The sequence below is a fragment of the Amycolatopsis sp. NPDC049159 genome (assembly GCF_040648295.1).
Classification (GTDB): domain Bacteria; phylum Actinomycetota; class Actinomycetes; order Mycobacteriales; family Pseudonocardiaceae; genus Amycolatopsis; species Amycolatopsis pretoriensis_A.
Window position 1 is genome coordinate 95,850 of the sequence record NZ_JBEZDL010000020.1, and the last position, 55,833, is coordinate 151,682.

General features: G+C 71.6%; 53 protein-coding genes and 5 pseudogenes (2 of these 58 running past the window's edge). 34 read left to right on the plus strand and 24 right to left on the minus strand.

Annotated elements, in window-relative coordinates; translation table 11 throughout:
* Positions 1-161, plus strand: the end of a protein-coding gene (locus AB0B33_RS33000) for a hypothetical protein (protein ID WP_247014182.1). The gene continues 241 nt to the left of window position 1, outside the view; 161 of the gene's 402 nt are visible here — the last part of the coding sequence; the start codon falls outside the window, past its left edge; it ends in the stop codon at positions 159-161.
* 15 nt (positions 162-176) lie between these two features.
* Here AB0B33_RS33000 and AB0B33_RS33005 read toward each other — a convergent pair.
* A pseudogene (locus AB0B33_RS33005) lies at positions 177-982 on the minus strand (IS5 family transposase).
* Positions 983-1,020: 38 nt separating this feature from the next.
* Positions 1,021-1,872 (minus strand): annotated as a pseudogene (locus AB0B33_RS33010) (alpha/beta hydrolase).
* Positions 1,873-1,973: 101 nt separating this feature from the next.
* Between AB0B33_RS33010 and AB0B33_RS33015 the strand changes: the two are divergent.
* Positions 1,974-2,543, plus strand: coding sequence for a CGNR zinc finger domain-containing protein (locus tag AB0B33_RS33015; RefSeq protein WP_360778956.1), 570 nt, complete (start codon positions 1,974-1,976; stop codon positions 2,541-2,543).
* Positions 2,544-2,553: 10 nt separating this feature from the next.
* Positions 2,554-2,961, plus strand: a complete 408-nt coding sequence (locus AB0B33_RS33020; RefSeq protein ID WP_360778960.1) for a VOC family protein — start codon at positions 2,554-2,556, stop codon at positions 2,959-2,961.
* Here the strand turns inward: AB0B33_RS33020 and AB0B33_RS33025 are convergent.
* The 3 genes from AB0B33_RS33025 to AB0B33_RS33035 all read right to left on the minus strand — a co-directional run bounded on the left by AB0B33_RS33025 (position 2,958) and on the right by AB0B33_RS33035 (position 5,840).
* The gene (locus tag AB0B33_RS33025; protein WP_360778963.1) at positions 2,958-3,713 is read right to left on the minus strand and encodes an SDR family oxidoreductase; all 756 of its coding nucleotides are present in this window, start codon (positions 3,711-3,713) and stop codon (positions 2,958-2,960) included. The genes AB0B33_RS33020 and AB0B33_RS33025 overlap by 4 nt on opposite strands.
* A 70-nt stretch (positions 3,714-3,783) precedes the next feature.
* The gene (locus AB0B33_RS33030; RefSeq protein ID WP_360778966.1) at positions 3,784-4,374 is read right to left on the minus strand and encodes a GTP cyclohydrolase II; all 591 of its coding nucleotides are present in this window, start codon (positions 4,372-4,374) and stop codon (positions 3,784-3,786) included.
* The gene (locus AB0B33_RS33035) at positions 4,371-5,840 is read right to left on the minus strand and encodes a PfkB family carbohydrate kinase (RefSeq protein ID WP_360778968.1); all 1,470 of its coding nucleotides are present in this window, start codon (positions 5,838-5,840) and stop codon (positions 4,371-4,373) included. Before AB0B33_RS33035 ends, AB0B33_RS33030 begins: the two co-directional genes overlap by 4 nt.
* Before the next feature lie 252 nt (positions 5,841-6,092).
* Here AB0B33_RS33035 and AB0B33_RS33040 point away from each other — a divergent pair, with 252 nt between their 5' ends.
* Together AB0B33_RS33040 and AB0B33_RS33045 are read left to right on the plus strand one after the other, a co-directional pair.
* A complete protein-coding gene (locus tag AB0B33_RS33040) occupies positions 6,093-7,334 on the plus strand; it encodes an OmpA family protein (RefSeq protein ID WP_360778971.1) in 1,242 nt (413 codons plus the stop codon).
* 20 nt (positions 7,335-7,354) lie between these two features.
* On the plus strand, positions 7,355-8,185 hold the full coding sequence (locus AB0B33_RS33045; RefSeq protein ID WP_247014197.1) for a hypothetical protein: 831 nt from the start codon (positions 7,355-7,357) through the stop codon (positions 8,183-8,185).
* Positions 8,186-8,634: 449 nt separating this feature from the next.
* Here the strand turns inward: AB0B33_RS33045 and AB0B33_RS33050 are convergent, their stop codons facing one another.
* The 5 genes and pseudogenes from AB0B33_RS33050 to AB0B33_RS33070 form a co-directional block, all read right to left on the minus strand.
* On the minus strand, positions 8,635-9,450 hold the full coding sequence (locus tag AB0B33_RS33050; RefSeq protein WP_360778974.1) for a hypothetical protein: 816 nt from the start codon (positions 9,448-9,450) through the stop codon (positions 8,635-8,637).
* Positions 9,451-9,458: 8 nt separating this feature from the next.
* Complete coding sequence (locus tag AB0B33_RS33055) at positions 9,459-9,917, minus strand: amino acid--tRNA ligase-related protein (RefSeq protein WP_360779260.1); 459 nt, start codon at positions 9,915-9,917, stop codon at positions 9,459-9,461.
* Positions 9,918-10,038: 121 nt separating this feature from the next.
* Positions 10,039-10,230, minus strand: a pseudogene (locus AB0B33_RS33060) (hypothetical protein); the annotation flags it as partial.
* Between the two features lie 191 nt (positions 10,231-10,421).
* Positions 10,422-11,627 (minus strand): cytochrome P450, encoded by a 1,206-nt coding sequence (locus tag AB0B33_RS33065; protein ID WP_360778977.1) that lies wholly within the window; start codon positions 11,625-11,627, stop codon positions 10,422-10,424.
* Positions 11,628-11,726: 99 nt separating this feature from the next.
* The gene (locus tag AB0B33_RS33070; RefSeq protein ID WP_360778979.1) at positions 11,727-12,455 is read right to left on the minus strand and encodes an SDR family oxidoreductase; all 729 of its coding nucleotides are present in this window, start codon (positions 12,453-12,455) and stop codon (positions 11,727-11,729) included.
* Between the two features lie 172 nt (positions 12,456-12,627).
* Here AB0B33_RS33070 and AB0B33_RS33075 point away from each other — a divergent pair, with 172 nt between their 5' ends.
* Complete coding sequence (locus tag AB0B33_RS33075; protein ID WP_360778982.1) at positions 12,628-14,208, plus strand: discoidin domain-containing protein; 1,581 nt, start codon at positions 12,628-12,630, stop codon at positions 14,206-14,208.
* A gap of 75 nt (positions 14,209-14,283) precedes the next feature.
* Positions 14,284-14,913 carry a class I SAM-dependent methyltransferase gene (locus AB0B33_RS33080; RefSeq protein ID WP_360778985.1) on the plus strand — a complete coding sequence of 210 codons (630 nt, stop codon included), beginning with the start codon at positions 14,284-14,286 and terminating at the stop codon, positions 14,911-14,913.
* Between the two features lie 58 nt (positions 14,914-14,971).
* On the opposite strand, the gene AB0B33_RS33085 is transcribed toward AB0B33_RS33080, so the two are convergent.
* Together AB0B33_RS33085 and AB0B33_RS33090 are read right to left on the minus strand one after the other, a co-directional pair.
* Positions 14,972-15,988, minus strand: coding sequence for a S1 family peptidase (locus AB0B33_RS33085; protein ID WP_360778988.1), 1,017 nt, complete (start codon positions 15,986-15,988; stop codon positions 14,972-14,974).
* A 386-nt stretch (positions 15,989-16,374) separates the two neighbouring features.
* Positions 16,375-16,671 (minus strand): GNAT family N-acetyltransferase, encoded by a 297-nt coding sequence (locus AB0B33_RS33090; RefSeq protein WP_360778991.1) that lies wholly within the window; start codon positions 16,669-16,671, stop codon positions 16,375-16,377.
* A gap of 167 nt (positions 16,672-16,838) precedes the next feature.
* On the opposite strand from AB0B33_RS33090, the gene AB0B33_RS33095 reads away from it, so the two are divergent.
* From AB0B33_RS33095 to AB0B33_RS33135, 9 genes and pseudogenes are all read left to right on the plus strand, one after another.
* On the plus strand, positions 16,839-19,001 hold the full coding sequence (locus AB0B33_RS33095; protein ID WP_360778994.1) for a germacradienol/geosmin synthase: 2,163 nt from the start codon (positions 16,839-16,841) through the stop codon (positions 18,999-19,001).
* Between the two features lies 1 nt (position 19,002).
* The gene (locus AB0B33_RS33100) at positions 19,003-19,167 is read left to right on the plus strand and encodes a hypothetical protein (protein ID WP_247014222.1); all 165 of its coding nucleotides are present in this window, start codon (positions 19,003-19,005) and stop codon (positions 19,165-19,167) included.
* 75 nt (positions 19,168-19,242) lie between these two features.
* Positions 19,243-20,034 carry an MBL fold metallo-hydrolase gene (locus AB0B33_RS33105; protein WP_360778997.1) on the plus strand — a complete coding sequence of 264 codons (792 nt, stop codon included), beginning with the start codon at positions 19,243-19,245 and terminating at the stop codon, positions 20,032-20,034.
* Entirely contained in the window at positions 20,031-20,612 is a 582-nt protein-coding gene (locus AB0B33_RS33110) for a VTT domain-containing protein (protein ID WP_360778999.1), read from the plus strand. Before AB0B33_RS33105 ends, AB0B33_RS33110 begins: the two co-directional genes overlap by 4 nt.
* Positions 20,609-22,717: a phage holin family protein gene (locus tag AB0B33_RS33115; RefSeq protein ID WP_360779002.1), complete on the plus strand. Its 2,109-nt coding sequence runs from the start codon at positions 20,609-20,611 to the stop codon at positions 22,715-22,717. Before AB0B33_RS33110 ends, AB0B33_RS33115 begins: the two co-directional genes overlap by 4 nt.
* On the plus strand, positions 22,714-22,944 hold the full coding sequence (locus AB0B33_RS33120; protein WP_247014230.1) for a glutaredoxin domain-containing protein: 231 nt from the start codon (positions 22,714-22,716) through the stop codon (positions 22,942-22,944). Before AB0B33_RS33115 ends, AB0B33_RS33120 begins: the two co-directional genes overlap by 4 nt.
* Positions 22,941-23,144, plus strand: a pseudogene (locus AB0B33_RS33125) (ferrous iron transport protein A); the annotation flags it as partial. The gene AB0B33_RS33120 and the pseudogene AB0B33_RS33125, both read left to right, overlap by 4 nt.
* Positions 23,133-23,888, plus strand: coding sequence for a class I SAM-dependent methyltransferase (locus AB0B33_RS33130; protein WP_360779264.1), 756 nt, complete (start codon positions 23,133-23,135; stop codon positions 23,886-23,888). The pseudogene AB0B33_RS33125 and the gene AB0B33_RS33130, both read left to right, overlap by 12 nt.
* Before the next feature lie 34 nt (positions 23,889-23,922).
* Positions 23,923-25,146 (plus strand): DUF222 domain-containing protein, encoded by a 1,224-nt coding sequence (locus AB0B33_RS33135; RefSeq protein ID WP_360779005.1) that lies wholly within the window; start codon positions 23,923-23,925, stop codon positions 25,144-25,146.
* A 90-nt stretch (positions 25,147-25,236) separates the two neighbouring features.
* On the opposite strand, the pseudogene AB0B33_RS33140 reads toward AB0B33_RS33135, so the two are convergent.
* Positions 25,237-25,991, minus strand: a pseudogene (locus AB0B33_RS33140) (IS5 family transposase).
* 524 nt (positions 25,992-26,515) lie between these two features.
* A complete protein-coding gene (locus AB0B33_RS33145; protein ID WP_360779009.1) occupies positions 26,516-27,301 on the minus strand; it encodes a TetR/AcrR family transcriptional regulator in 786 nt (261 codons plus the stop codon).
* Between the two features lie 76 nt (positions 27,302-27,377).
* On the opposite strand from AB0B33_RS33145, the gene AB0B33_RS33150 reads away from it, so the two are divergent.
* Together AB0B33_RS33150 and AB0B33_RS33155 are read left to right on the plus strand one after the other, a co-directional pair.
* Positions 27,378-29,651 (plus strand): excinuclease ABC subunit UvrA, encoded by a 2,274-nt coding sequence (locus tag AB0B33_RS33150; RefSeq protein ID WP_360779011.1) that lies wholly within the window; start codon positions 27,378-27,380, stop codon positions 29,649-29,651.
* Positions 29,648-30,436 (plus strand): siderophore-interacting protein, encoded by a 789-nt coding sequence (locus AB0B33_RS33155; protein ID WP_360779014.1) that lies wholly within the window; start codon positions 29,648-29,650, stop codon positions 30,434-30,436. Before AB0B33_RS33150 ends, AB0B33_RS33155 begins: the two co-directional genes overlap by 4 nt.
* A 6-nt stretch (positions 30,437-30,442) precedes the next feature.
* Here the strand turns inward: AB0B33_RS33155 and AB0B33_RS33160 are convergent, their stop codons facing one another.
* The 3 genes from AB0B33_RS33160 to AB0B33_RS33170 form a co-directional block, all read right to left on the minus strand.
* Positions 30,443-31,606 carry a cytochrome P450 gene (locus AB0B33_RS33160; RefSeq protein WP_360779265.1) on the minus strand — a complete coding sequence of 388 codons (1,164 nt, stop codon included), beginning with the start codon at positions 31,604-31,606 and terminating at the stop codon, positions 30,443-30,445.
* Between the two features lie 164 nt (positions 31,607-31,770).
* On the minus strand, positions 31,771-32,334 hold the full coding sequence (locus tag AB0B33_RS33165; RefSeq protein WP_315863299.1) for a TetR/AcrR family transcriptional regulator: 564 nt from the start codon (positions 32,332-32,334) through the stop codon (positions 31,771-31,773).
* 131 nt (positions 32,335-32,465) lie between these two features.
* Complete coding sequence (locus AB0B33_RS33170) at positions 32,466-33,170, minus strand: SDR family oxidoreductase (protein ID WP_360779017.1); 705 nt, start codon at positions 33,168-33,170, stop codon at positions 32,466-32,468.
* A 101-nt stretch (positions 33,171-33,271) separates the two neighbouring features.
* On the opposite strand from AB0B33_RS33170, the gene AB0B33_RS33175 reads away from it, so the two are divergent.
* From AB0B33_RS33175 to AB0B33_RS33190, 4 genes are all read left to right on the plus strand, one after another.
* Complete coding sequence (locus tag AB0B33_RS33175; RefSeq protein ID WP_360779020.1) at positions 33,272-33,763, plus strand: helix-turn-helix domain-containing protein; 492 nt, start codon at positions 33,272-33,274, stop codon at positions 33,761-33,763.
* 175 nt (positions 33,764-33,938) lie between these two features.
* Complete coding sequence (locus AB0B33_RS33180; RefSeq protein ID WP_247014247.1) at positions 33,939-34,493, plus strand: snapalysin family zinc-dependent metalloprotease; 555 nt, start codon at positions 33,939-33,941, stop codon at positions 34,491-34,493.
* Between the two features lie 118 nt (positions 34,494-34,611).
* Positions 34,612-35,775: an AAA family ATPase gene (locus tag AB0B33_RS33185; protein WP_360779023.1), complete on the plus strand. Its 1,164-nt coding sequence runs from the start codon at positions 34,612-34,614 to the stop codon at positions 35,773-35,775.
* Between the two features lie 222 nt (positions 35,776-35,997).
* Positions 35,998-36,351 carry a hypothetical protein gene (locus tag AB0B33_RS33190; RefSeq protein WP_360779026.1) on the plus strand — a complete coding sequence of 118 codons (354 nt, stop codon included), beginning with the start codon at positions 35,998-36,000 and terminating at the stop codon, positions 36,349-36,351.
* Here AB0B33_RS33190 and AB0B33_RS33195 read toward each other — a convergent pair whose 3' ends face one another.
* Together AB0B33_RS33195 and AB0B33_RS33200 are read right to left on the minus strand one after the other, a co-directional pair.
* Positions 36,352-36,906, minus strand: a complete 555-nt coding sequence (locus AB0B33_RS33195) for a hypothetical protein (protein WP_360779029.1) — start codon at positions 36,904-36,906, stop codon at positions 36,352-36,354.
* Positions 36,903-37,904 carry a LacI family DNA-binding transcriptional regulator gene (locus tag AB0B33_RS33200; protein WP_247014255.1) on the minus strand — a complete coding sequence of 334 codons (1,002 nt, stop codon included), beginning with the start codon at positions 37,902-37,904 and terminating at the stop codon, positions 36,903-36,905. The genes AB0B33_RS33195 and AB0B33_RS33200 overlap by 4 nt, the downstream gene beginning before the upstream one ends.
* Positions 37,905-38,058: 154 nt before the next feature.
* On the opposite strand from AB0B33_RS33200, the gene AB0B33_RS33205 reads away from it, so the two are divergent.
* The 8 genes from AB0B33_RS33205 to AB0B33_RS33240 all read left to right on the plus strand — a co-directional run bounded on the left by AB0B33_RS33205 (position 38,059) and on the right by AB0B33_RS33240 (position 48,836).
* Positions 38,059-39,135: an ABC transporter substrate-binding protein gene (locus AB0B33_RS33205; RefSeq protein ID WP_360779032.1), complete on the plus strand. Its 1,077-nt coding sequence runs from the start codon at positions 38,059-38,061 to the stop codon at positions 39,133-39,135.
* Positions 39,135-40,700: a sugar ABC transporter ATP-binding protein gene (locus AB0B33_RS33210; protein ID WP_360779035.1), complete on the plus strand. Its 1,566-nt coding sequence runs from the start codon at positions 39,135-39,137 to the stop codon at positions 40,698-40,700. Before AB0B33_RS33205 ends, AB0B33_RS33210 begins: the two co-directional genes overlap by 1 nt.
* A complete protein-coding gene (locus AB0B33_RS33215; protein ID WP_360779038.1) occupies positions 40,693-41,655 on the plus strand; it encodes an ABC transporter permease in 963 nt (320 codons plus the stop codon). The genes AB0B33_RS33210 and AB0B33_RS33215 overlap by 8 nt, the downstream gene beginning before the upstream one ends.
* A complete protein-coding gene (locus AB0B33_RS33220; RefSeq protein ID WP_360779040.1) occupies positions 41,652-42,626 on the plus strand; it encodes an ABC transporter permease in 975 nt (324 codons plus the stop codon). The genes AB0B33_RS33215 and AB0B33_RS33220 overlap by 4 nt, the downstream gene beginning before the upstream one ends.
* A 31-nt stretch (positions 42,627-42,657) precedes the next feature.
* Complete coding sequence (locus AB0B33_RS33225; protein ID WP_360779042.1) at positions 42,658-45,159, plus strand: LamG-like jellyroll fold domain-containing protein; 2,502 nt, start codon at positions 42,658-42,660, stop codon at positions 45,157-45,159.
* A 158-nt stretch (positions 45,160-45,317) separates the two neighbouring features.
* A complete protein-coding gene (locus tag AB0B33_RS33230; RefSeq protein WP_360779044.1) occupies positions 45,318-47,675 on the plus strand; it encodes a hypothetical protein in 2,358 nt (785 codons plus the stop codon).
* Positions 47,676-47,781: 106 nt separating this feature from the next.
* Complete coding sequence (locus AB0B33_RS33235; protein ID WP_247014270.1) at positions 47,782-48,177, plus strand: carboxymuconolactone decarboxylase family protein; 396 nt, start codon at positions 47,782-47,784, stop codon at positions 48,175-48,177.
* On the plus strand, positions 48,174-48,836 hold the full coding sequence (locus tag AB0B33_RS33240; protein WP_360779047.1) for an epimerase: 663 nt from the start codon (positions 48,174-48,176) through the stop codon (positions 48,834-48,836). Before AB0B33_RS33235 ends, AB0B33_RS33240 begins: the two co-directional genes overlap by 4 nt.
* Here the strand turns inward: AB0B33_RS33240 and AB0B33_RS33245 are convergent.
* The 3 genes from AB0B33_RS33245 to AB0B33_RS33255 are packed head-to-tail and all read right to left on the minus strand — an operon-like array spanning position 48,796 to position 51,280.
* Complete coding sequence (locus tag AB0B33_RS33245) at positions 48,796-49,446, minus strand: TetR family transcriptional regulator (protein ID WP_360779050.1); 651 nt, start codon at positions 49,444-49,446, stop codon at positions 48,796-48,798. The two genes, AB0B33_RS33240 and AB0B33_RS33245, sit on opposite strands and share 41 nt — an antisense overlap.
* Positions 49,447-49,463: 17 nt before the next feature.
* Positions 49,464-49,886 (minus strand): PGPGW domain-containing protein, encoded by a 423-nt coding sequence (locus AB0B33_RS33250; RefSeq protein WP_360779052.1) that lies wholly within the window; start codon positions 49,884-49,886, stop codon positions 49,464-49,466.
* Entirely contained in the window at positions 49,853-51,280 is a 1,428-nt protein-coding gene (locus AB0B33_RS33255; RefSeq protein WP_360779055.1) for a serine hydrolase domain-containing protein, read from the minus strand. The genes AB0B33_RS33250 and AB0B33_RS33255 overlap by 34 nt, the downstream gene beginning before the upstream one ends.
* A gap of 142 nt (positions 51,281-51,422) precedes the next feature.
* Between AB0B33_RS33255 and AB0B33_RS33260 the strand changes: the two genes are divergently transcribed.
* From AB0B33_RS33260 to AB0B33_RS33270, 3 genes are read left to right on the plus strand one after another with little or no spacing between them, the layout of a single operon-like run.
* Entirely contained in the window at positions 51,423-51,758 is a 336-nt protein-coding gene (locus AB0B33_RS33260; RefSeq protein ID WP_360779057.1) for a metalloregulator ArsR/SmtB family transcription factor, read from the plus strand.
* Entirely contained in the window at positions 51,755-52,210 is a 456-nt protein-coding gene (locus AB0B33_RS33265; protein WP_247014283.1) for an SRPBCC family protein, read from the plus strand. Before AB0B33_RS33260 ends, AB0B33_RS33265 begins: the two co-directional genes overlap by 4 nt.
* Positions 52,207-52,806 (plus strand): dihydrofolate reductase family protein, encoded by a 600-nt coding sequence (locus AB0B33_RS33270; protein WP_360779061.1) that lies wholly within the window; start codon positions 52,207-52,209, stop codon positions 52,804-52,806. The genes AB0B33_RS33265 and AB0B33_RS33270 overlap by 4 nt, the downstream gene beginning before the upstream one ends.
* Here AB0B33_RS33270 and AB0B33_RS33275 read toward each other — a convergent pair.
* Positions 52,794-53,390, minus strand: coding sequence for an FMN reductase (locus tag AB0B33_RS33275; protein ID WP_360779063.1), 597 nt, complete (start codon positions 53,388-53,390; stop codon positions 52,794-52,796). The genes AB0B33_RS33270 and AB0B33_RS33275 overlap by 13 nt on opposite strands.
* Positions 53,387-54,475, minus strand: a complete 1,089-nt coding sequence (locus tag AB0B33_RS33280; protein WP_360779066.1) for an LLM class flavin-dependent oxidoreductase — start codon at positions 54,473-54,475, stop codon at positions 53,387-53,389. Before AB0B33_RS33280 ends, AB0B33_RS33275 begins: the two co-directional genes overlap by 4 nt.
* Positions 54,476-54,582: 107 nt before the next feature.
* On the opposite strand from AB0B33_RS33280, the gene AB0B33_RS33285 reads away from it, so the two are divergent.
* A protein-coding gene (locus AB0B33_RS33285; protein ID WP_360779069.1) for a hypothetical protein crosses the window boundary here: on the plus strand, positions 54,583-55,833 show its 5' portion. It continues 69 nt past the right edge of the window; the window shows 1,251 of its 1,320 coding nt (coding positions 1-1,251); the start codon lies at positions 54,583-54,585; its stop codon lies beyond the right edge, outside the window.

Genomic DNA, 55,833 nt, shown 5'->3' on the forward strand with positions numbered 1-55,833 from the left:
GCGTCGCGGCGGAGATCCACCAGGTGGTCCGCGGCGTGGTGATCAGCCGCAAGGAAGCCACGGTCGACGACTGGCTCGCGGCACTGGCACGGGAGCTGACCGCGTTGGCGGAGAAGGACGCGAAAGCGCGGGACGCCCTTTCGCGCCTGCTCGGCGGTTAGGAGCTGTCCTGTAAGTCATCGAAGCCGAAGAACGATCGCGGCGATGGTGAGTTCAGCCTGGTGGGAGGCGGCGCGTTTGGCGTAGCGGGTGGCTAGGTCACGGAACTGCTCGAGCCGGTTGAAGCAGCGTTCCACCACGTTGCGTTGCTTGCAGACCTCGGCATCGAAGGCTGATGGTCGCCCGCCGCGGAAGCCTTGGCGACGGCGGGCGATCTGGTCATCGCGCTCCACGATCACCGTCTCCGGCCGGCACCGCGGACGCCCAGGCCCGAGCCGGGCGACACTGATGCCATCCAACAGCGGCGGCAACTGCGGGTTGTCGCCGGCTTGGCCTGGGGCGAGCAGGATCCGTATCGGCAGGCCACGCCCCTCGACGGCGAGGTGGATCGTAGTGCTCAATCCTCCGCGGGACCGGCCGAGTCCTTCCCCATCGCAGGCGAGGGCTTCGATCCCGTCGCTGCAGCCCCCTTTTTCCGGGCGCCCGCAGCATGCTGGTGCGCCCGGACCACGCTGGAGTCGACCGAGATGATTTACTCCAGGTCGCCGACGGCGTCGTCCTTGACGATCACCCGGTCGAGGATCCGCGCCCAGGTGCCGTCCTTGGTCCACAGCCGCAATCGTTCGTGCGCGGTTTTCCGCGGTCCGTAACGGTCGGGCAAGTCTCGCCACGGCGCGCCGGTGCGGAGTTTCCACAGGATCGCGTTGATGACTTGGCGGTGATCCCGCCACCGCCGGCCACCGCTTTGCTGCGGTGGCAGCAACGGCTCGATCACCGCCCAGACCTTGTCCGTCAACTCACCGCGACCAACCACCGGGCACAATTACCGGAAGTCCAGCTCAACCGCTTGCAGGACATGCCCTAGCCCAGCACCCGGCCCAGGAAGCCGCGGATGTAGCCGGCGATGGCGTCGAGGTGGGTCTCCAGCGCGAAGTGCCCCGCGTCGAGCAGGTGGATCTCCGCCTCGGGCAGGTCGCGGGCGTAGGCGCGGGCGCCGTCGGCGATGAAGATCTCGTCGTTGCCGCCCCAGACCGCGAGGAGCGGGACGCCGCTGGTGCGGAAGTACTCGTGGAACTTCGGGTACACGCCGATGTTGTGGTGGTAGTCCGCGAGCAGCGCCATCTGGATCTCCGCGGCGCCGGGGCGGTCGAGCAGGGCCTGGTCGTGGATTCAGACGTCCGGGCTGACCAGCGACGGGTCGGGTGCGCCGTCGAGGTACTGCGCCTTGGTGGCCTCCAGGGTGACCATGGCCCGCAGGTCGTCCTCGGTCAGCGTGCCCGCGGCGAGCTTCTGCGGCAGGCCGGCGCCCAGCCCTTCGACGTAGGCGTTGCCGTTCTGCGTGACGATCGCCGTCACCCGCTCGGGGTGGCCGGCCGCGATGCGCAGGCCGACCGGTGAGCCGAAGTCCTGGATGTAGAGCGCGAAGCGGCTCAGGCCGAGCTCGTCGAGCAGGCCGAGCGTGAGGTCGGCGAGCGCGTCGAAGGTGTAGGTGAACTCGGCCACCGAAGGGGCGTCCGACGCACCCGAGCCCAGGTAGTCGGGCGCGACGACGTGGTAGCGGTCGGCCAGCGCCGGGATCAGGTGGCGGAACATGTGCGAGCTCGTCGGGAACCCGTGGAGCAGCACGATCGTGGGCGCGTCCGCGGGCCCGGCCTCCCGGTAGAACAGCCGGTGCCCGGCGACGGTGGCGTGGCGGTGGTGCACGGTGACCATCGGTGTCTCCTCACGTCTCATGTTTATTTTTCTATTTATCCATGAGACAGGTAGGCTGTCAACGGGCACGGGAAACTGGGCACCGGACTCGGGAGGCGAACGTGGTCACTGCGGCACCCGGCGAGGAGCGCTCGCCCGCGCTGGCGCTGGTCAACACCCGGCGCTTGAGCGCCACCGGCGAAGTCGACGACCTCGCCGAACCGCGCGCCGCCGCCGGCTGGCTGCGCCGGCACGACCTGGCGGCCGCGGACCTGGGCCCGGCCGACGTCGCCCGCCTCGGCGAACTCCGGGGCGCCGTCCGCGAGCTGCTGGCCGCGCTGGCGGAAGACCGCGTCCCCGACGCCGCCGCCGTGACGGCGGTGAACGCGGCCGCCCGCGCCGACGCCGCCGCGCCCCAGCTCACCTGGCGGGACGGGCCACTGCGCGAATGGCGCAGCACCCGGCCGGGCACCGCCGACGAGGCCGTGGCGGCACTGGCCCGCGACGCGATCGACGTCGTCGGCGGTGACCTCGGCCGGCTGGTCCGCCCGTGCGAGGCCCACGGCTGCGTCCGCTTCTTCTTCCGCGAGCACGCCCGCCGCCGCTGGTGCTCCACGACCTGCGGTGACCGGGTCCGCGCGGCCCGGCACCAGCGCCTCGTCGTCGAGCAGCGGGAGGCTTCGGCCGAGTAGCGTGACGCCCATGGACTGGACGCTCGAAGTGGTCGTGGTGCCGGTGTCCGACATCGACCGCGCCAAGGCCTTCTACGCCGATCAGCTCGGCTTCACGCTCGACCACGACGTGGCGCCCGCGGAAGGTGTCCGGATCGTCCAGCTGACCCCGCCGGGCTCGGGCTGCTCGGTGGTGATCGGGAAGGGCGCGGTCCCGGACATGCCGCCGGGGTCGATGAAGGGGCTGCAGCTCGTCGTCAAGGACCTCCCGAAGGCGCACGCGGAGCTGCTCGAACGCGGCGTGGACGCCGGGGAGATCCAGGTCGTCGGCACGGGTCCGTGGGACGGCAAGGCCGACCTCGACAACGTGGGCTTCGTGAACTTCACCGACCCGGACGGCAACGCCTGGGCGGTCCAGCAGATCTCGTCCCGCCGCTAGTCGACCAGCGCGCCGCAGCTGACGTTGACCGTGGCCGCCGTCATCGTGCGGGCCCGGTCCGACGCCACGAACGCCGCGACCGCGCCGACGTCGGCGAGGGTGGCCGCGCGGCCGAGCATCGTCTGGCCCACGATGCTCTCCTCGATCTTGTCGCGGCCCGGGAACCCGGCCGGGAGCACCTCGGTGATGCCGCCCGTCCGCAGCGTCACCGTCCGGATCCCGTGCGGCCCCAGCTCGGCGGCGAGCTGACGGCGCATCGCCTCGAGCGCGTGGAAAGCCACCTGCAGCCCCCCGACGGGGAACTCCCGCACGGGGTCCCCCGCGCCGCCGAACAGCAGGATGGCGCCCGAGCGCTGCGGGATCATGTGCCGCGCCGCCGCCCGGGCGGTCAGGAACTGCGTGCGCACGGCGGTCAGCACCGGCCGTTCGTAGTCCGCGAGCGCCATGTCGGCCAGCGGCGTGCCCTGGACGTCGCCGTGCGCGATGAGGTTGAACGAAACGTGCAGCCCACCCCGCGCGGCGACGGCGTCGGCGTGCTCGTCGACGGCCCGCTCGTCGAGCGCGTCGACCTCGGCGGCCTCGGCTGTCCCACCGGCGTCCCGGATCCGCCCGGCGACCTCGTCCAGCCGCGCGAGGGTCCGCCCGGCGAGGAAAACGGTGGCGCCCTCCTCGGCGAACGCGGCGGCGACGGCCGAGCCGATCCGGCCGCCGGCACCGTAGACGACGGCGTTCTTGCCTGCGAGCAGGGTCATGGGTTCCTCCCTTGTCCGGGTGTGGTCACCGGTGCGTCGAACGGGCGGACCCGGAATCGACACGGGAGGCTCAGGCGGGGCGCGGCAGGATCGCGTGCCCGTGGACTTCCTTGGCCGCGAGGTACCGGACCGTCTCCGTGCTCGGGTCCGGCTGCACCAGCTGGCGCATCTCCGCTTTGATGCCCGCCGCTTCGAGCGCCGAGATCTTGTCGGGGTTGTTGGTCAGCAGCTGCACCGAGGTGAGCCCGAACTGCGTCAGCAGGGCCGCCGCGGCCGCGTAGGACCGGCTGTCGGCCTTGTACCCGAGTTCGGCGTAGCTCGCGAAGGTGTCCAGGTTCTTCCGCTGCGACAGCTCGTACCCCGCCGCTTTCGCGAACAGGCCCGCGCCGCGCCCCTCCTGGTCGAGGTACACCAGCACGCCGGAGCCGTGCCTCCGGATGATGCGGAGGGACTCCTGCAGCTGCCACCGGCAGTCGCAGTTCGTGGACTCGAAGATTTCGCCGTAGAGGCACCGGGAGTGGATGCGGACGGGACACCCGTCCGACGGCTCGCCGTAGACCGCCGCGCTCGGCGGGTTCATCCACTCGGGCCCGCCGTCGAGGACGATCGCGCGGAACGCCCCCTCCGCTCCCTCCAGCTGGTGCACCACTGCTCCGGTCACGGGGTCTCCAGGCTCTGGTCGGTCTCGAGGGTGCGCTCGACCTCCTCGAGACCCGGCATCGAGTCGGCGATCTCGTCGAGAGTCGGGTTCGTCGCCATCGCCGCGATCGCCCAGTGCAGGGCTTCCTCGCGGCTCCGGCCGGCACCCTCTTGAATGAGTTTTTGGATGAGCGCCGCGGAAAAAGCTTCGCGGACGCCTGGTGCGTCGTCGAGCGGGACCGGCGGGCCCTCGATGTCGCGGGAGATCACGCTCGAGCGGATACTACAACCAAAATTCTCCACGACACAGACGGCGCCCACCCCGAGTGCGAGCAGCGACCGGGCGAGGTCGTCGAGTGATTGTGGACTGTCCGGATCGGACAGCAGCCGGCGCAGCTCGCCTTCGCGGCCGACCAGGTAGTCGACCCCGCGCAGCAGCCGGTAGAGCTGCTGCGGAGCCCCGCGGGGCGGCGAAGCCTGCAGCAGCACCAAGGGTTTCCGCGGCTGCGCGGCCGCCGACGAGAGCGCCCACTTGATCGTGTCCATCGGCGGTTCGAGCGTGACGAGCACGGCGTCCGCTTCGGCCATCGCGTCCCGGACCCGCGGCGCGCGAAGGTCCTCTCTGGACAGCGAGACGTCGTCCTTGTTCATCCAGCCGAGGTACCGGGTCTCGCCGGTCTGGCTGACGAGCACCAGCGCCCGCGGGTTGGCGACGCCGGGGGTTTCCTTGACCAGCGCGGTCGACAGGCCTTCCTTGCGCATGAACTCCAGCAGGTCCTGGGCCTGGGAATCGCCGCCGATCGCGGTGACGAGCTTCGCGTCGAGGCCGAGGCGCCGCCCGGCGACCGCGAGGAGAAGACCCTTGCCGCCCGGGTGCACGTCGAAGGACTGCGCTTGGACGGCTTCGCCGACGTCGGGCAGCTCGTCCGAAACCACGACGTGGTCGGTCACCGCGCTGCCGACCACCACGACGGACCCCACGGTGTCGACGGCGGGCTCGGCCACCACCGGCTCGACGTCGTGGGCGCAGCGTTCGGCCAGCACGCCCAGGGTCCGGGTCTCGATGGAGCCGCGCAGGCTGCGGACGGTCGGCGGCGGGTACTCGCTCGAGACGCCGACCAGCGCGTGCAGGGCGTCCCACCCGTCGGCCAGCGCCCGGCGGCGCTCCCCCAGGTCGTCGGCGTACAGCCGCTCGACCTCGGGGCGCTCGCCCACGCGCGCGCGGAGGACACCGAGGGCCAGCGCGGCGTCGGCGATCAGGAGGTCGGCCGGGTCGAGCGCGGCGACGGCCGCGGTCACGACGTCGACGATCGCTTCGCCCTCGGACGCGCCGGTCTCGCGGACGCGGCGGCGGACGGCGGGGAGCTCGGCGAGCAGCCGGACGTCGACCTCGGTCGCGTCGAGACGCTCGACGGTGAGCCCGCTGCGCGTCCTCAGCTTGAGGAAGACGCTCCGGACGCCCTCGACGGTGGCGTCGTATCTCGCCATCGCCTCAGCCTACCCCTCGGATGTCACTTGCCCTTCTCCGCATGGCACTTGCGCGTCGCGGTCCCGCCACTCGTCGCAACCCGGCCGCGAAGTTGCTCCATCCGGTCCGTTTGGGTCCGGCGTTCGGCGCTCCCTGATCACACAAAGGGCGTCGACCTGGGACCACTTCTTGATGTCATCGCATTGTCAATTGACATCGTTACAGGGCAAATGCCAACCTGGAGTGGCGCCACCGACCTTCGGGAGGTCGTCATGCAGCTTCAGAACACCTCGCTCAACCTGCGGAACGCGACGTCACGCCCCGCACGTGTCACTCGGGTGGCATTTGCCGGGCTGATGGCCGCCGGCGCCTTCGTGAGTGGCTGTGCGGTGCCGGCGCGCAACGTCGTCCCCAGCGGTGGGGACCGGGTCGTGGTGGTCGTCAGCGGGACGGCGAACGAGCCGCGGGCCGCTGTCGGCGATGCCGTTCTCGCCGTGCTGCGTGACGCCGCGAACAGCGGGAACGTCTCGCAGCAGGGCTCGGGCAAGAGCAGCGTCGTGCTGGTCTCGGCCGCCGACGGCGGGGACCGGCGCTCGGTCGTGCTGACCCCGCGGCGCGCCGACGGTTCCCTGGAACACGGCCTTTCGCGGCCGTCGCTGATCGACCGGAACGTGGCGAGCGCCGTCGACGCGATCGGCGCCACCGCGGCCCGCAAGAGCGGGCTCGACCTGCTCACCGGCATCGCCGACGCCGTCCGCGGGGTGGCCGCTGGGACCCTGGTCGTCGACAGCAGCGGCCTGAGCACCGGCGGGGCGTTCGACCTCCGGCAGGTCGGCTGGGCGGCCGATCCCGCGGCCGTCGCCGGGCAGCTGACCGCCGCCCGGCAATTGCCGGGGCTGGGCGGCTGGCACGTCGTCTTCACCGGGCTCGGGTCGGTCGCCGGGCCGCAGCCGCCGCTGCCCACACCGGCGCGCGAGCGGCTGGCCGCGTACTGGCAGGCGATCTGCCGGGCGGCCGGTGCGGCCGCCTGCGACGTCGACCAGAGCCGGGTGCCGGCCGAGCCGTCGCGGGCCACCGCGGCGACGCCGGTCGTGCCCGTGCCCGGGGTGACGTCGGTGACCGGCCCGCGGGGCGAGGTCACCACCACGGTTTCGGACGCCGCGCTCGGCTTCGCCGGGGACTCCGCGGTGCTCTCCGAATCCGCCGGCGACCTGCTGCGGTCGCTGGCGGGCAGCATCACGGCCGGCCGCACGAGCGCGCCGGTCACCGTCCGCGGCTTCGCGGCCGACCCGCCCGGGTCGACCGACGCGGGGCGGCGGGAACTGGCGGAACAGCGAGCGCGTGCCGTCGCCGGCGCGCTCACCGGGGCCGGGGTGACCCAGCGGGTCGACGCCACCGGCACCGGCACCGAACCCGGGGTCACCGCGATGACCGGCGGGCGGTTCGACGAAGCGGCGGCGGCCCGGATGAGGCGGGTGGAGATCACGTACCAGGGCCCCGGCCCGAGCACGTAGACCGACCAGGAGGCACGGCCATGACCAGCACCGACCAGACGAGAAACCTGCCGCTGCCCCAGCCGCGGCCCCGCGCCGAGACGCCGGCCGGCGACCTGCTCCTCGCCCGCGTGCAGGAGCTGACCTACCGGTCCACCCGGGCCATGGACGGCCACGTGGTGGGCCCGCACGGGCAGAACCTGACCGTCGGCGAGGCGCAGGCCCGCGCCGAGCTGATCGACCGGCTCATCGAGCTGGAGCAGCTGCGCGGCAGCCTGCGCCACCGCCGCGTCGGCCGCGTGACACGGGTGCTGACGCTGCTCACGGTGACGGTGGTCGACCTGCCGATCATGTTGTGGCTGGCCAGTTCCGTGTTCAACGTCGACTGGAGCGACCCGCTCGGCCTGCCGCTGGCGATCAGCATCGTGATCTCGGTGCTGGCCACCGGCGGCGCGGCGACGGCGTTGCACCACCTCGGCCACAACCAGCGCCAGCACAAGAACGCCAAGCGGCAGCTGGACTGGCCGAAGCTGTCGATGGGGTCGAAGCTCAGCCTCGTCACGGTGGGCCTGCTGGTCGGGCTGATGGGCGTGGTGATGTTCGTCCGGGTCTACACGGAGGGCGTGCTGTCCGGCATGAACGACCTCGCCGTGCTGATGGCGGTGCTGGTCGCGCTGGTGATGGTGGTGTCGGCGACGCTGGTGTTCTGGACGGCCTTCCGCGACGGCTCCCTGGAGCAGGACGACCTGCGCCACTACAGCGACAGCGTGCGGCCGTTCCTCACGGCGAAGCGCGAGTACGAGGACCAGGCCCACGAGCTGAGCTGCCAGTACGACCTCCTGCGGCGCCAGGCGGGCCGCGCGGAGGAATGACCTCGGGGGAACCCGGGGACCCGGGCCGGCGGGAGGGCTACCCGCCGGCCCGGGTGACGTCGAAAGCCAGGTCCGCGGCCGCCGCCGGTGTGGTGAACGACCCGTTCACCTCGCCGGCCGTCAGGGTTTCCGGCAAAGTCGCGGTGGCGGGCGGGTTCGGCGGCCGACGTGCGGATACGCCCGGGCTCGCAGCACCAGACCCAGCCCGTCACACCCGTCACGCCCCCTCCGGCCGGACATGAGCCGAAGGGCCCGACCGGATCGTTCGCCCTGATCCCGGGTTTCGGGACGTCATGAACGCCCCTTTCACCGCGTCCGACGCGGTGAACGACCCGTTCATGACGTTGCGAACCGCCGGACCGGCGTGGTCAACGGCGGCCCGACCAACGTCTTGGGCTTCCCTTCGGCGACCTACAACACCGACTTTGCCGGGATGCTGACGCCGGACGTCAGGGACGGGGTACGCCCATCGGGTTCGGCACCGGGACCACGCCGCTGTCGATCACCGCTCGGCTCAGCGGGACCGCCAGCTCCAGCGCCCGCTCGAAGTCGTCCCCCAGCGCCGCCACCGGCGCGGCCGCCAGCCGATCCGTGTCTTCCTCGACACGGCGGCGCAGGTCCCGGCCCGCGTCGGTCAGCCGGCCGGCCCCGTCGAGCACCCCGCGAGCCCGCAACCGGTCCACCGCCGCGTCCCACTGCTCGTCCGACCACCCCCGGTGCGGCTGGACGTCCGCCCGGCCGAGCCCGCCATCACCGATGTGGGTGAGCGTCGTCTCCAGCCCGCTCAACCCGGCGTGCACGGCCGCCAGGACGTGGCCGTCGCCGCGGTGCTCGCGCAGGATCGTCGTCGCCAGCCAGAGCGCCGCCGCCGGGTCCGCGGGCTTCGGTACCGCCGCCCACGCCGCCGCCAGCGGACGGCCGCCGAAATCGCAGGCGTCGACCGCGCGCCACAGCAGCGAAGCCAGTTCGGGCGCCGCGGGCACCGCCGTCGAGACCGCGTCGATCCGCGACTCGAGAACCGCCGCGGGCGAGGCGAACGACCACGCGTCCGGCAGGGCCCGCGCCACCATCGCCGGCGCGAAGCCGAACAACACCGCCGCCGCCGGTTCCGGGCCGATCGGACCCAGCGGCGCCAGGCGGCCCGCGAAGTACCCCATCCAGTACCCGCGCAGGCCGGCGGCCTTGGCCGCCGCCGCGGTCTCGGGCGCGAAGTAGACGACGGCGTGCAACGGTTCCACGGCCGCCCAGAGCCGGCGTGCGGTCATGCTGCTCCTCACGGGGTCAGCCGGTGCAGGTCACGCGGGAACAGCGTGACCTCCCGGACGTTCGCGGCGCCGAAGAGGCGCGCGGTCCAGCGTTCCAGACCGATCGCGAACCCGCCGTGGGGCGGCACGCCGTGCGCGAACGCCTGGAGGTGGTCGGCGTGCCGGTGCGGCCGCTGGCCGCCGGTCACCAGCTCCAGGCCGCGGAACAGCAGGTCGAAGCTGTTCGAGTAGCCGGGCCGGGTCCGGGTGCGTGGAGAACGGCCGTTTCGCCATCGGGTAGCCGGTGACGAACAGGAACTCCGAGCCGTGCTCCCGCGGGCGCGAGGTCCGGCTCGTCGGCCGGCACGCCGAGGAAGTCCGGCGCCTCGGCGAAGTGGATCTCCGGATTTCGGCCGGGACGGTGACGAGGTCGCCCGCCATCCCCGCGAGCACGTCCCGCAGCACCGCCATGACGTCGTGGTGGTCACGGACGAAGCCCAGTTCGGCGTCCAGGCTGGTGTACTGCGCGAGGTAGGCGGGCCGGCCGAAGTGGTCGATGCCGAAGACGTTCGCCCCGGATTCGGTCGCCGACGCCACGATCTCGGGCGTGTGCGCCTCGGTGAACCCCAGGCTGTCCACTGTGGACCGGAACCCGCGCACGGCGGCCGCGGCCGCGGCGAACCTCGCCTTCAGCGCCGGGTGCCGCAACGCGACCGGCGCGTGGTCGAGGATCGTCGGCAGCGAAGCGGTGACGACGGGCCGGTAGAGGTCCAGTTCGGCGGTCAAGATACGGGAACTCATCACCCTCCCGACGCGGAACCTCGGGGAGCGCGGGCGCCGTTCCTCCCCGCACTCCGGAGGGTCTTCACCCCGGGACACGAGACCGCCAGCTGCCGGCGGCCCTCTGGACCCGTGCGCTCCCGGGGTTACTCGGCTCCATCAGCGCGTTGCCGGAAACGGTAACCCGCCCGCGCGACGACCGCGTCCGATTTTCAGCCCCACGCCACCGGCAGCTCCCGCACCCCGTACACGAGCGTGTTGTGCTTGAACGACAACGACTCCCGCGGCACCGCCGGCCGCAGGTCGGGGACGCGGCGGAACAACCGCGTCAACGCCTCCTGCAGCTCGACGCGCGCCAGCTGCTGGCCGACGCACTGGTGGGCGCCGAAGCCGAACGCGACGTGCGTGCGCGGCGATTCGCGATCGAAGTCGAGCTTGTCCGCGCCGGGGAACAGCTCCTCGTCGCGGTTCGCGGAGTTCAACGCGGCGACCAGCCACTCCCCCGCCTTCACCGCGCGCCCGCCGACCTCGACGTCGGAAGTCGCGTACCGCAGCACCCCGAACTGCACGACCGAGAGGTACCGCAGCAGCTCCTCGATCGCGCGTTCCGGCTTCGCCAGCACGACGTCCCGTCCCTCGGGCTGCTCCATCAGGACCAGCGCGCCGAGCGCGATCATGTTCGCCGTCGTCTCGTGCCCCGCCACCAGCAGGCTGAGCCCGAGCACGACGAGCTCCTCCATCGACAGCGGGTCGCCGTCCGACTCGCCGCGGGAAATCAGCCGGCTGAACAGGTCGTCCTGCGGATTCCGCCGCTTGTCGGTGAACAGCTCGGCCAGGAAGGCGGAAAGCTCGTCGTACGCCTGCTTCCCTTCCTCGGGGGTGGCGTCGGTGCTGACCAGCAAGCCGCTCTGCCGCTGGAACCGCGAGCGGTCCGCGTACGGCACGCCGAGCAGCTCGCAGATCACCAGCGACGGGATCGGCAGCGCGAAGTCCGCCACCAGGTCCGCCCGTCCCGGCTTCGCGAGCATCGCGTCGAGGTGGCTCTCGACCAGTTCCTGGACGTACCCGCGCAGCGCCTCCACGCGCCGCACGGTGAACTCCGCGATCACCTTCTTGCGCAGCCGCGAATGCGCGGCGCCGTCGAGCTGGATGATCGACCCCGGGCTGACCTCCTCGTCGAGGTCGGCGTTCGGGTTGACGTGCACCGAAGACGCGCCGCGGGAGCTCAGCGCGCGGTCGGCGAGCACCGCGCGGACGTCCTGGTAGCGCGTCACCAGCCAGGCGTCCATGCCCGCCGGGCAGCGGACCTGCGACGTCGGGTCGGTTTCCCGCAGCTCGGCGTAGCTCCCGGGCGGGTCGAACGGGCATCCGGCCGGTCGCGTCGTCGGGAGGGCCGGGGTTGCGGATGCTGCCGTCACGGCGGATCACACCTCTCTGCCGGTGGACTGGTCTCCCTTCCACCATGGAGAGAACCGGCGCCCCCGTGGGGGTTCCGGCCGGCTTGCGACCCGGATGGCCTAGCGGGCCCCGTACGCGCCCCCGTTCACGTGCACGACCTGCCCGGTGATGTGCCCGGCGCCCGGCGCGGCCAGGAACACCACCGTTTCGGCGACTTCGTCCGGGGTGCCGGCCCGCTTGTCGAAGGCGACGGAGACGCGCGCGTTCACCCATTCTTCGGAAACCGTGCCGTGGAAGAACTCCGTGTCGAGGGTGACGCCCGGCGCCACGACGTTGGCCGAGCCGGCGGCGCCGAGCTGCCGCGCGAGGTCGGTGTTCCACGCCTCGATCGCCGCTTTCGCCGCGCCGTAGGAGCCGGAGCCCTGCTTCGCCGCGATCGAGCCGAGGGTCACCACGCGCACGCCGTCCGCGAAGCGCGGCTTCAACGCCGTCGTGACGAGGACCGCGGAGACGACGTTGGCCTCGAAGTTCGCGCGCCACGCGTCGGCCAGCCCGGCCAGGTCGCCGGGCGCCGGCGCCTCGCGGACCCGGTCGGTGTTGCCGCCGGCGTTGTTGACCAGGACGTCGATCCGCTCCGGCAGCTCGGCCAAGGCGGCCTGCACCGCCGCCGGGTCGCTCGCGTCGAAGACCACTGCCCGCGCGCCGATCCGCTCCGCCGCGGCTTCGAGCACGTCCTTGCGCCGCCCGGTGACGGTCACCCGCTCGCCCGCCGCCGCGAACCGGGCGGCGATCGCCAGCCCGATACCGGTGCCGCCGCCGGTGACCACGATTTCCCGCTGTTCGCTCATACCGCCATCTTCACCGAGGAAAGCGCTTACCCACCACCGGGTTCCCAGCGACCGGGACACGGAACGCGTGTTCGTCAGGAAAGTTTACGAAGGGGGTTGACGCGCCGCCACCGCCCGGCGAACCTGGGAGCCACGCCGCAGTCATCGTCCGTCCAGTCCTCCCGGAGGCAGCATGACCCGGCGCGCGCTCGTGCTCGTCGTGACCCTGTTCCTCGCCCTGGCCACCGCGCTCACCACCGGTGGCACGGCGAACGCGGCCACCACGCAACCGACCTTCCTCACCTTCTACGGCTGGTGGGACAACACGCCGCCCGGCGGCGACATCTCCTACCCGCAGATCCACGACACCGCGGGCGGCAAGGGCAGCTACGCCGACCCGATCACCTTCGCCACCAGCAGCGACGAACTCAAGCCCGGCACCAAGGTCTGGGTGCCGCGGGTCAAGAAGTACTTCATCATGGAGGACGGCTGCGACGAGTGTTCCGACGACTGGAACAGCCAGGGCCCGAACGGCGGACCCGGGCTGCGCCACATCGACCTCTGGCTCGGCGGCCAGGGCGGCAGCGCCTTCGACGCGATCGACTGCGAGGACGCGCTCACGCACTACAACCCCGACAACACGCCGGTGATGGAGCCGGTCGTCGTCGACCCGCCGTCGAACGAGCCGTACGACGCGACGCCGATCTTCAACACCGGCACCGGTGAGTGCTGGGGCGGCGCGCAGCCGAACACCACGGTCGGCCAGTACCGCAACACCTCGACCGGCACCTGCCTCGAAGCCCCGGGCAGCGGCACGACGCTGAAGGTGGCCGCCTGCACCGGAAGCGCCGCCCAGCGGTTCACCTTCCACGGCGCTTTCCTCGTCATCAACGACAAGTGCGCGGGCATCTCGGGCAGCTCGATCGTCCTGCAGACGTGCAGCGGCGGCCCGGCCCAGCAGTGGTCGATCAACCCGGACGGCACGATTTCCGACATCCAGACGAGCAAGAAGTGCTTCCGCGCCTCGGGCACCACGCTCACCGCGGGCAGCTGCTCCGGGACGCAGGCGCGGTGGACGTTCACCGCGGCGGGCAGCACCTCGGGCCTGAGCGTGACGCCGTCGTCGGTGTCGGTCGCGCCGGGCGCGTCGGCGACGGCCACCGTGACGGCCACGGACGCCGTCGCGCTGTCCGCGAGCGGCGCCCCCGCCGGCGTCACCGTGTCCTTCGCCCCGGCGTCGGTGCCGGCGGGCGGGAGCTCGACGGTCACGGTGGCCGCCGCCGCCAACGCCGCACCCGGCTCGGCGACCGTCACGATCACCGGCGGGACGAACACCGCTTCGCTGGGCGTCACGGTCACCGGGGGTGGCGGCACCGAAACCCTGCTCTCGCAGGGCAAAACCGCGACGGCCTCGTCGACCGAGTCGGCGTCCTACCCGGCGAGCGCGGCCTTCGACGGCAACCTGACGAGCACGCGCTGGGCGTCCAAGGAAGGGTCGGCGTCGGAGTGGCTGCGCGTCGACCTCGGCGCCGCGAAGGCGATCTCGCACGTCAAGCTGAGCTGGGAAGCCGCGTACGGGAAGGCGTACAGCATCCAGACCTCCGCCGACGGCACCACCTGGACGACGATCTACAGCACGACCACCGGCAACGGCGGCGCGGACGACCTCACCGGGCTCTCGGGCACCGGCCGGTACGTGCGGATGAACGGCGTCACGCGCGGCACGGCGTACGGCTACTCGCTGTACGAGATGCAGGTGTACGGCACGGCCTGAGTTGCCGGATCGGCAACACGATTTGCCTCTTCGGTGACGTCCTCCGCATGCTGGGGACGTCACCGAGGAGGAACCATGGCCCACGCGCACGACCAGCCGATGATCGTCGAGAACATGCTCAAGCAGGAGTTCTGGGAGGAGATGTACCAGCGCGACGAGCACCGGATCTGGAGCGGGAACGTCAACGCGAACCTCAGCTCCGAGGTCGCCGGGCTGACCCCCGGGCACGCCCTCGACCTCGGCTGCGGCGAGGGCGGCGACGCGATCTGGCTGGCCAAGGCGGGCTGGACGGTCGACGGCGCCGACATCTCGACCGTCGCGCTCGCCCGCGCGGAAGAAGCGGCGAAGGAGGCGGGCGTGACCGTCCGCTGGCTGCACCGCGACATCCTGAAGTGGCAGCCGGAAGAGCAGTACGACCTGATCTCGGCGCAGTACATGCACCTGCCGCCGGCCCTGCGCCGCGACGTCTTCACCGCGGCCGCGGCGGCGATCAAGCCGGGCGGGTCGCTGCTGGTCGTCGGCCACTCGCCGAAGGCCATGCGCGAGTTCGACGGCCAGAAGCCGCCGGAGGAGCTGTACTTCGAGCCGGAGGAGATCACGACGTTCCTGGGCGACCCGTGGCAGTGGGTCGTCGAGACGTGCGAGACGCGCGGCGAAGGGCACCACACCGACGCCGTCTACCGCGCGAAGCGGCTGGAGGCATGAGAAAGGCCCCCTTTCACGCGCCCTCGACGCGTGTGAAAGGGGGCCTTCCGGCTTCTTGTCAGGCGAGCTCGAGGCCGTACGCCTGCAGCTCCAGGGTGAGCGGGTAGAAGTAGCTGGTCACGGTGTCGCCGCCGGACAGCGTGCCGAGGCCCTTCTCACCGTCGTACGCCGGGCCGCCGGAGTCGCCGTGGTCGGTGTGCGCGGTGGTGCCGAACTCGTGGTTGAGCACGCCGACGTCGAAGTTGACCGACTCGTCGACCGAGGTGACCTCGCCGCTGCCGCCACCGGTGGTCGAGCCCTGCTTCTCGATCTGCTCACCGACGGTCGGCTCGGCCGCGGAGGTGATCTTCTGGCCGGTGTTGATCTCGCCGGGGCCGGAGCCGTTCGGGCGGGTCAGCAGGCCGGAGTCGGCACCGGGGCAGTCGCTCTCGACGACCTCGGCCCCGGAGACGTCGCCGCCGGACCAGGTGCCGCCGAGGTTGGTGCAGTGCCCGGCGGTGAGCAGGAACGGCTCGCCGCCCTTGGTCACGTTGAAGCCGAGCGAGCAGCGGCCCTGGCTGTTCTGGATGGCGTCGCCGTCCTGGATGTGCAGCTCGAGCTTGCCGGTCCGGTGCTCGACGCGGACGCTGTCGCCGTACTTCGCGGCGGCCGCGGACACCTTGTCGGCGGTCTCCTTGCTGGCCGCGTCGTAGACCTTCACCACGACCTGGTTGGTCTTGGTGTCGATGCCCCACGCGGTCTGCGGCACGTTCTTCACCGCGTCCAGCTGGTTCTTGACGCCGGTGAGCGCGGCGAAGGTGTGCTTGACCTTCTTGGCGCTGAGCCCGGCCTCCTGCACCTTCTGCAGCGCGGCGTCGTCGACGACGTTCACGACGGCCTTGCCGTTCTCCAGGTAGACACCCCCGGAGGCGGCGCCCAGCGTCTGCGCGACCTGGGTGGCGTTGGTGATGGCGTGGGCCTGCATCTCGGCGAAGGGCAGTGGGGACGCGGTGGCCGCCGACGCGCACACGCCGCTCGTCAGCGCCACTGCCGACAAGACGGCGAAGGTCTTGAGAGCGGTCTTCCGGGGAGTCATCAACTTCCTCCAGTTTGCCGGTTCGAAGCCTGCGCCGGTCACTTTCGTTGCCGAGCAACCAACGCAACACCGACGAAGGTTGGTTAATAACCAATAGAACCGGACATACCTCTCCTTCTGGACCCGTACGGCCCAGCGCCACTCACGCTTTCGGCCCAGCCGGCGGCCCTTCGCGACGGTCAGTGGGCGAGCGACGCGGCGGCCGGGTTCCCCCGGAACGTCATGAACGAGTCGTTCACCGCGCCCGGCGCCCTGAACGAGTCCTTCAGGGCATCCCAGTAGCCGAGTGCAGCTCTCGACCCGCGCCCCCGCTCACCCGCCAGCGCGGCGACATCCCACACGAGCCGTTTCAGGGCACCCGGACCGCCCGGCTCTCCCGCCGGCCCTCAGCCCTTCGGCCAGCGCACGTGGTCCTCGTACCCCGGGTTCTTCCGCAGGTACCCCGCGATGAACGGGCACACCGGCACGATCTTCCGCCCCGCCGCCACGACGTCGTCCAGCGCGCCCGCCGCCAGCACCTTGCCCAGTCCCTTCCCGGCGAACGCGTCGTCGATCTCCGTGTGCGTGAACACCGTCAACTCGCCGCGCCGGTCGTAGAACGCCATCCCCGCGAGCTTGTCGCCGACCCACACCTCGTAGCGGCTTTCGTCCGGGTTGTGGGTCACTCGGGTTTCCTCGGTCATGCGCTCTCCTCGCTCGGGGTTCGTCCCCCATCGTGCGATGGCCGCCCGGCCGGTGCTGACCGGGTCGTGACCCCCGCTGGGCCGGCCGGGGGACGCGTCCGGCCCGTTCGTGTGCAACCCGGCCGCGGGCCTTGGCGGGCACCGGCGTCCTTTGGTTGCCTCACAGGGTGCCTGAGCAGCCCTTCGTCCTCCCCGAGTTCTACCTCCCCCACCCCGCCCGGCTGAACCCGCACCTCGAAGGCGCGCGCGTGCACAGCAAGGCGTGGGCGGCCGGGCTCGACATGATCGACGTGCCGCAGCACGGCACCGTGATCTGGACCGAGCACGACCTCGATTCCCACGACTACGCCCTCCTCTGCGCCTACACCCACCCGGACGCCGGCGCCGAAGAGCTCGACCTGATCACCGACTGGTACGTCTGGGTCTTCTACTTCGACGACCACTTCGTCGAGCTGTACAAGCGCACCGGCGACATCGACAGCGCGCGCACCCACCTCGACCGGCTCGAGCGGTTCATGCCCGCCGACGGCGAAATCACCGCGAAGCCGGAGAACCCCGTCGAACGCGGGCTCGCCGATCTGTGGGCCCGGACCGTGCCGCACCGGTCGGCCGGCTGGCGGAAGCGGTTCATCGACAGCACGAAGGCGCTGCTGGACGAGTCGCTGTGGGAGCTCGCGAACATCAACGAGGGCCGGCTCGCCAACCCGATCGAGTACGTCGAGATGCGGCGGAAGGTCGGCGGCGCACCGTGGTCGGCGAACCTGATCGAGCACTCGCTGCACGCCGAGGTGCCGGACCGGATCGCCGCGACGCGGCCGCTGGAAGTGCTGCGCGACTGCTTCGCCGACAGCGTCCACCTGCGCAACGACCTCTTCTCCTACCAGCGCGAGGTGCAGGACGAAGGCGAGCTGTCCAACGGCGTGCTCGTGCTCGAGGAGTTCCTCGGCATCCCGACCCAGCAGGCGGCCGACGCCGTCAACGACCTGATCACCTCGCGGCTGCACCAGTTCGAGCACACCGCGCTCACCGAGGTCCCCGCGCTGTTCGACGAGCACGGCGTCGACCCGGCCGCCCGCGCGGCGACGTTCGCCTACGTCAAGGGGCTGCAGGACTGGCAGGCCGGCGGGCACGAGTGGCACCTGCGCTCCAGCCGGTACATGAACGAAGGGGCGCCGACCGGCCCGGAGCCGGGTGCCGTGACCGGGCTCGGGACGTCCGCGGCGCGCATCTTCGCGTCGGTGCTCGCGACCGCGCCGCAGCGGCTGCGCGCGTACTCCCACACCCCGTTCGGCGAGGTTTCGACGCCGCGGCCGTCGTTCGAGGTGCCGTTCCCGCTGCGGCTCAGCCCGCACCTGGAGTCCTGCCGCAGCCGCAACGTCGACTGGGCGCGGCGGACCGGCTTCCTCGACGGCGTCGTCTGGGACGAGCGGAAGCTGCGCGCCGCGGACCTGCCGCTGTGCGCGGCGGGCATCCACCCGGACGCGACGGCGGACGAGCTGGACGTCACCAGTGACTGGCTCACCTGGGGCACCTACGCCGACGACTACTACCCGGTGGTGTTCGGCCCGACCCGCGACCTCGCGGCGGCGAAGGCGGCCAACCTGCGCCTGTCGGCGTGCATGCCGCTGGACGGCTCGCCGGCGCCCGCTCCGCTGAACGCGCTCGAGTCGGGACTGGCCGACCTGTGGGCGCGAACGGCACCGGCCGACCGGCTTCCGGTGCGGCGCGCGGTCGACACGATGACGTCGAGCTGGCTCTGGGAGCTGGCGAACCAGGCGCAGAACCGCATCCCGGACCCGATCGACTACATCGAGATGCGGCGCCGGACCTTCGGCTCGGACCTCACCGCGGCTCTCGCGCGCCGGGGCGCCGTACCGGCCGAGCTGGCCGGGACCCGGCCGGTGCACACGCTCGAAAACAGCGCCGGCGACTACGCCGCCCTGCTGAACGACCTGTACTCCTACCGGAAGGAGATCCGGTTCGAGGGCGAGCTGCACAACGGCGTCCTGGTGGTCCGGAACTTCCTGGACTGCACCGAGGACCGCGCCTTCGCCGTGGTCGGCGACCTGGTCCGGGCCCGGCTCGCCGAGTTCCGCCACACGGCGGACGTCGAACTGCCCGTGCTGCTCGCCGGCCGCGGCCTCGCCCCGGACACGCTCGACGCGTACGTCGAGCACTTCCGGAACTGGATGGCCGGGATCGCGCACTGGCACGAAAGCGTCGGCCGGTACACCGACACCGAACTCGGCCACCACCCCCGGCTCGGGCAGCCGACCGGGCTCGGCACGTCGGCGCTGCGCATCTCGTCCCTGCTCCCCGCGGGCCGCTGACGTGCCGACCGACAAGCAGGTCCGCGTCGCCGAGCTGCTGCACGAGATCGGCATGCACCGCGAAGCCGAACAGGCGCTGCGCACGGACCTCCGCGCGAGGTGGCGCCGAGCGCGCCGGCGCCTCCGCCTGCGGTGGGCCAAGCGCCGTCAGCTCGCCCGGCGCTAGCGAGCCGTCACCGGGCAGCGTTGTTCGCGCCACTCCGCCGGGCGTCCGCGCCACCCGAAGGCGATACTCGACACCGTGAGCGGCTTCAACCTGCGATTCCTCGGCCATTCGACCGTCCGGCTGGAACTCGGCGGCCGGGTCGTGCTGACCGATCCCGTGCTCACCGCCCGCGTCGGCGGGCTCACCCGGGTCGTCCCGCCGCCGCCACCGGAGACCTACGCGGACGTCGACCTCGTGCTGCTCTCCCACCTGCACGGCGACCACCTCCACCCGCCCTCCCTCAAGCTGCTCGGCCGTGGCACCCGGATCGTCGCCCCGCGCGGGGCCGGGGCCTGGCTCACCAAGAAGGGCTTCGACCACGTCGAAGAGATCGCGCCCGGCGAGACCCTGACCGAAGGCGGGCTGACCGTAACCGCCACCGAAGCCGTCCACTCCGGGCACCGGTGGGGGCCGCGGCTCACCCACGGGCCGCAGAGCCCCGCCGTCGGGCACCTGATCAAGACCGCGGAGACGACGGTCTACAACGCCGGCGACACCGACCTCTTCGACGGCATGGCGGGCTTCGGCCCGGTCGAGGTCGCTCTGCTGCCCGTCTGGGGCTGGGGGCCGAACCTCGGACCCGGCCACCTCGACCCGGCCCGCGCCGCGAAGGCCGCCGAACGCGTGCGGGCCCGCGCCGCCGTGCCCGTGCACTGGGGCACCCTCGCCGTGCCCGGCCTGCGGCGGACCGCCCGGATGCGCCGGCTGCTCGCCGACCCGCCGCGGGTGTTCGCCGCCGAAGTGCGCAAGCACGGCATCGCCACCGAGGTCCTGTTCACCGAACCGGGCGCCGAAGTCGCGCTCCCCGCGCGTGAGGACCGCACGTGAACTGGACCGACCCGGCCGCGCTCGGCTACCCGGCCGTGTTCGGCGGTGTGCTGCTCGGCTCGATCATCCCGATCGTGCCCACCGGGGCCGTGGTCGGCGCCGCGGCCGCCGTCGCCACCACCACCGACCACCTCTCGCTGCCGCTGGTGATCGTCCTGTCCGTGCTCGGCGCCTACCTCGGGGACGTCGTGACGTTCGGGATCCCGCGCCTGGGCAGCGAAGCCGCGTTCCGCTGGATCAGCCGCCGCCAGCCCGCCGAACGGCTGGAGAAGGCCCGCGACCAGTTCACCCGCCGCGGCTGGCAGCTGATCGTGATCGGCAGGCTCGTCCCGGCCGGCCGGATCCCGGTGCTGCTCGCGGCGGCCGCGTTGAGCTACCCGTGGCGGCGCCTGCTGCCGGCCGCGCTCGTCGCGTGCGTGCTCTGGGCGACCGCGTACAGCCTGCTCGGCATCCTCAGCGGCGGCATCTTCGACTCCCCCCTCGTCGCGACCCTGCTGGCGACGGTGCTGGTCCTGCTGGTCACCGTGGCGCTGAACCTGATCTCCCGGTGGCGGCGCAAGACCAAGGAGCGAGTGTGACGACGACCGCGCCGAAGGGCAGGCTGCTGCGCGGCGGCCGCGCCGTCGCCCGGATCCTGCTGGTCTGGGCCGCCGTGACCGGCGCGCTGCGGCTGCTCGACGTCCTCCTGCCCGGCTTCCGCATGACGCACTGGTGGCAGCCGACGGTCTGCGCGCTGCTGCTCGGCCTGCTCGCCGGCGTCGGCTGGCCGCTCGTCATGCGGATCGCCTACCCGCTGGCGTTCTTCACCTTCGGCCTCTTCGGGTTCCTGCTGCTCGGCGCGGGCACGCTGGCCGTGTTCAAGACCGTGCCCGGCGTCGAGATCGACGACTTCCGGACGGCGGTCATCGTCACGGTGGCGATGGCCGGCGTCGGGGCCGTGATCTCCAGCCTCCTCGCGATCGACGAGGACGAGATCTTCTTCCGCCGCGCGAACCGCCGCCGCCGTCGCCACGCCGCCGCGCCCGGCGACGCCGACCAGCCGCCGGGCGTGGTGTTCCTGCAGATCGACGGCCTCGGGTTCGACACCGTCCGCCGCGCGATCCGCGACGGCGACATGCCGACGTTCGCCGCGTGGCTCGCCGAGGGCAGCCACGCGCTGACTCCGTGGCACACCGACTGGAGCTCCCAGACCGGCGCGAGCGTCTGCGGCATCCTGCACGGCTCCAACCACGACATCCTCGGCTTCCGCTGGTACGAAAAGGACCGCGACCACGTGATGGCGTGCGCGCACCCGACCGACGCGGCCGAGATCGAGCGGCGCCACTCCGACGGCCGGGGCCTGCTGTCCGGCGACGGCGCGAGCCGCGGCAACCTGTTCTCCGGCGACGCCGACCACGTCAGCCTCACCATGAGCTCGATCCCGGTGCTGGTGCCGAAGAAGCTGCTGCGCCGCCACCGCGACCGGTTCGGCGCGGGCTACTACGCCTACTTCGCGAACCCGGTCAACGCGTTGCGCACGTTCGTCGTCGCCTTGGCCGACGTCTTCCGCGAGATCACCGCCGCGGTCCGCCAGCGCCGCGCCGGCGTCGTGCCGCGGGTCCCGCGCGGCGGCTGGTACCCGCTGGCCCGCCCGGGCACGACGGTGATCGCGCGCGACGTCGTCGTGTCGGCGATCCTCGGCGACATGCTCGCCGGGCGGCCGGTGGTGTACGCGGACTTCCTCGGCTACGACGAGGTCGCCCACCACTCCGGCATCGAGCGCTTCGACACCCTTTCCGTGCTGCGCTCGATCGACCAGCAGATCGCGCGGCTGCACCGGGCTTCGCGGCTCGCCCCGCGCCGCTACCACGTCGTCGCGCTGTCGGACCACGGCCAGACCCAGGGCCAGGCGTTCTCACAGCGGTTCGGTGAGACGATCGAGGCGTACGTCGGACGGCTGTGCGGCGGTTCGCCGTCCGCTCTCGCCGGCAAACGACGCCAGGCCGAGAGCTGGCAGATCAACGCCGCGCTGGCGGAGGCGACGAAGAGCGGCGGCCTGATCGCGCGCCGGCTGCGGGCCCGCGTCGAGGACGCGGAGTGCGCCGACGACCGGCCGCGCACGACGTCCGGTTCCCCCGGCGCGGTCACCCGGGTCGCGCCGGGCGTGGTCGCGGTCGTGTCCGGGCACGTGGCGATGGTGTCGTTCACCGAGCACGAGGGCCGCGTCGAGCTGGAGACGATCGAGCGCGAGTTCCCCGACCTGCTGCCCTCGCTGGTGGACCACCCCGGCGTCGGGTTCCTGCTGGTGCGCAGCCGCGAATTCGGCCCGGTGGTGCTGGGCCGCGACGGCCTGCACCGGCTCGCGACGGGCGTCGTGATCGGCGAGGACCCGCTGCTGCCGTACGGCCCGCACGCGGCGGACCTGGTCCGGCGCGTCGACACGTTCCCGCACTGCGCGGACGTCATGATCAACAGCCGCTACGACCCGGACTCGGACCAGGCGTCCCCGTTCGAGACGCACGTGGGCTCGCACGGCGGGCTCGGCGGACCGCAGCAACGCGGCTTCGTCGTGTACCCGCGCGAGCTCGGTTTTCCCGGTGCGGTCGTCGGGGCCGAGGCCCTGCACCGGGTGTTCCGGGGGTGGCTCACGGACCTGGGTCACCCCGCCCCCGTTCCCACCGCTGTTTCGGAGGTCGTTTCGTGAGTCTGACGGTGTACGGCGCTTCCTGGTGCCCGGACGTCAAGCGCAGCCGCGCGCTGCTCGACGGGCTCGGCGTCGAGTATTCCTATGTGGACGTCGAGGCCGACGCGGCCGCCGAAGCCCGCGTCCGCGAGCTGCAGGACGGCGCGCGCCGGATCCCCACGATCGTCTGGGACGACGGCAGCTTCCTGGTCGAGCCGTCCGACGACGAGCTGAGCGCGCGCCTGTGAAGCTGCTGCGGGAAGTGCCGCTGGGCACGCGGGTCGTGGTGCGCTACCGGATCGAGGGCGGGCTCACCGACGCACTCGGCGAGCTGGTGGCGCGCGACTCCACGACGTGCACTGTGGACACCCGCCGCGGTCCGGTCGTGGTGGAGTTCGCCGCGGTCACCCTCGCGAAACCCGTCCCACCGCCCCCGGTGCGGCGCTCGCGCTTCGACGAACTGGTGGCCGAAGCCGCCGCGGTGCCGGTCGACGGCTGGGACTTCTCGTGGCTCGACGGCCGCGCCACCGAGGCCCGCCCGTCGTGGGGCTACCAGCGCCTGCTGGGCTCGCGTCTCGCGGCGGTCCGATCGGCCCTGGACCTCGAAACCGGCGGCGGCGAAGTCCTCGACGGCTGCCCTTCGCTGCCACCGCTGACGATCGCGACCGAGTCGTGGCCCCCGAACGTCACCCGAGCCTCGGCCCGGCTCGCACCCCGCGGGGTCACGGTGGTGTCCACATCGGACTTTCCGTTCGCCGACAACGTGTTCGACCTGGTGTCGAGCCGCCACCCGGTGACGACGCCGTGGCCGGAGATCGCCCGCGTCCTCCGCCCGGGCGGCACGTACTTTTCCCAGCAGGTCGGCCCGGCGAGCGTGTTCGAGCTGGTGGAGTTCTTCCTGGGCCCGCAACCGCTCGAGGCCCGCACCAGCCGCCACCCGGACCACGCGACCGCGGCAGCGACGGCGGCGGGCCTGGAGGTGACCGACCTGCGCTCGGAGTCCCTGCGCACGGAGTTCTTCGACATCGGCGCGGTGGTTTACTTCCTGCGCAAGGTGATCTGGATGGTGCCGGGCTTCACGGTGGAGCAGTACCTGCCGAAACTGCGGGAGCTGCACGAGCTGATCGAGCGGGACGGCCCGTTCGTGGCGCACACGACCCGGTTCTTGATCGAAGCCCACCTGATCGAGTGATGAACGGACGTTCGAACGCCGGTAATCTTGGTGCGTGGACAGAGAAGCGTTGTGGCAGACGGACGCGGAGGCTTTGGCCGACCGTCTCCGCGGGCTGCTCACCGTTGTGCGGTCTGCCGAGGCGGAAATCGGAACTCTGCTGGTGGAAATCGAATCCCGCGGGGTTATGGAACTGTTCGGGTACCGCTCGGTTGCCCGGTTACTTGAGCACCTCGCCGACATTCCCCATACGGCTGCCCAGCGCACCGTCACCCGAGCCCTCTCCCTTACCTCTGCGCACACCCTTGACTCGCTGCCCGTTGTCGCTCCCGCCACCGGCGTCGCCGCTTTGACGGGTGCCCTGAGCACGCCGATGATCGACACCATCATCACCGCCCTCACCCCCATCCCCCTCGAACACCGCGACTCCGCCGAACAGGACCTGCTCGCCTTCGCCGCCGACGCAGGCCACAAACAAGTCGCCGCCCTCGGCACCCGGATCCTGGCCCACCTCGACCCCGACGGCGCCGAGCCGGTCGATGTCGAGCCCGCCACCCCCACCCGCGAACTCTCGTTACGCCGCAGGCGCACCGGAACCTGGGAACTCACCGGCCGGTTCGACGACGAGATGGGCACCCGAGCCAGCGCCCTACTCGATGCCTTGGCCGAACGCCGCACTTCCGACGACGGCGGAGACTTCCGTTCCCCACAGGAACGCTACGGCGACGCCTTCTCCGACGCGATCGACCTCGCGCTCAACTCCCCAGAGCTCCCGACCCAGGCCGGTGAACGCGCCCACGTCCTAGTCGCCGTCTCCCTGTCGGACCTGCAATCCGGCCTCGGCTCGGCGACCCTGGGCGACACCGGCCTGATCTCGGCCGTCGAGGCCCGGATCCACGCCTGCGACTGCAAGCTGATCCCCACCGTCCTCGGCGCCAGCAGCGAACCCCTGGACTTGGGGAGAGCCCGCCGCCTGATCTCACCCGGCCTCCGCCGGGCCCTGTTCTTACGTGACCGAGGCTGCGCCTTCCCCGGCTGCCACCGCCCACCCCGGCACTGCCAAGGCCACCACATCCGCCACTGGGCCGACGGCGGCCCCACGGACCTGGCCAACCTGGTCCTGCTCTGCGCCCACCACCACCGCCTGATGCACCGCTCGGGCTGGCAGGTCCGCCTCGCGACCGACGGCCACCCCGAATTCCTACCTCCACGCTTCCTGGACAAACACCGAAAACCCAGGCGCAACAACCTGCACCAGCCACTGCCCTTCGCAGCCTGACACAACCGGACACGGGAAAGGCCCGCAGCCATTGGCTACGGGCCTACCCCCACGTCTCCGCCTGCTCCCACGCCTCCTCCGCCTTCGAAGTCAGTTCAGAATGAGCTTGCGGCGGTAGATCGCGGAGCAGGCCAGGCTGAGGATGATTTGGTGGACGTCGGCGCGTCGTTCGGTTCGGATGCGCAGGCGGCGGAAGTTCTTGAGCCAGGCGACGGCGCGTTCCACCGGCCAGCGCACTTTGCCCAGGCCGGAGCCGTGCTCGACGCCACGGCGGGCGATGGTCGTACCGGCGGTCGGCGTAGAGCCGTCGCGGCCGGCGTCGTGGTTCGCCGACTACGCCGCGGATCGGTGGGATGGCGTCGAGCGGCGGGATGAGCTGGGTGACGCCGTTGCGATGGCCGCCGGTCAGCGTCACGGCGGGCGGGGTGCCGTGGGCGTCGGTGATCAGGTGGTGCTCGGAGCCGGCTTTGCGGCGGTCGACCGGGCTGGGCCCGGTGTGATCCCCCCTTTGAGGGCGCGCAGATGTGTCGAGTCGACCAGCACGGCCGACAGGTCCAGCAGACCAGCGGCACGCAGTTCGGCGAGCAGGCGTTCGTGCAGTTGCTGCAGACGCCGGCCTCGTGCCATTCGGTCAGCCGCCGCCAGCAGGTGGCTCCGGAGGCGCCGAACAGGGCTGTTGGCGGGCGGTTTCAGCCGATGCCGGTGCGGATGACGTACAGGATGCCTTCGAGTGCGGCGCGGTCGTCGGCACGCTTGCGGCCGGGGTAGCGGAACCGCTGTGGATGCACCGGAAGGAGCGGCTCGAGCCGCTGCCACAGCTGGTCGGTCAGAACCTCGTCACGCATACGAAGGTCTGGAAGGCCCCGCGGTCCAGCAAAAGGCGACACGCCGATTCATTCGGAACTGACCTCTTGGCCTCACGCATCCACATCTCCGCGCACCCACCTCCCCGCCCACGCCCCCACACCTTCGCCCCCGCCCCACACGCCCCTCCGCCTCCTCAACGGCTTGCTTCCGCCTCCGCCTCGCCCCCGCGCGTCCCTCCGCCTCCGTCCGCCGGGCCTCCAAGCGCCTACGCCTGCCGCTTCCGCTTCCGAGCCCAACACCGCCCCGCCGCCGAGGGGCCGCCGCCGGCTCCAGACCCACACCACGTTCCGTCCGGCACCCAACCGAGCCACCCCTCCGCATCACCCGCCCGCCCCGACCTCCGCAGTGAACGCCACCCGCCAGACCTTCCCCGTCTCGGCGACCACCCGGCCAAGTCGCCATAGGCCGCGAACAACAAAGCCGCATCCTCACCGAACTCCGGCCCGCCCCCGCAAAGCCGTCAGCCGGTGAACACGCCGGCTCGGCGTAACACCACCAGCCGTCAACGCGCCCGGACGATCGCCGCCTCGACGCCGTCCAGCAGCAGCTCCACCCCCGCCTCGAACGACAACCGCGCCTCCCGCTCCAAATACGGCTCCCCGGAAGGCTCCCCCGAGACCGAAGCACCCAACCGGGCCACCGTCGGGAACCGCGCCGTCAAGTCCGGCACCAACTCCCCCAGCAGCGCCGAACGCGCGTACCACCAGTCCTCTTCGGACTGTCCCGTCTCGGTCGCCGCCTGGCGGGATTCCGCTGCCGCCTGGACCGAGCCGCGGACGATGTTGAACAGGGCCGAGACCACCCAGCGGACCCTCGGGAGGGGGAGGCCCGTCGATGCCAGTACCGACAGCAGCGTCTCCTGGACGTGGAACTCGCCCGGGCCCAGTACCGGGCGGGCCGGGGACACCTGCAGCAGCCACGGGTGCCTCAGGTGCAACGCCCACAGCTCGTCGGCCAGTGACACCGCCGCCGGGCGCCAGCCGTCGTCGGCCGGGTACGACGACGGGAGCTCCGCCAGTGTGCGGTCGTACATGAGGTCGACCAGCTCCGTCTTGCCCGGCACATACGTGTACAGCGCCATCGCCGTGCGGCCGAGGCGCTCGCCGACCGCGCGCATCGACAGGGCCGGCATGCCGTCGGCGTCGGCGATCTCGATCGCCGCCGACACGATCGCCTCGACGGACAGGCCCGGTTTGGGCCCGGGGCCCGTGCGCGGGGCACCCACCCGCGGTCCCCACAGCAGCTCCATGGAACGGCGGGCGTCGCCCTGACCCGCGAAGACGACCACCTTGCCGACTCCTTACACCCTAAAGTAATGTACGATCGAGAATCACTTTACAGCCTAAAGTATCAAGAAGGACGGTATGACTTCACCCAGGCGGGCCGCCGACACCCACGACGTGATCGAGGTCCGGGGGGCCCGGGAGAACAACCTGACCGGCATCGACCTGGACATCCCGAAGCGACGGCTCACGGTGTTCACCGGCGTGTCCGGCTCCGGCAAGTCGTCCCTGGTCTTCGGCACCATCGCGGCCGAGTCCCAGCGGCTGATCAACGAGACCTACAGCGCCTTCCTCCAGTCGTTCATGCCGAACATGTCGCGCCCGGACGTCGACCTGCTGGAGAACCTCAGTGCGGCCATCGTCGTCGACCAGGAGCGGATGGGCGCCAACTCGCGCTCCACCGTCGGCACCGCGACCGACGCCTACGCGATGCTGCGGATCGCCTTCTCGCGGCTCGGCGAACCGTACGTCGGCACGTCCGGCGCGTTCAGCTTCAACCTGCCCGAGGGCATGTGCCCGGCCTGCGAGGGCCTCGGCCGGGTGTCCGACCTCGACGTCGGCGCGCTCCTGGACTTCGACCTCTCCCTCAACGAAGGCGCGATCCAGGTGCCGGGCTTCACCCCGGACACCTGGTACGTGCAGACCTACCTCTCCTCCGGCTTCTACGACCCCGACGCCAAGCTCCGCGACTTCACGCCGGAGCAGCTCGACGCCTTGCTGCACAAGGACTCCTGCAAGGTGAAGGTCGGCAAGACCAACGTCACCTACGAGGGTCTCGCGGTGAAGGTCCGGCGGCTCTACCTGCACAAGGACGTCGAGTCGCTGCAGCCGAAGCTGCGCGCGTTCATCGAACGGGCCGCCACCTTCAAGACCTGCGGCGAGTGCGGCGGCGCGCGGCTGAGCCAGGCCGCGCTCTCGGCGAAGATCGACGGCAAGAACATCGCCGACTGCGCCGCCCTGCAGATCAGCGACCTCGCCGACTTCGTCCGGGACCTCGACGCGCCGTCGATCCGGCCGCTGCTGGGCAACCTGCGCGACACGCTCGACTCGCTGGTCGAGATCGGCCTCGGCTACCTCTCGCTCGACCGCGAGTCCGCGACGCTCTCCGGCGGCGAGGCGCAGCGCGTGAAGATGGTGCGCCACCTCGGTTCCAGCCTCACCGACATCACCTACGTCTTCGACGAGCCGACCGTCGGGCTGCACCCGCACGACATCGAGCGGATGAACAACCTGCTGCTCTGCCTGCGGGACAAGGGGAACACGATCCTGGTCGTCGAGCACAAGCCGGAGACGATCCGGATCGCCGACCACGTCGTCGACCTCGGGCCCGGCGCCGGCACCGACGGCGGGCGGCTCTGCTACACCGGTGACCTCGACGGCCTGCGCGCGTCCGGCACGCTCACCGGGCGCCACCTCGACCACCGCGTCACCCTTCGCGAGCACGTGCGCGAGCCGGCGGGCCACCTGCGGATCACCGGTGCGAAGCTGCACAACCTGCGTGACGTCAGCGTGGACGTCCCGCTCGGCGTGCTGACCGTCGTGACCGGCGTGGCCGGGTCCGGGAAGAGCTCGCTGATCCACGGCTCGCTGGCCCACCGCGACGACGTCGTCGTGGTCGACCAGTCCGCGATCCGCGGGTCGCGCCGCTCCAACCCGGCCACCTACACCGGCCTGCTCGACCCGATCCGCACCGCCTTCGCCAAGGCCAACGGCGTCAAGGCGAGCCTGTTCAGCGCGAACTCCGAAGGCGCCTGCCCGAAGTGCAAGGGGCTCGGCGTGATCTACACGGACCTGGCGATGATGGCCGGCGTCGCGTCGGTGTGCGAAGAGTGCGAGGGCCGCCGGTTCACGCCGCAGGTGCTGACGTACGAGCTGCGGGGCAAGAACATCAGCGAGGTCTTCGGGATGTCCGTCGCCGAGGCGCGCGAGTTCTTCGCCACCGGCACCGCGCGGACGGTGCTCGACCGCCTCGCCGACGTCGGCCTCGGCTACCTGCGGCTCGGCCAGCCGCTGACCACGCTCTCCGGCGGCGAGCGGCAGCGGCTCAAGCTGGCGATCCGGATGGCCGAAAAGGGCTCGACGTACATCCTCGACGAGCCGACGACCGGCCTGCACCTCGCCGACGTCGACCAGCTGCTCGCGCTGCTGGACCGGATCGTCGACGCGGGCAACACGGTGATCGTGATCGAGCACCACCAGGCCGTGATGGCCCACGCCGACTGGCTGATCGACCTCGGCCCGGGCGCCGGCCACGACGGCGGGCGCGTGGTCTTCACCGGGACACCGGCCGAGCTGGTCGCGGACGCGTCCACCCTCACCGCCCGCCACCTGCGTGAATACCTGGGGAAGCCGTGACCGCGACCGGGCTGCTCGAAGTGACCGCGGTGCGCTGCCCGACGCCGCGCACGGTCCGCGTCACCTTCACCGGGGACGGCCTCGAAGAGCTGGAAGCGTGGCCCGACCAGCAGCTCAAGCTCCTGTTCCCGCCGCCGGGCCGCCCGGTCCGGCTGCCCGCGGCCGACGGCGACGTCCTGCGCTGGTACCAGGCGTACCTCGAGATCCCCGAGGCGGAGCGGCCGGTGATGCGCAGCTACACGGTCCGCGACCGGGCGCCCGCCACGATCGACGTCGAATTCGTCCTGCACCCCGGCGCGGACGGCCCGGCCACGGCGTGGGCCCGGACGGCGGCACCGGGTCAGGTCCTCGGCCGCTACGGCCCGGACGCGGCCTACCGCCGTCCGGTCCCGGCGGCCGGCACGGTGCTGCTCGCGGGCGACGAGACGGCGTTGCCCGCGATCGCCACCCTGCTGTCCGAAGTGAACAACGCGGTGGCGTTCGTGGAAGTCGCGGACGCGGCCGAAGAGCAGCCGCTGCCGCACGTCCGGTGGCTGCACCGGGACGGCGCCGAGCACGGCAGCCGCTTGCTGGAAGCGGTGCGCGACACGGCATTGCCGGCGGGCTCGGCGGCGTGGCTGGCCGGCGAGGCGTCGACGGTCCGCGCCCTGCGACGGCACCTCGTCGAGCGCGGCCTCGACAAGACCGCGATCGAGTTCACGGGTTACTGGCGGCGCAAGCTGACCCAGGACGACGCCCCGACCCCGGAGGATCTGGCCGACGCGCGGGAAAAGCTCGGTGGCTGAGTCGCGTCACCAGGTGACCGGCAGGCTGTGCACCCCGTACACGAGCATGTCGTCCTTGAACGCCAGGTCCGCCACCGGCACGGCGAGCCGCAGGTCCGGGATGCGGCGGTACAGCGTGCCGTAGACCACCTGCAGCTCCACCCGCGCCAGCGTCTGGCCGAGGCACTGGTGCACGCCGTAGCCGAAGGCGACGTGGTGGCGGGCCTCGCGGGTCACGTCGAGGCGGTCGGCGTGCTCGAACACCGCTTCGTCGCGGTTCGCCACGTCGCCCGCCGCGATGATGCCCTCCCCCGCGCGGATGACCTCGCCGCCGACTTCGATGTCTTCGGTCGCGACGCGGCGGCGTCCGGTGTGCGTGATGTTCAAGTAGCGCAACAGCTCTTCGACCGCGCGGCGCAGCAGGCCGGCGTCGCCGTCGCGCACCAGCGCCAGCTGGTCCGGGTGTTCCAGCAGCGCGACGGTGCCGAGGGCGATCATGTTCGCCGTCGTCTCGTGGCCCGCGACCAGCAGCAGCTGCCCCATGGACGCGACCTCTTCGGCGGTCATCCGGCCGGTCGCGTACTGCGTCGTCGCCAGCTTGCTCAGCACGTCGTCACCCGGCGCCGCGGCCTTCCGCTCGACGAGCCCGCCGAGGTACCCCAGCAGTTCTTCGGTGGCCTGCACGGCTTCCGCCGGGGTCGCCGTCCGCGAGACCATCACCTTCGTGATGTCCTGGAACAGTTCCCGGTCCTCGTACGGCACGCCGAGCAGCTCGCAGATGACGAGCGACGGCACCGGCAGCGCGAACGCGGGCACCAGGTCGACCGGCTTCGGGCCGGCCAGCAGCCCGTCGACGAGGTCGTCGACGATGCGCTGGATCGCCGGGCGCAGCGCCTCCATCTTCTTGACCAGGAAGTCGCCGGTCAGCAGCTTGCGCTGGGCCGCGTGCTCGGCGCCGTCCATGGTGATGAACGACTTCGCGCGATGCCGCCGGGCCGCCGACGCCGCGCTCTGGTGCGGATAGCCGGGCCGGTCCGAGTCGGCGCTGACCCGCGTGTCGCGCAGCACCGAGCGGACGTCGTCGTAGCGGGTGACCAGCCACGGCGTCTCGCCGTTCCACAGCCGCACCCGGGAAACCGGTGGCAGCTCGCCCAGTTCGGCGGGCGGGTCGAAGGGACACCGCCGGGTCATCGGAAACGCGGGCACACCGTCCACCGGATACCTCCCGGAGCTGCCGGAAATTTACATAGCCATGCTAAGCATCTTCCGGCAGCCCCGCCACTCCCCGCTGCGCCATCCGGGGCGTTCGCCCCGAGCCGGGGGCGCCGCCACCCGGAACCCCCGAAAGCCGGGGGTCAGGCGAACACCAGCGACACCAGCTCGTCGACGAACGGCTCCACCAGCTCGGCCCCCGTCCGGTTCAGCGCGCTGTGGAACAACGCCACCCGCCCGTGCGCGCCGACGAACACCACCGCCGCCGCGCGGCCGGGGGTGACGCGCAGTTCGTGCCCCGCCTCGACGCAGCGCACGAACCCCGCCGTCAGCCGGTCGATCACGTCCAGCAACGGGCCTTTCGGGCGGGATCCCGGTTCCAGCTCGGACGCGCCGTTCGCCAGCATCAGGCGGTAGTGCCCCGGATTCCGCATCGCGAAGGCGCAGTAGGCGTGAATCTGTGCGCGGATGCGGCCGATGACGTCGGTTTCGCCGAGCGACTCCTCGGCGACGCGCATCGATTCGGCCAGCCGCGCGTATTCGTGGTCGAGGAGCCCGCGCACCAATTCCGCACGATCGGAGAAATGCTGGTAGATGCTCGCCGGTGCGATGCCGACCGCCCGCGCCACACCGCGGATCGTCAGCCCGTCCTCGCCGCCGAGCTCGGCCAGCAACCGGCCCGCCGCTTCGAGGATTTCCCCGCGCAGCCGTTCGCCTTCGCCCCAGCGGTTCCTCGTTCGGCCGATTCCGGCCGCGACGTTCTCCGGCACCCGCACATTCATACGCCCGGGTGAACCGGGGCCGTATTCCGGGGTGCCGGAAACCGCATTCCGAATGGTCAGGAAACCAGCGCGGGGTAGAGGCCGGGGAGCTCACCGGACAGCCCGGCGCGCACGTTCCGGGTGACGTCGTCGGCGAGCACCTCGAACCGGCCCGCTTCGACGCCGTCGAGCGCGAGGCCGGCCACGACCGCCGGGTCGACCTTCGGACCGTCGACGTGCTTGGCCATGTCGGTGTCCATGTAGCCGACGTGCAGCGCGGTCACCTGCGTCTTCTGCGGCGCCAGCTCCAGGCGCAGCGCGTTGGTCAGCGACCAGGCCGCCGACTTCGCCGCGGAGTAGGCCGCGACCTGCGGTGCGGTGAACCAGGAAAGCACCGACAGGACGTTGAGGACCGCGCCGCCGCCGTTGCGCTCGAGGATCGGCGCGAACTCGCGCGTCACGGCCAGCGTGCCGAAGTAGTGCGTGTCCATCTCCAGCCGGATGTCTTCCAGCCTCCCGCCGAGCAGCGTCGACCCGGTGGACGAGCCGGCGTTGTTCACCAGCAGCGTGACGTCGCCCGCGCTCGCGGCCGCTTCCCGGATCGACGCCGGGTCGGTCACGTCCAGGCGCAGCGGCACCACGCCCGGCAGGTCGACCGACTCGGGGTTCCGCGCGGCGGCGTAGACCTTGGCCGCGCCCCGCGCCAGCAGCGCTTCGGCGAACTTGCGGCCGAGCCCGCGGTTCGCCCCGGTGACCAGCACGACCGCACCCTTGATGTCCATGACGAGCTCCTCTCGCACCTGGCTTGCTTTTTGCAAGCTAGCTGAACCCGACCCTACGGCGTAAACTTGCTCGGAGCAAGCCAGGTAGGAGGGATCACAGCATGAGCCGCCGCACCACGTGGGAGGACAACGCCTGCCCCATCGCCCGCGCCGCCGACATCCTCGGCGAACCGTGGACGTTGCTGATCCTGCGCAACGCGACCGCAGGCACCACCCGGTTCGAGGACTTCCGGAGCCAGCTCGGCATCGCCGACAACGTCCTGACGACGCGGCTGGCCAAGCTCGTCGAACGCGGCCTGCTGACGAAGCTCCCCTACCGCGACGGCGGCCGCACCCGCCACGAGTACCGGCTCACCCAGGCCGGTTCGGACGCGTTGCCGGTGCTGCACGCCCTCGGTGCATGGGGTGACGCGCACACTTCGACGACGAGCGCGTACGGCCCGATGAAGCTGGTCCACGCCGGCTGCGGGCAGCTCACCCGGCCGGGCGCGGCGTGCGACGCCTGTGGAAAACCGCTGGTCAGGGACGACCTGGTGTGGCGCGGCTCATGGCTGAGCGAGGGCGAGATCCCACTGGCGGATCCCGTCGGCTGAGCCGATCGGCGCATCCTCGTATGCGCGTTCATGCATGTCAAGACTCCGCCGTGGTTGGTAAATCACCGTTCGCCACGCAGTACGAAAGTCGGGTCACAAGAGCCGGGCGATTTTGTAAGTTCGACACCCAGCGCGCGCAAACCCGGCAAATTCCCCACGGCAAGGAGTCGTCCCGATGTCCAGGAAGTACCTGCTGCCCGGCGCCGCCGTCGCGCTGGCGATGATCGCGACCCCGCTGACGGCCGGCCCGGCCTTCGCTGCTCCGGAAGCGGCCACGGTCGTCTACTACGACACCTCGGACGCCCCCACCTTCCGCGACGTGATCAACGCGGGCGCGGCGAACTGGAACGCGGCGGTGTCGAACGTCAAGCTCGAGGAGAGCTCTTCGGGCGCCACGCTGCACTACACCGAGGGCAACGACCCGCAGGGCTCGTACGCCCAGACCGACGGCCACGGCAGCGGCACGATCTTCATCGACTACACCCAGGCCGAGCAGTACAACCAGACCCGCATCGCGGCCCACGAGACCGGCCACGCGCTGGGCCTCCCGGACCACTACGAGGGCCCGTGCTCGGAACTGATGTCGGGCGGCGGCCCCGGCCCGTCCTGCACGAACGCGAACCCCAACTCGGAGGAGTCCTCGCAGGTGGAATCCCTGTGGGCCAGCGGCTTCGCCGGCGCGCGCAAGGCGCCGACCCGCGTCTACGAGGTGACGATGCCGGTCAAGTGACCAGCATCTGACGTCGTCGGGGGAGGCCGCACCGGGTACGCCCGGTGCGGCCTTCGTGCGTCGGCCCGCGATCGTCCGCCCGGCCGGAACTGCCGGGGGTGACGGCTAGGTTCGGGGCATGCTCACCACGCTGGCCGTCGCGAACTACCGCTCGTTGCGCGATCTCGTGCTGCCGCTGTCCGGGCTGACGGTGGTCACCGGTCCGAACGGCAGCGGCAAGTCGAGCCTCTACCGGGCGCTGCGCCTGCTGGCGGACGCGTCCCGCAACGGCGCGGTGGCGGCGCTGGCCCGCGAAGGCGGCCTGCCGTCGACGCTGTGGGCGGGCCCGGAGACGGTCGGCCGCGCGGTGCGCGAAGGCCGCGCCCCGGTCCAGGGCACGGTCCGTTCGAAGGCGGTCGGCCTTCGCCTGGGCTTCGCGGGCGACGAATTCGGCTACGCCCTCGACCTCGGCCTGCCGGTCCCGGGCGAGACGGTGTTCAACCTGGACCCGGAGTTCAAGCGCGAAGCGGTCTGGTCCGGGCCTGTCCTACGGCCCGCTTCCCTGCTGGCGGACCGGGCCGGTCCCACGGTCCGCACGCGCGTCGCTTCGGGTGGCTGGGGTCCGGAGCAGTTCAAGATCCGGCTTTCGGACAGCATGCTGAGCGAGTTCGCGGACCCGCGCGCGTGCCCGGAGCTGCTGGTCGTGCGCGAGCGCATCCGGTCGTGGCGCTTCTACGACCACTTCCGCACGGACGCTTCGGCCCCGGCCCGCCAATCTCGTGTGGGAACGCGCACGTTCGTGTTGTCCCACGACGGCGCGGACCTGGCGGCGGCCCTGCAGACGATCATCGAGGTGGGCCGCGCCTCCGAGCTGGCTTCCCTGGTGGACGCGGCCTTCCCGGGGTCCCGGCTCTCGGTGGTGTCCACGGACGGTTCGCTGTCGGTCCGGTTCCACCAGCACGGGCTGCTGCGGCCGTTGTCGGCGGCGGAGCTGTCGGACGGGACGCTGCGGTACCTGCTGTGGATGGCGGCCCTGCTGACCCCGCGCCCGCCGGAGCTGCTGGTCCTGAACGAGCCGGAGACGAGCCTGCACCCGGACTTGCTGCCGGCGCTGGCGGCGTTGATCGCTACGGCGGCGAAGGAGACGCAGGTGGTGGTGGTTTCGCACGCGTCGGCGTTGATCCGGGCGCTGTCCGAGGTGGCGGAGGTCGGGATGGTGGAGCTGGAGAAGGAGTACGGGGAGACGAAGCTGCTGGGGCAGGGACGGTTGGACCGGCCGTCGTGGCACTGGCCGGCCCGCTGAGGGGGTGCCGCCGATGTCATGAACGAGTCGTTCATGTCGTCCGGCGCGATGAACGAGTCGTTCATGACGTCGCAGCGCGCGGCCGGGGTTGCTCGATGCCCCGGCAGCTCGGCTCGCCACCCGCCCCGACCGCCGGTGAAGGCGGGCCCAACGGCCCTACTCCCCCGGCGAGCCGAGCCCGATCGTGGACGGGCACGTTCCCCGGCCCGAAAGCTGCCGATCATGCGGTTTCCCGCTCTCGCCACCGGACTCCTGGCCGCCGCCGCCCTGGTCGGTGCCTGTTCCGCGACGCCCGCCGCGCAGACTCCGCGACCCGTGCCGACCACGGTCACCGCGGAGCCCGTGACCGTCACCGTGACCACCGCGGCCACGGCCACGGTCACCACGACCACCACCGCGCCGGCGCGCAAAGCGCCGACCACGCGTCCCAAGGCCGAGGACTGCCGGACCGGCAGCTGCCTCAACGCCGCGCGCGGGCTCACCCAGGAGCAAGTCCTGCGTGACCGGGATGCCTGGCTCGCCACCCACCCCGGCTGGTGCGCGGCCGGCGTGACCGGGGCCGTCGCGCCCTGCTGATCACTCCAGCAGCCAGGCCAGCGAGCCGTCGGTGGCCATCGCCGAGACCGCTTCCGCCACCGAGTCCGGGTCGGACGACGGCAGTACCAGCAAGTTCTCCGCGTAGAACCGCGTGGGGCGCGGCTGGTTGCCGGACCAGTGCGTGGTCTCGAGGTCCGCCCACCCCAGCGTCACCGCCAGCTCCTCCGGTGAGAACACCCGCAACGGAAACCGCCGGTCGCCGCGGGACAGAACGCCGTCCGAGTACGACCACGCACCCGCGGGCCCCGGCCCCGCCGAAAGCAGCCAGTCGAACCGGCCCTCGGCCCCCAGCCGGCCGATCTCCTCCTCCGCCGCCGAGCGGGTCACCTCCGGGACCACCACCACGTTCGCGTCGTAGTAGTAGTGCCGCGGCTCGTCCTCGACGACCTGGACGATCCGCGTCGAGTCGAACAGCATCATCGGGAAACGCCGGTCGCCGTGCGCCAGCTGGGCGTGCAGCACCACGCCGCGGTCGGCTGCCAGCAGCCAATCACGCCAGTCGAAGTCCTCCGGGGTGAGCAGCTCCCACGTCACCGGCCGCGGGTGCTTTCCCGGATCTCCAGCGCGAACGGCGTCTGGATGTCCTGCGCCGGCACCGCCTTGTCGCCCGTGATGCGGCGGTGGACCAGGTCGATCGCCGCCTCCGCCAGCGCCGCCTTGTCCGGGGCGATCGTCGTCAACGACGGCAGGGAGAACGCGCTCTCTTCGTTGTTGTCGAAGCCCACGATGGCCACGTCCTCCGGGACCCGCAGCCCCAGCTCCGCCACCGCGCGCATCGCGCCGATCGCCAGCAGGTCGTTGAAGCAGAACACCGCGTCGGGCGGAGATGGCAACGCCAGCAGCGCCTTCATCGCCGCCGAACCCACCGAGCGGTGCCACTTCTCCGCCGGGGCCACCAGCGCGTCCGAATAGGACAGTCCCGCGTCCGAGAGCGCCGCCTCGTAGCCCGCCAGGCGCTGCGAAGACGTGCCACGGGCGGGGTTCCGGCCGATGGCCGCGATCCGCGTGCGCCCCAGCGAGGCCAGGTGGGACACCGCCGTGCGGGCGGCCAGGACGTTGTCGATCGCCACGTGGTCGATCGAGACGTCCACCGCGTGCTCGCCCAGCATCACCAGCGGGATCTCGCCCGGGGACGGGAAGTCCGCCGCCTCCAGGGCTTCCGGGTGCACCAGCGCGCCGTCGACCAGGTGCGGGCCCAGCGACGACAGCGTCTCGCGCTCCCGGGACCGGGTGCCCTGCGTCTGTTCGATGAGGACGCTCCACCCGCGCTTCTGGGCCGCCGTGATGACCAGGCCGGCCAGTTCGCCGAAGTACGGGATCGACAGCTCCGGCACCATCAGCGCCAGGAACCCCGTGCGGCCGCGACGCAGGTTGCGCGCCCCGACGTTGGGCCGGTACCCGGTCGCCGCCAGGGCTTCCTCGACCCGCCTGCGGTTCTCCGGCTTCACGAACGCGTAACCGTTCACCACGTTCGACACCGTCTTCACCGACACTCCGGCGAGCGTGGCGACGTCTTTGAGCGTCACGGTCACGGGCGGCTCCTTCTCAGGTGGTGAGCACGCAGCATAGCGAGGATTTGCCGGTTTACAACGTTGTTCCAACGATGTAAAAAGTACCTCAAGGCTCCCGCGGTGACTCCGATCACCCCGGTGAGCGGGCCCCACCGTCGCTGCCCGAGGAGTCACCGTGCCGCTGTCCACCCGTCCCCTCCTGATCGCCGCCACCGCGGCCGCCGCCGCACTCGCGCTCACCTCCTGCACCAGCCGGGAAGAGACCCCCGCCGCCCCGTCCAACGGCGGTGGCCCCGCCGCCAGCGCCCAGTCCGTCGCACCGAGCGCCGACGGCTGCACGCTGGAGAAGACCGGTTACCCCAAGGTCGACCTCAAGACGGCGGTGGTCGGTTTCTCACAGTCCGAAAAGGAAGCCAACCCCTTCCGGATCGCCGAGACGCAGTCCATCAAGGACGAAGCCGCCAAGCTCGGCATCGCGAGCGACAAGCTGCTGGTCACCAACGCCCAGAGCGACCTGAACAAGCAGATCAGCGACATCAAGTCGATGCTCGACCGGGGCGCCCAGCTGCTCGTCGTCGCGCCGCTGAACTCCGACGGCCTCCAGCCCGCGCTCGACGCCGCCAAGGCCAAGAAGGTCCCGGTCGTCACCATCGACCGCAAGGTGACGTCGCAGCCCTGCACCGACTACCTGACCTTCATCGGCTCCAACTTCGTCGAGCAGGGCAAGCGCGCGGCGCAGGAGATGGCGCGGGTCACCGGCGGCACCGGCAAGGTCGCGATCCTGCTCGGCGCGTCCGGCAACAACGTCACCACCGACCGCACCTCCGGCTTCAAGGACGAGCTGGCCAAGACGGCCGGGCTGTCCGTGGTCGCCGAGCAGACCGGTGAGTTCGACCGCTCCAAGGGCCAAGCCGTGATGGAGCAGCTCATCCAGAGCCACCCGGACATCACCGCCGTCTACGCCGAGAACGACGAGATGGGCGTCGGCGCGGTCAACGCGCTCAAGACCGCCGGCAAGACCCCGGGCAAGGACGTCAAGGTCGTCTCGATCGACGGCACCCGCAACGCCGTGCAGCTCATCGCCGACGGCAGCTACAACGCCGTGATCGAGTCCAACCCGCGCTTCGGCCCGCTGGCCTTCCAGACGCTGCAGAAGTTCGAGGGCGGCGAGGCCATCCCGGCGAGCATCGTCATCACCGACGACCAGTACGACGAGACCAACGCGGCCCAGAAGGTCGGGAACGCGTACTGATGACGGCAGCCACCGAAGAGGACGTCGCCATGACGACCGCACCGGTGCTCGAGGTGGCCGGGGTGACCAAGCGGTTCCCCGGCACCCTCGCGCTCGACGACGTCAGCTTCGCGCTGCGGCCGGGCGAGGTGCACGCGCTGGTCGGCGAGAACGGCGCCGGCAAGTCCACGCTGATCAAGGTGCTCACCGGCGTCTACCAGCCCGACGAGGGCGAGGTGCGCCACCTCGGCGAGCCGGTGTCGTTCAAACGCCCGATCGACGCGCAGCGCGCCGGGATCTCCACGATCTACCAGGAGGTCAACCTCGTCCCGCTGATGAGCATCGCGGGCAACGTCTTCCTCGGCCGCGAGCCGCGCACGAAGGCCGGCCTCGTCGACTGGTCGAAGATGTACGCCGACGCCCGCGAGCTGCTCAAGGGCTACGGCATCGACGACGACGTCAAGCGCCCGCTGCACACCCTGGGCGTCGGCGCGCAGCAGATGGTCGCGCTCGCCCGCGCGGTCTCGACCGACGCGAAGGTCGTCATCATGGACGAACCGACGTCGTCGCTCGAGCCGCGCGAGGTCGAGACGCTCTTCGAGGTGCTGCACCGCTTGCACGCCGAGGGCATCGCGATCGTCTACGTCAGCCACCGCATGGACGAGCTGTACCGGGTCTGCGAAAGCGTCACCGTGCTGCGCGACGGCCGGGTCGTCCACAGTGGACCGCTCAAGGACCTGCCGCGCATCGAGCTGGTGTCCAAGATGCTCGGCCGGGAGATCAAGCAGATCCGCGAAGAAGGCGTCACGGCGTTCGGCGAGGAACACGACGTCGACCGCGAGCCGCTGCTCAAGGCGGAAAACCTGTCCGGCATGCGGAAGCTGCACGACGTCTCGGTGAGCATCCGGCCCGGCGAGGTCGTCGGCCTCGCCGGCCTGCTCGGCTCCGGCCGCAGCGAGACCGCGCGCGCCATCGTCGGCGCGTTCCCGCTCGACGGCGGATCCGTGCTGCTGGCCGGGAAACCGCTCAAGAAGGGCAAGATCAAGGCCGCCATGCGCGCCGGGATCGCGCTGCTGGCCGAAGACCGCAAGACCGACGGGATCATCCCGAACCTGTCCGTGCGCGAGAACATCGTGCTGGCCGCGCTGCCGACGCTCTCGCCGTTCGGCATGGTCAGCAAGTCCAAACAGGACAAGGTCGTCAAGATCTTCATGGAGCGCCTGCGGATCAAGGCGGCGAGCCCGGAGCAGAAGGTGTCCGAGCTCTCGGGCGGCAACCAGCAGAAGGTGCTGCTCGCCCGCTGGCTCGCCACCGGCCCGAAGATCCTGCTGCTCGACGAACCGACGCGCGGCATCGACGTCGGCGCCAAGGCCGAGGTCCAGGCGCTGATCGACGAACTCGCGCAGGAAGGGCTCGGCGTGCTGCTCATCTCGTCCGAACTGGAAGAGCTGATCGACGGCTCCGACCGCGTGGTCGTGCTGCGCGACGGCTCGGTCGTCGGCGAGCTCACCGGCGACGGCATCACCGAGGAGAACGTCCTGACCGCGATCGCGGCCGAAGCACCCGGGGGTGACAACGATGTCTGAGGCCACCCTGACGAGAACCCCCGACCGCGCGAAGGTCACCGCGTGGCTGCAGAACTACGGCGTCTACCTGGCCGTCGTCGTGCTGCTGCTGTTCAACGTGGTCTTCACCGAGAACTTCCTCTCCGCGGCCAACTTCCGCACCCAGCTGGTGCAGGCGGCGCCGGTCTGCATCGTCGCGCTCGGGATGGCGCTGGTGATCGGCACCGAGGGCATCGACCTGTCGGTCGGCTCGGTGATGGCGATCGCCGCCGCGCTCATCCCGCTCTACCTCGGCGCGGGCCCGCTGACGGCGATCATCGTCGCGGTCATCGCCGGGATCGTGTCCGGCCTGTTCAGCGGCTACCTCGTTGCGTACCTCGGCATCCAGCCGATCATCGCGACGCTGGCGCTGCTGGTCGGCGGGCGCGGGCTCGCGCTGGTGATCGCCCACGGCCAGCTGATCCAGGTGCGCAACCAGGACTTCCTGGAGCTGGGCACCGGCGACCTGCTCGGCGTGCCGGTCATGGTCATCGTCGCGGGCGTGCTCGCGGTGCTGGCCGGGCTGGTCGTGCAGCGCACGACGTTCGGGCGGCACCTGGTCGCGGTCGGCGGCAACCGCGCCGCGAGCACCCTGGCCGGGCTGCCGGTGAAGCGCGTGCTCATCAGCGTTTACGTCATCTCCGGGGCGCTGGCGGCGATCGCCGGCGTGCTGGCGACGTCCCGGCTGGGCGCGAGCGACCCGAGCGACGTCGGCCTGCTCATGGAGCTGTCCGCGATCACCGCGGTCGTCGTCGGCGGCACGCCGCTGACCGGCGGCCGGGTCCGCGTGCTCGGCACCGTGTTCGGCGCGCTGCTCATGCAGCTCGTCCAGGCCACCCTGATCAAGCACAACCTGCCGGACTCGACCGCGCAGATGGTCCAGGCGGCCATCATCGTCGTCGCGGTCTACGTCGCGCGCGAGCGGAGCAGCCGATGACAGCCACCCAGACCCAGGCCCGCAACGCGGCCTTCGCCGGTGTCCTGCAGCGGCAGGGCGCGGCCGTCGTGCTCGTGCTCGGCGTGGCCGCCGCGTGGTTCGCCTTCCCGCACTTCGGCACCGCGGACAACCTGCGCAGCCTCGTGCTGCAGGGCTCGTTCCTCGCGGTGATCGCGCTCGGCATGACGTTCGTGATCATCTCCGGCGGCATCGACCTGTCGGTCGGCTCGAACTACGCGCTCGGCGGCGTCCTCGCCGCGTACGGCGCGCAGTACGGGCTGGTCGTCGCGATCCTGCTGCCGCTGGCGGTGTGTTCGCTGATCGGGCTGATCAACGGCCTGCTCATCGCCCGCACCGGGATGGCGCCGTTCATCGTGACGCTGGCGTCCCTGCTGTTCGCCAGGGGACTCCTGCTCGCGCTGACCTCCGAAGGCGCGACGACGTACAAGGTGGACCCCGGCTCGGCGTTCCTCTGGCTGGGCCAGGGCACGATCTTCGGCGTCGGCGTGCCGGTGTACCTGACGCTGGTCCTGTTCGCGCTCGGCGGCCTGCTGCTGCGCCGCACCCGGTTCGGCCAGTCGGTGTTCGCCATCGGCGGCGCCGAGCAGTCCGCGCTGCTGATGGGGCTTCCGGTGGCCCGCACCAAGATCAGCCTCTACACGCTCAGCGGCGCGCTCGCCGGGTTCGCCGGCGTCCTCACCGCCGCGTACCTGCAGTCCGGCGTCACGGTGATCGGCGTCGGCACCGAACTGGACGCCATCTCGGTCGTCGTCATCGGCGGCACGCTGCTCACCGGGGGCGCCGGGACGATCATCGGCACGCTCGTCGGCGTGCTGCTGCGCACGCTGATCCAGAACGTCATCAACCAGATCGGCACCCTCGACTCCAACTACCAGACGGTGGTGAGCGGGGCCTTCCTGCTCGTCGTCGTGGTGATCCAGCGCCTGCTGGCGCGTTCCCGAACCCGCTGAGCCCCTTCCCCCTCACCAGGAGGTCTCAACGATGTTCAGCCCTGCCCGAAAAACCCGGAGATGGCTGACCGCGGCCGCCGCGTTCGCGGTCGCGGTGGCCGGCCTCGGCACGGTGCCGGCGGCCAGTGCCGCGGACGCGCCGCAGTGGCAACGGCTCACCCCGCCGCTGTCGACGCCCTGGACGCAGGACGTCTCCCCCGCCAACGCCCTGCCCGACTACCCCCGGCCGCAGCTGACCCGCGACAAGTGGCAGAACCTCAACGGTGTCTGGGAGTTCGCCAAGGCGACCCCGGGTGAGGCCGCGCCGGTCGGCAAGACGCTCGGCGAGCGCATCCTCGTGCCGTACCCGGTCGAGTCCGCGCTGTCCGGGATCATGCGCCACGAAACGAACATGTGGTACCGCCGCACGTTCGAGGTCCCGAAGAACTGGCAGGTCGGCAAGGGCGGGCAGCGGCTGCTGCTGCACTTCCAGGCCGTCGACTACGACGCCACGGTGATCGTCAACGGCAAGACGGTCGGCCGCCACACCGGCGGCTACGACGCCTGGTCCGTGGACGTCACCGACGCGCTGACCACGGGGAAGTCCCAGGAGGTCGTCGTCGGCGTCGCCGACCCGAACGACCAGGGCGGGCAGCCGATCGGCAAGCAGCGCCAGCCCGGCGACGGCATCTTCTACACGCCGTCCTCCGGCATCTGGCAGACCGTCTGGCTGGAGCCGGTGGCGTCCGCGCGCATCGACCGGCTCGACGTCACGCCCGATGTGGCGAGTGGCTCGGTCACGGTGAACGCCGTGGTCGGCGGCCCGCTCAAGCAGCGCGTCGAAGCCGTCGCCTACGACCACGGCCGCCCGGTCGGGCGCGTGTCCGGCGACGCGAACAAGCCGTTGAAGCTCAAGGTGGACCGGCCGCACCTGTGGTCGCCGGACGACCCGTTCCTCTACGACCTGCGCGTCAAGCTCTCGGGCGGGGACGAGGTCGGTTCGTACTTCGGCATCCGGTCGATCAGCGTCGGCAAGACCGCCGACGGCAAGCAGCGGATGCTGCTCAACGGGAAGTTCGTCATGCAGGTCGGCCCGCTCGACCAGGGCTTCTGGCCGGACGGCATCTACACCGCGCCGACCGACGCCGCGCTGAAGTTCGACCTGCAGCAGGAGAAGGCGCTCGGCTTCAACATGGTGCGCAAGCACATCAAGGTGGAGCCGGACCGCTGGTACTACTACGCCGACAAGCTCGGTTTGCTGGTCTGGCAGGACATGCCGGCGATGAAGGACGACGTCGAGCCGTCGGCGGCGTCGCGCGTCAACTACGAGTCCGAGATGAAGCGGATGATCGACCAGCACCGCAGCTTCCCGTCGATCGTCACGTGGGTGCCGTTCAACGAGGGCTGGGGCGACTACGAAGTCGGCCGGATCGCCGACGAGGTCAAGTCGTGGGATCCCTCGCGGCTGGTGAACGCGGAATCCGGCGTCAACTGCTGCAGGTCCGAACCGGACAGCGGTCGCGGTGACATCTACGACGACCACACCTACACCGGGCCCGGAACACCGGTGCAGACCGGCATCCGGGCGGCGGTCGACGGCGAGTACGGAGGGCTCGGCCTCAAGGTCGCCGGGCACGAGTTCGACCCGGCGGGCAGCTTCGCCTACGAGATGGAGCCCGACAGCGCGACGCTGACCCGGCGCTACGGCGAACTCCAGCAGCGCCTGCTGCTGGTCGCCCAGCGCTGCGGCGTTTCGGCCGGCGTCTACACGCAGACCACCGACGTCGAGAAGGAGGTCAACGGCTTCTTCACCTACGACCGGCAGGTGAAGAAGATGGACTTCGCGGCGGTCCGCGCGGCGAACCTGGCCGTCATCAAGGGCGCGACGGGTGCTCCGGTGACGTCCGGCCCTCCGGTGCCCGCGGGCACGCCGGGGATCGACGGCATCGCGGCCTACGGGTTCGACGAGAACACCGGCACGACGGCCGCGGACTCGGTCGGCGACCACGACGCCACGCTCGTCGGCGGCGCGTCCTGGACGGCGGGCAAGAGCGGCTCGGCGCTCGCGGTGAACGGGTCGGGCCAGTACGCCGACACGGGTGCCGCGCTGGTGAACACCGAAGGCAGCTACAGCGCGGCGGCGTGGGTGAAGTTCAACGCGGTCGGCGACGGCTTCCAGACCGTGGTGAGCCAGGACGGCGACAGCACCAGCGCGTTCTTCCTGCAGTACTCGGGCCAGGACCACCGCCTGGCGATGAGCTTCGTCGGCACGCGGGCCCTGGCGCCCACGGCCCCGGAAGCGAACCGCTGGTACCACGTGGCCGGCGTCCGCGACGCGGCCGCGGGCACGCTGAAGCTGTACGTGGACGGGCAGCTGGTGGCCACGAAGAGCGTCTGCCTCGGCGACGCTTCGACGGGCCACACGGTGATCGGCCGCGGCAAGTACGGCGGCGGCCCGGTCGACTTCCTCAACGGCGCGGTCGACCAGGTGCACGTCTACGACCGGGCGCTGTCCGACGCGGACGTGAGCGCGTTGTACGGCAGCGGGAAGTAAGCAGCTCCCGCGGATCCGGGGAGGCCGGTCGGCCGGCCTCCCCGGATTTTTCCGTTCCCGGCCCAACCATCCGGCCCCTTCGCGCGTGTGGTTGCCGAAGCCGCCGTCCCCGGCGGCTCAGGGGAGGAAAGCAGGGGGTGAGCCTTTTGGGCTCCAGGATGACGAGAACCGCGAGAGCGGGGATCACGGCGGCGCTGCTGGTCGCGGGCACCACCGTGGTCACCGCGGCGCCGGCGTCGGCGACGATCCTCACGTCGATCAGCTCGACGTCGTGGTCGTACACCGACTCGGCCCAGCCGAAGAAGAGCTTCGTGAACCCGGCCGGCAACGCGCCGGTCGGCGCGAAGGTCACGGCCGACGGCAAGAAGCACGTGTCGAAGTCCTACTTCACGTTCGACCTCACCGGGCTGCGCGGCGCGAAGGTGCTTTCCGCGGAGCTGTGGGGCCGCGAAGCCACGGTCGCCGACTGCTCGGCGCCCCGGGCGACCGAGCTGTGGGTGACGGCGCCGTCGGCGAAGCCGCCGACGTGGGAGAACCAGCCCGCGGAGCTGAGCAAGGTCCCCGGCCCGGGCTCCCTCGACGTCTGCCCGTCGGACTACCTCGACTGGGCCGCCGCGCCGACGCTGCAGCAGGCGATCGACGCCGGCCGGACCTCGCTGACGCTGGTGTTGCGCCTGCCCGACGGGCAGCAGCACAACCCGCGGTTCGGCCGGACCCAGCAGCCGTCGCTGACCATCAGCCTCGAGAAGAACCAGGCACCCGCCGCGGCCACCAACCTGACCACGCGCGGCAAGGCCTGCGCGGAAAGCCCGGTCGTCGGCCTCGGCGACACGCGGCTTTCCGCGGTCGTCACCGACCCGGACAGCTACCAGGTCGGCGCGGAGTTCGCCTGGTGGCCCGCCGGTCACCCGGACCAGCGGCAGACCACCGAACTCGGCAAGTACTGGACGCCGGGCTACCCGCTGTGGACCGATCTCGGCCAGGACCGCCTCGCCGACGGCGTCACCTACGACTGGCAGGTCCGCGGGACCGACGAGCTGACCGCCGGGCCGTGGAGCGGCACCTGCCGCTTCACCACCGACTTCACCCCGCCCACGACGGCGCCTCTGGTGACGTCGACGGACTTCCCGGGCGACACCGCGCCGGCCGGCGGGGTCGGCGTACCCGGCGTCTTCACCTTCGACGCCCGGGGCGACCAGGACGTCGTCCGCTTCGCCGTCGGCGAGTCCGTCCCGCCGCAGTACGTGACCGCGGACAAGCCGGGCGGCACGGCGACCTACACGTTCACCCCGCGGACCGACGGCCCGCAACGGCTGCTCGTGCGCGGGGTCGACGCCGGCGGCAACAGCACGCCCAGCACGACCTACCGGTTCTGGGTGGGCAGCAACGGCCCGTCGATGGCCTGCGCCCCGGCCCAGGCGTTCCTCGGCGAGACGCGGCAGTGCACGTTCAGCCCGCACGGCACCGACGGCGCCACCGAGTACCTGTACCGGATCGACGACCAGCCCGAAGTCACCGTGCCCGCCGGCTCGGACGGCACCGCCTCGTTCACCATCACGCCGACCGACGCCGCCAAGGGCTACCGCGTCGAGGTCCGGGCGCGGATGACCAACGGGAACCTCTCCGCCGACCGGACCACGCAGATCGCGGTCGACCGCGGCCTGCCGGTGATCGACGCGCCGCCGAGCCTGATGGTCGGGCAGCCCGCGGTGTTCACCCTGCACGCCACGCTGCCGGGTGCGGCGACCTTCACCTACGACTGGGACTACGGCACCCCGGTCACGATCCCGGTCGGCCCGGACGGCACGGCCCAGGTCACCATCACCCCGGCCGAGCAGGGCCAGCACTGGCTGCACGCGCACACGACGACCGCGGCCGGGCTGGTGTCGGCGCAGGACGAGGTCAACGTCACCGCCGTCACGAACGGGCCGAAGGTGACGAGCGTGGAGTACCCGGAGTACGCGGTCGGCGGCTACGTCACGACGCCGGGCACCTTCACGTTCTCGTCGCCGTTGCCGGGCGCGGTGAGCTTCACCTACCGCCTCCAGGGCGCGGAGCCGGCCACGATCCCGGCGGGCGCGGACGGGACGGCGAGCGCCGTCCTGACCCCGCTCAGCGCGAGCTCGCAGTACCTGGAAACGACCACGACGTTCGCCGACGGGACGGTGTCGGCGGGCAGCTACTACTGGTTCTCCCCGCGGTCGGCCGCCCCGCCGCTCACCTGTGACGGCACCGGGTCCCTGCGGCCCGGCCAGGTGGTCCACTGCACGCTGACGCCGGTCCAGCCGGGTCTGGTGTCCTACGGCTACAGCGTGGACTCCGGTCCGGCGGTCACCGTCGGTCCGGGCGCCGACGGCACCGCGGCGTTCGAGTTCACGGTCCCGGCGGACCGGACCCAGTACGTGCTGCGGCTGGAGGCCTGGAGCGCCAACGCGGCCGGGCTGCGCACCGACACGTCGTACACCGCGTACTGGGTGGACGAAACCGCGGCCGCCCGCGGCACCAAGGCGGTCTGAACCGGACGTGACGGCCACCCGCCGTGGTGGCCGTCACGTTTGACCTGGAGCGCGCTCCAGCCCCTAGCGTCGTGCACGCAACGACCTGCTGGGGAAGGAACCCGCCATGACCGACGAGCGCTTCGAACTCGGCCTGAAGACCCTGTCCGCCATCGACGGCGAGAGCGGGCAGCGCGTGCTCGACAACCTCGCCGACGTCTCCCCCGCGCTGGCGGAAGCCGTGGTGTCGTGGGGGTTCGGCGAGATCTACGCGCGGCCCGGACTCGCGCCGCGCGACCGCCAGCTGGTGACGCTCGGCATGCTCACCGCGCTGGGTGGCTGCGAGCCGCAGCTGGAGGTGCACGTCAACGCGTCGCTCAACGTCGGGCTCACGCCGGCGGAGATCGTCGAAGCGCTCCTGCACTCCGCGGTCTACTGTGGATTCCCGAAGGCGCTGAACGCGACCTTCACGGCCAAGAAGGTCTTCGCCGAGAGGGGGCTGCTGCCGGTGACGAGCGCATGAGGGTGGTCCTGTTCGGCGCGACCGGCATGGTCGGCCAGGGCGTGCTGCGGGAATGCCTGCGCGACGAACGGGTCGAGGCGGTGCTGGTGGTCGGCCGGTCCCCGGTCGGCACCAGCCACCCGAAGCTGCGCGAAGTCGTCGAGAAGGATCTGTTCGCGCTGGAGCCGATCACCGGGTACGACACCTGCTTCTTCTGCCTCGGGGTGTCGTCGGTGGGCGTGGCGCCGGAGGAGTACGAGCGGATCACCTACCAGCTCACCCTTTCGGTGGCCCGGAAGCTCCCGGACGGCACCACTTTCGTGTACGTCTCGGGCGCGAGCACCGACAGCACCGAACGCGGCCGCGTGCGCTGGGCCCGCGTCAAAGGAGCGACGGAGAACGCGCTGGCGCGGCTGCCGCTGCGGACGTTCGCCTTCCGCCCCGGCTACATCCAGCCGCTGCACGGCATCACGTCGAAGACCCCGCTGTACCGGGTGCTCTACCGGGTCGCGATGCCGCTCTACCCGGTGCTGAAGCGGCTGTTCCCGCGCGCGGTGACGACCACGGAGGACATCGGGCTCGCGATGCTGGCGGTGGCCGCGTCGGGGTACGAGAAGCCGGTCCTGGAGAACGCCGACATCACCGCCCTCGCGCGACGAGACCGGCCAGCAGGTTCGTGAGGCTCTCCGCCACCACCGCTTCGAACCCCGGCGCGCCCCCGGCCTCGGCCGTCGCCAGCGCCACCGCCTCCGTCGGGTTCGCGCAGGGCCACGCCCCGGACACGACGACCACGACCGCGCGGGCGAACACCCGGGCCGCTTCCGCCGACAGTTCGGGGACCTCGGCGCGCACCAGGGACGCCAGCCGGTCGAGGTTCGCGGCCGCGCGCTGCTTGAAGCCGCGGGCGAAGTCCACGGAGATGTTGCGTTCCAGCACCGGGGCCATCGCGCTGATCAGCTCGCACAGCAGCGGCCGCTCGGCCAGCGTCGCGGCGACCGTCCCGGCGATCCGCTCCTCGCGCGCGAACGGCGGCCCCGGCAGCTCCCCGAACGCGAGCTCGTCGAGCCACGCCGTCCACAAGCCGTCGAGCACCTCGAGGAAGATCGCTTCGCGGCTGTCGAAGTAGCGGAGCACATTGGACTTCGCGAGCCCGACGCGGCAGGCCAGCTCCCGCAGGCTGGTCTCGGCGACCGGCCGCTGCGCGAGCAGTTCCCGGGCGGCGGCGAGGATCGCGGTGCGGCGCGCCGCGACCTGCTCGGGACGGCGGGCGCGCTGGAATCCGGCGCTCATGGCGCCGACGGTACCGCTCAGTCGCGGTGGGCGGCCGGTTCCGCGCGGCGCGACTTGACCCGGCGGTAGCTCCAGATCAGCAGCGCGAACAGGATCACCGACGACAGGATCAGGCTCGACCCGGTACTCCAGCCGCCGAACGGCAGCGACTTCACCAGGCCCCAGACGATCCCCGCGGCCAGCAGCGCCAGCCCGGCCAGCACCGAGCCGGCGATCCGCAGCGGCGAGGACACGCTGTCCTCGGCCGCCTTCATCGCGCGGTCGCGGACCGGGTCGACGTACTTCTCCAGCGCCGGGAACTCCGAAGCGAGCAGCAGCAGCCCGGCGAGCACCAGCAGCAGCCCCGGCCCGGGCAGGACGAGCAGCAGCACCCCGACCACCAGCAGGACCGCGCCCGCCGTCGCGATCAGGACGCGCTTGGCCTGTTTCCCGATGCCCACGCCACCACTCCCGTCGTTTCGCCCGATTCTTCCCGTCGCGGGCGCCGCCTGCCACTCATGAGCGCGTGTACCCGCGCGAGGGCGACCGCAAAGCCCGCCGCGGCCACCAGTCCGAGCGCGACCACCAGACCGGGCCAGACGTAGAGCACCTGGGCGTAGGTCCCCTGCCGTCCCGCGAAGACCACGCCCAGCAACCGGGGCAGGAACGCGAGCACCACGAGCGGCACCAGCGGCGGTGCCACGCGCCACCACCGGGGCTTGCGCCGGGCCCGCCGGACACCGAGCACGGCCAGTCCCACCGCGAGCAGCGCCAGTGCGCCGAGCACCCGGTCGGCGGTCACCCCGGCGGGCGACGACACCGCGGGCGCGCCCCCGGTCAGCAGGTCAGCGAGGCCCTGGGCCAGCAGCTCGGCCTCGTTGTCCAGGGCCATGCCCATGTTCGTCACGACGGCGATGCCGTAGCCGCCGGGCAGCAGGACCTGCGCCGCGGTGTGGGAGAACCAGTCGCCGGTGTGCGAGACCCGGCCGTCCCGGACCGTCCAGCCCAGCGCGTAGCCGCGGCCGGGAGCCGGGGTGTGCGCGAGCGCGTTCGACGCCGGTGAGAGCGCGCCACCGCCGTCGCGCTGGGCGAGCAGCCACTTCGCCAGGTCCTCGGCGGTGCTCAGGACGCCGTGGCTGCCGCCGGTGAACCAGTCCGGTTCGGCTGCCGGGACCTCGATCCCGAAGGCGCGGACGTACCCCTCGGTGCCGGCCGGCGGCGTGTCGACGGTGGTGCTCGCCGTCATCCCGAGCGGCCCGAACACCCGCGTGCGCAGGTACTCCGCGAACGGCTGCCCGGCCACCACCTCGACGATCCGGGCGGCCACCTCGTAGTTCGGGTTGTGGTAGTGGAATTCGGCTCCCGGCTCGCTCGCCAGCGGCGCCGCACGCAGCCGCGTCACCGCTTCGGCCAGGGTGCGCGGCTGCGCGAGCTTGAGGTCGGGGAACGCGGAGTCGGCCATCCCGGACGTCTGGTCCAGCAGCATCCGGACGGTGATCCGGGTGCCCCGCGGGTCGGCGAGCCGGAAGTCCGGGAGGTACCGCGTGACCGGCTCGTCGAGCCCGATCCGGCCGGCTTCGGCCAGCTGGAGCACCGCGAACGCCGTCATGGACTTGCTCACCGACGCGATCGGCAGCCGGGTCGCCGCGGTCACCGGCGCGCCCGCGGCGTCGTGGCCGTAGCCCGCGACGCGCACGACGTCGCCACCGCGGGTGACGGCGACCGCGGCCCCGGGCAGGCCGGTGTGGTCGAGGTAGGCGCGGACATAACCGTCGACGTCCGGGGCCGGCGCCGCGGCGGCCGGGGTCGCGGTGGTCAGCAGCAGGGCCGCCAACAGGAGGAAAAGCCTGGTCATGCGGGTAAAACTAGGGATCCCGCCGGCCGGCCACCGCTGCCGGACGACGTCGGCGACCCCCTACTTTCGGCACCTCCTTGACGGCCTGCAGCCACCCTGCCATAGTCAATGCATCGGTTGATAAACAGATTGGTTGATAAAGATGGCGCTTGATGAGGAGGGACTGGACCGGGCGTTCACCGCGCTCGGCGACCCGGTGCGCCGGGCGCTCGTCGCCCGGCTCTCCCGCGGCGAAGCGACGGTCAACGAGCTGGCCGAGCCCTTCGAGATCACCAAGCAGGCGATCTCGCGGCACATCCAGGTGCTCGAACAGGCCGGCTTGATCACGCGAAGCCGCGACGGCCAGCGCCGGCCGTGCCACCTCGTCCCGGCCGCCCTCGAAGCCCTCACCGGCTGGATCGACACCTACCGGCTGGCCACCGAACGCACCTACCGGCGGCTCGACGCCGTCCTGGAAACCCTGGAGGAAGCAGAATGAGCACCACCATCACCGCGCAGCCCGGCACCCCGTTCATCGAGCTCACCCGCGAGTTCGCGGCCTCACCGGACAAGGTCCTGCGCGCCCACACCGACCCGGAGCTCGTCGTCCGCTGGCTGGGCCCGCGGGGCATGGAGATGGAGCTCCTCGAGTTCGACGCCCGCTCGGGCGGCGGCTACCACTACGTCCACCGCGACGACCGCGGCGAGTACCGCTTCCGCGGCGTCTTCCACACGGTGAGCGCCGACCGGATCATCCAGACCTTCGAGTTCGAGGGCGCGCCCGGCGAGGTCTGCCTGGAGTCGCTGTCCCTGATCGACCTCGGCGGCCGCACGCGGCTCGAGAGCCGTTCGGTGTTCCCGTCGGTCGAGGCCCGCGACGCGGCCGTGGAAAGCGGCATGAGCACCGGGATCACGCAGTCGTACGAGCGCCTCGACGAGGTGCTGGCGTGACGACGGTCGCGAGCTTCTGCACGTCGCTCGACGGCTTCGTGGCGCGGCCGGACGACAGCGTCGGCCCGCTCTTCGACTGGTACACCGCCGGCGACGTCGAGCTGCCGATGGCCGGCTACCCGATCACGTTCCGCGTCACGGCGTCGAGCGCGGGCTACCTGCGGGAACTGCTGGATTCGGCGCGCCACAGCGCTTTCGTCTGCGGCCGCCGGGTGTTCGACCACACCCACGGCTGGGGCGGCAACCCGCCCGGCGGCGGGAAGGCGTTCGTCGTCACGCACCGGCCGCCACCGCCGGACTGGTCCGCGGAGAACCTGGCGCCGTTCACGTTCGTCGACGACGTCGCCGCGGCGGTCGAGCGGGCGAAGGCGGCCGGGAACGGCGACGTCGGCGTCTCCGGGCCGGACATCGCCCGGCAGTGCCTGCGCCTGGGCCTGCTGGACGAGGTGCGGATCGACCTCGTCCCGGTGTTCCTCGGCGAGGGCGTGCGCTACTTCGACGACCTCGGCGGCACCGGCGCCGAACTCGAACGCGTCGAGGTCGTCGCCGGCGACGGCGTCACCCACCTGCGGTACCGGGTGCACTACCCGTCCTGAGTGGACACTTCCGCCAGCAGCCGGTCGAAGGGCACGAAGCCGGGTTCGGCGACGGCCGCGGGGCGTCCCGCGGCCAGCGAAGCCAGCTCCGCGCCGGCCTTCTCGACCCGCCGCTGCAGCGCGCCTTCGCCGCCGCCCCAGTCGGACGAAGCCGCGTACACGCCCGTCGCGACCGGATCCGCCTTCAGGTACCCGAACAGCGGGCGCAGCTGGTAGTCGAGCACCAGCGAGTGCCGCTCGGTACCGCCGGTCGCGCCGAGCAGCACCGGCATGCCCACCAGCGAATCCGCGTCGAGCACGTCGAAGAAGGACTTGAACAGGCCGCTGTAGCCGGCCGTGAACACCGGCGTCACCGCGATCAGCGCGTCCGCGCCGGTCACCGCGTCGATCGCGGTGCGCAGCTCCGGGCTCGGGAAGCCGGTGAGCAGGTTCTTCGTGACGTCGAGGGCGATGTCGCGCAGCTCCACGACGGTCACGGAGACCGGTTCGCCGGCCGCGGCGACGGTCGCCGCGGCCAGCCGGTCGGCCAGCAACCGGGTCGACGAGGGCACCGAAAGCCCCGCCGTCACCACCGCGAGCTTCATGCCTCGCTCCCGACCAGCGCCGCGGCCTTCAGGGACTCGTGGGTCGGCGCGTCCGGGACGTGGGCCGGGCGCAGCGCGTCGAGTTCCTTGCGCAGCACCGGGACGACGTGCTCGCCGAGCAGGTCGAGCTGCTCCAGGACGGTCTTCAGCGGCAGGCCGGCGTGGTCCATCAGGAACAGCTGGCGCTGGTAGTCGCCGAAGTGCTCGCGGAAGGTCAGCGTCTTGTCGATGACCTCCTGCGGGCTGCCGACGGTCAGCGGCGTCTGGTCGGTGAACTCCTCCAGCGACGGGCCGTGCCCGTACACCGGCGCGTTGTCGAAGTACGGCCGGAACTCGTTCCACGCGTCCTGCGACTTCGGCCGGATGAACGCCTGGCCGCCGAGGCCGACGATGGCCTGGTCGGCCTGGCCGTGGCCGTAGTGCTCGAAGCGCTGCCGGTAGAAGGCGATCAGCTGCTGGAAGTGCTCCTTGGGCCAGAAGATGTGGTTGGCGAAGAAGCCGTCGCCGTAGTACGCGGCCTGCTCGGCGATCTCCGGGCTGCGGATCGAACCGTGCCAGACGAACGGCGGGACGTCGTCGAGCGGGCGCGGTGTCGAGGTGAAGCCCTGCAGCGGCGTGCGGAACTTGCCCTGCCAGTCCACGACGTCCTCACGCCAGAGCTTGTGCAGCAGCGCGTAGTTCTCGATGGCCAGCGGGATGCCCTGGCGGATGTCCTGGCCGAACCACGGGTAGACCGGGCCGGTGTTGCCGCGGCCCATCATGAGGTCGACGCGGCCGTCGGCGAGGTGCTGCAGCATCGCGAAGTCCTCGGCGATCTTCACCGGGTCGTTCGTGGTGATCAGCGTCGTCGACGTGGAGAGGACGATCTTGGACGTCTGCGCCGCGATGTGGCCCAGCATCGTCGTGGGCGAGGACGGCACGAACGGCGGGTTGTGGTGCTCGCCGGTCGCGAAGACGTCGAGCCCGACCTCCTCCGCCTTGAGCGCGATCCGGACCATCGCCTTGATCCGCTCGTGTTCCGTCGGCGTGCTGCCGTTCGTGGGATCGGTCGTGACGTCGCCCACCGTGAAGATTCCGAACTGCATGACCTGCTCCCTTCGCGAGCACCATCTTACATGCGCGTTCAACTACTTCCAAGCAAGACATATTCCGCCCGTCAATGCCGCAGGGGGCACCAAGTAAGGTCAACGACATGGACGCGGAGCTCGGTCGGCTGGGTCTGGCAGAACGTTCGGTACGCCTTCTCACGGGCCGCGACATCTGGGGTTCGATCACCCCACTGCTCGCGCCCCGGCGGAACCTGGTGGCGGCCTTCGGCCACGTCGGGCCCGGCGCGGCGGCGTTGCTGCCGCTGGAACCCGGCGACACCCTGATCACGGACGCCAGCCTGGACACGGTGCTGTCCGGCGCGACGAGCCCGCACGCGCTGCTGCACTGGGTCAAGGCGGGCGTGATCGTGCACTCGCTGCGCGGGCTGAACGCCAAGCTGGTGATCGCGGAGGACGAGCCCTCGTTCGTGGTGGTCGGCTCGGCCGACGTCACCGCGGCCGGGCCCCGGCAGCTGTTCGAAGCGGTCACGCTCTCGCACGAAAAGCACACCGTCGAGGAAGCCCAGGAAGCCTGGCTCGACTGGTGCGACCTCGCGGGACCGGCGCTGACGGCGGGTGACCTGGAGCCGCTGCTGGAGCAGTACGGCGCCGGCAAGCTCGTCACCGCGCCCCGCACCGCCCCGAGCCGTCCGGCGCCGGCCGCCCGGCCCGTCGTGACGAGCCGCCCGGCAACCCCCGTCCGGCCCGCCGCCCCGACCCCGCCGCCGTCCCCGGTCCGGCCGGCCCCGCCGGCGCCGTCGCCGGTCCGCCCCGCCGCGCCCGCTCCGGTCGCCGAGGTCGCGCCGCCGCCCCCGGCTCCGGCCGAGCCGGCCGCGGAACCGGTTGCGGCACCGGCCGTCGAGCCCGGCGAGACCGCCGACACGCCGGACACCGCGGAGACTCCGGAGACCCCGGCCGACGTCGACCGGCCGAACTGGCCGCGCCCGGCCGAGCTCTACCTGGTCAGCCTCGTCGAAGGCGGCGAGCCGTCCGCCGAAGCCGAGTACCGGCTCGAAGAACTCGCCCGCGACTACACCCACCCCGGCGAGAACGGCGAATCCCCCTTCCGCGTCGAACTGTTCTGGGCCGACGACGGCCAGGGCCAGGACCCGCCGCGCACCCTCCGCGCCGGCGTGCACGTGATCCGCGTCTACAGCCAGAAACAGGGCCGTGCGCTGGTCGGGTCGCGGATCGAGGCCCCCGGCCTGGTCCTGCACGCCTACGCCGACGAGTTCGCCTACCCCCGGCGCACGTACTGCTACATCCTGACCCGCGAGTCGTCGGCGCGACCGGCGTTCGGCGACCTGCGCAAGGCCCTCGTCGCGATCGGCGAGAAGCCGAATTTCCGCAACAGC

What these genes read in the sequence shown, in the direction of transcription:
- AB0B33_RS33020 (WP_360778960.1), top strand. Translation starts at nt 2,554, where the DNA reads ATGGACTGGACGCTCGAAGTGGTCGTGGTGCCGGTGTCCGACATCGAC.
- AB0B33_RS33025 (WP_360778963.1), bottom strand. Translation starts at nt 3,713, where the DNA reads ATGACCCTGCTCGCAGGCAAGAACGCCGTCGTCTACGGTGCCGGCGGC.
- AB0B33_RS33035 (WP_360778968.1), bottom strand. Translation starts at nt 5,840, where the DNA reads ATGGCGAGATACGACGCCACCGTCGAGGGCGTCCGGAGCGTCTTCCTC.
- AB0B33_RS33040 (WP_360778971.1), top strand. Translation starts at nt 6,093, where the DNA reads ATGCAGCTTCAGAACACCTCGCTCAACCTGCGGAACGCGACGTCACGC.
- AB0B33_RS33045 (WP_247014197.1), top strand. Translation starts at nt 7,355, where the DNA reads ATGACCAGCACCGACCAGACGAGAAACCTGCCGCTGCCCCAGCCGCGG.
- AB0B33_RS33050 (WP_360778974.1), bottom strand. Translation starts at nt 9,450, where the DNA reads ATGACCGCACGCCGGCTCTGGGCGGCCGTGGAACCGTTGCACGCCGTC.
- AB0B33_RS33070 (WP_360778979.1), bottom strand. Translation starts at nt 12,455, where the DNA reads ATGAGCGAACAGCGGGAAATCGTGGTCACCGGCGGCGGCACCGGTATC.
- AB0B33_RS33075 (WP_360778982.1), top strand. Translation starts at nt 12,628, where the DNA reads ATGACCCGGCGCGCGCTCGTGCTCGTCGTGACCCTGTTCCTCGCCCTG.
- AB0B33_RS33080 (WP_360778985.1), top strand. Translation starts at nt 14,284, where the DNA reads ATGGCCCACGCGCACGACCAGCCGATGATCGTCGAGAACATGCTCAAG.
- AB0B33_RS33085 (WP_360778988.1), bottom strand. Translation starts at nt 15,988, where the DNA reads ATGACTCCCCGGAAGACCGCTCTCAAGACCTTCGCCGTCTTGTCGGCA.
- AB0B33_RS33090 (WP_360778991.1), bottom strand. Translation starts at nt 16,671, where the DNA reads ATGACCGAGGAAACCCGAGTGACCCACAACCCGGACGAAAGCCGCTAC.
- AB0B33_RS33150 (WP_360779011.1), top strand. Translation starts at nt 27,378, where the DNA reads ATGACTTCACCCAGGCGGGCCGCCGACACCCACGACGTGATCGAGGTC.
- AB0B33_RS33160 (WP_360779265.1), bottom strand. Translation starts at nt 31,606, where the DNA reads ATGACCCGGCGGTGTCCCTTCGACCCGCCCGCCGAACTGGGCGAGCTG.
- AB0B33_RS33170 (WP_360779017.1), bottom strand. Translation starts at nt 33,170, where the DNA reads ATGGACATCAAGGGTGCGGTCGTGCTGGTCACCGGGGCGAACCGCGGG.
- AB0B33_RS33175 (WP_360779020.1), top strand. Translation starts at nt 33,272, where the DNA reads ATGAGCCGCCGCACCACGTGGGAGGACAACGCCTGCCCCATCGCCCGC.
- AB0B33_RS33180 (WP_247014247.1), top strand. Translation starts at nt 33,939, where the DNA reads ATGTCCAGGAAGTACCTGCTGCCCGGCGCCGCCGTCGCGCTGGCGATG.
- AB0B33_RS33185 (WP_360779023.1), top strand. Translation starts at nt 34,612, where the DNA reads ATGCTCACCACGCTGGCCGTCGCGAACTACCGCTCGTTGCGCGATCTC.
- AB0B33_RS33190 (WP_360779026.1), top strand. Translation starts at nt 35,998, where the DNA reads ATGCGGTTTCCCGCTCTCGCCACCGGACTCCTGGCCGCCGCCGCCCTG.
- AB0B33_RS33210 (WP_360779035.1), top strand. Translation starts at nt 39,135, where the DNA reads ATGACGGCAGCCACCGAAGAGGACGTCGCCATGACGACCGCACCGGTG.
- AB0B33_RS33215 (WP_360779038.1), top strand. Translation starts at nt 40,693, where the DNA reads ATGTCTGAGGCCACCCTGACGAGAACCCCCGACCGCGCGAAGGTCACC.
- AB0B33_RS33220 (WP_360779040.1), top strand. Translation starts at nt 41,652, where the DNA reads ATGACAGCCACCCAGACCCAGGCCCGCAACGCGGCCTTCGCCGGTGTC.
- AB0B33_RS33225 (WP_360779042.1), top strand. Translation starts at nt 42,658, where the DNA reads ATGTTCAGCCCTGCCCGAAAAACCCGGAGATGGCTGACCGCGGCCGCC.
- AB0B33_RS33230 (WP_360779044.1), top strand. Translation starts at nt 45,318, where the DNA reads ATGACGAGAACCGCGAGAGCGGGGATCACGGCGGCGCTGCTGGTCGCG.
- AB0B33_RS33235 (WP_247014270.1), top strand. Translation starts at nt 47,782, where the DNA reads ATGACCGACGAGCGCTTCGAACTCGGCCTGAAGACCCTGTCCGCCATC.
- AB0B33_RS33240 (WP_360779047.1), top strand. Translation starts at nt 48,174, where the DNA reads ATGAGGGTGGTCCTGTTCGGCGCGACCGGCATGGTCGGCCAGGGCGTG.
- AB0B33_RS33245 (WP_360779050.1), bottom strand. Translation starts at nt 49,446, where the DNA reads ATGAGCGCCGGATTCCAGCGCGCCCGCCGTCCCGAGCAGGTCGCGGCG.
- AB0B33_RS33255 (WP_360779055.1), bottom strand. Translation starts at nt 51,280, where the DNA reads ATGACCAGGCTTTTCCTCCTGTTGGCGGCCCTGCTGCTGACCACCGCG.
- AB0B33_RS33260 (WP_360779057.1), top strand. Translation starts at nt 51,423, where the DNA reads ATGGCGCTTGATGAGGAGGGACTGGACCGGGCGTTCACCGCGCTCGGC.
- AB0B33_RS33265 (WP_247014283.1), top strand. Translation starts at nt 51,755, where the DNA reads ATGAGCACCACCATCACCGCGCAGCCCGGCACCCCGTTCATCGAGCTC.
- AB0B33_RS33275 (WP_360779063.1), bottom strand. Translation starts at nt 53,390, where the DNA reads ATGAAGCTCGCGGTGGTGACGGCGGGGCTTTCGGTGCCCTCGTCGACC.
- AB0B33_RS33280 (WP_360779066.1), bottom strand. Translation starts at nt 54,475, where the DNA reads ATGCAGTTCGGAATCTTCACGGTGGGCGACGTCACGACCGATCCCACG.